Source organism: Candidatus Kaistella beijingensis (genome assembly GCF_020084865.1).
Taxonomy (GTDB): domain Bacteria; phylum Bacteroidota; class Bacteroidia; order Flavobacteriales; family Weeksellaceae; genus Kaistella; species Kaistella beijingensis.
In genome coordinates this window covers 1,787,816-1,845,486 of the sequence record NZ_CP071953.1, presented here as the reverse complement: position 1 = coordinate 1,845,486, position 57,671 = coordinate 1,787,816, and the positions used below count along the sequence as shown (strand labels likewise).

Genomic DNA, 57,671 nt, shown 5'->3' with positions numbered 1-57,671 from the left:
CTGCACTTTTCATCGCCAAATCTTGTTGTCTGTTACAAGCCGATAAAGCAAAAAATGCGAAAATTACGAGCAATAGTCTTTTCATAAATCAATTATAGCAGAAGTATTTCTGCGGTTCAGTTTGCAAAAATATAACTTTTTTGGCAATAGATTTTTTTTTAAGAGAATTTAACTAATTAATTTAATCGGCGTTATAACCCAAAACAGAAAAAACGGTCACCAAAAGATTTGCCAGGATTTTTTTCTCCGCTTCCTGAAGGTAATTTTCCTCTTTCCCAGAAACGTAAATTTCATAGAAATTCTTATTTCTAATCACAAAAAGAGAAGAACCCACAATCAAAGTCAAAATATCTTCAGGTTTTGGAGCGTTATGAAAAACCCCCGAAGCAACACCCTTTTTAATGACTTCATCAATTTTTGTGGTGAAAGTGGTGTAAAATTCAAGCAAATCATCTTTTAAATGTTCAGTGTGACGAAGTTCCTGCGTAACAAATCCATGAAAATAACTGAACTTAAAAAGTTGGTTGATGACAAACTTTATGAGCTCTTTCATCTGCATTTCGGGTTTTCCTTCTTTGATGATTTCGGCAAATTCAGCAAAACTTTCCCTTGTTTTTTGAACGCGGTATCGATAAAGATAAGACATCATCTTTTCTTTAGAACCGAAATAATAAGAAATCATCGCCACATTGATTTTGGCGTTTGCAGAAATATCGCGAACAGAAGTGCCTTCAAACCCTTTTTTGGCAATAAGTTTTTCGGCGACATCTAATATATGGATTTGCTTTTCGGTAAATTTCTTTTTCATCCCGTTTTTTATTTTAGTAAAGTTAAGGAATTATTAACAATTTTTAAAACAAATGTTTAATGTTTCAAAGATGATTTTTTTAATATTTTTGAAAATGAAATTTTTCGATTTCCATCATCACCACCCCAAAGCCTGGTTTGGAATTTACAATCTAAAGTTTGGGGAAGAAATTCCTGAAACTTTATTTTCTGCTGGAATTCACCCTGATTCCATAGTAGAAAATATGGACGAACATTTTTTGTGGTTAAAGGAAATTTCAAAAAATAAAAACTGTGCCGCCATCGGAGAATGCGGTTTAGACGGATTAATTCAAGTGGATGAAAAATTACAGGAAGAAGTTTTTGAGAAGCAGATTTTTTTAGCTAATGAAATCCAAAAACCTTTAATTATCCATTGTGTGAGAAGGTTTTCGCAATTAATTCCTTTTCGAAAAAAAACAAAAGTTCCGATGATTGTGCACGGATTTAACAAAAGAAAAACCATCGGCGACGATTTGCTGAAACACGATTTTTATCTCAGTTTTGGAAAATCTGTTTTGCAAAATGTAAATTTGCAGGATTTTGTGAGGGATTTCCCAATTGAAAAAATGTTTTTGGAAACCGATTCTGCAGATTTTGATATTAAAGATTTGTATGAAAAAGTGGCCGAACTAAAAAACCTAAAACTGGAAGGATTCAATCAAAAAATCATGAAAAACCTTCACTTTTTAAATATTTCATCATAAAATGAAGAAAAATTGGCTTGAAAGAACCGAATTGCTCATCAAGGAAACAAACCTTGAAAAGCTAAAAAATGCGAATGTTTTAGTGATTGGTTTAGGCGGAGTCGGTTCATTTGCCGCGGAATTTTTAGCAAGAGCAGGAGTAGGAAAAATGACGATTGTAGATGGGGATGTTGTGGATATTACGAATATCAATCGACAACTTCCGGCACTTCATTCCACCATTGGAAAGTTGAAAGCGGAAATTGTTGGGGAAAGACTTTTAGACATCAATCCCGAACTTCAGCTTACTAAAATCAACGAATTTCTCAATCCTGAAAACATGGAGGACATTCTCGATTCGCAAAAGTTCGACTATGTTTTAGACTGTATCGACAGCGTAACTCCGAAGATTACATTGATTAAATCCGCACGAAGAAAAAAAATCAAAATCGTGAGTTGTATGGGAGCAGGTGGAAAAATTGACCCTGCAAAAGTGATGGTTCGAGATTTGAGCAAAACCCACAATTGCTACCTCGCAAAACAAGTGAGGAAACGTTTGAAAAAAGAAAAAATCAACAAGGGAGTTCGCTGTGTTTTCTCGAATGAAATTCAAAATGAGGAAAGCCTGAGAATGACGGATGGAACGAATTTTAAGCGCTCATTTTACGGAACGATAAGTTTTATTCCTGCGATTTTCGGATTGTATGCAGCAGCAGAAGTGATTAATTACTTGATAAAAAAGTTGGAAGACGGAAGTCCGAAGTCGGAAGAAAATTAGGTTTAAAAATAAATGACCAACCAAAAATATCCACGAAAGGAAAAACTCAAACAAAAGAGAGAAATCGATTTGCTTTTCGCGAAAGGCAAATGGAATTCCTGTGGAAATCTGCGGATTATTTCAATCGATTCAGAGAAAAAACCTCAAGAAAATTTTGAAATTTCAAATCAAAAAGCTGGAGTTTCGGTTTCTAAAAAATTTTTCAAAAAAGCGGTTCACAGAAACAGAATCAAAAGATTGCTGAGAGAAGCTTATCGTTTAAATAAAGAAATTTTTGCTGATAAATTCGGAAAACATTCGTTATCCATGATATTTTGGGCTTCGAAAAATCTTCCGCAAAATTATGACGAAGTGGAAAGAGAATTGCTAAAACTTTGTGAATCAAAAAAATAAAAAATAAAAGTTAGCACGTTTTTTGTAAATTTGGTTGAAAATAAACTTTAAACTTTACACGAAATGTTAGATAACATTCCTTATTTACCTTACGCAATCAGCGCATTTATCGGGATTGGTTTGGCTGCAGCAACTGGTTTCAGAGTTTTTCTGCCGATGTTCGCAGTAAGTCTTGCCTCCTACATGGGTTGGATTCCTATGAACGAAAGTTTTCAGTGGCTTTCCGGACTTCCCACTTTAATTACGACCGGAATTGCGACGGTTGTTGAGATTCTAGCGTATTACATTCCTTTTGTTGACCATATTTTGGACACGATGTCGGTTCCTTTAGCAACAGTTGCGGGTTCCGTAATGTTTGCCAGTCAGTTTGCAGATATCGGAACATTTCCGCAATGGGCTTTAGCATTAATTGCGGGTGGTGGAACTGCAGCTGCAATCAGTTCGGGATTTGCCGGCACAAGAGCGGCTTCTACAGCAACAACGGGCGGTTTGGGGAATTCTGTCGTCGCAACAACGGAAACTGCGGGAGCGGGAATCATGTCATTCCTCGCGATTGCCGCGCCCTTTATTGCCTTTATTTGTGCGATAATTTTGTTGGTTGTCGTTTTGGTTTTAGGGAGGAAAATTTGGAAGAAATTTAGAAATTTTAATTCCGACCGAAATGCAAAAACAATAGATGTAGAAGTCGTTGAAAGGAAATCTTTAGAATAAACTTAATCCCGATCAAATCGGGATTTTTTTGTAATCTTACTTTTGAAAAAACATCTTTGCCGCAACAATAACCATTAAGATGGCAAACGCTTTTCGTAAGGTTTCTTGTGAAAGGGTAATCGCGGTTTTGCTTCCAAGATAACTTCCTAAAACAAATCCGACACAAAGTAAAAGTGTAGTTTTGATATCGACGTTTCCTGTTTTGTAGTAATTCATCACGCCTAAAATTCCGACGGGAATGATCAGAAGCGCCAAAGTTGTTCCCTGCGCTTTATGCTGCGTGAAACCGAACAGCAAAACCAAAACCGGGACCATCACAATTCCGCCGCCGATTCCTACCAATCCGCTTAAATAACCTGCCAATAATCCGAGAAGAATCAATCCAATGATGATGGTTGCGTCCATTTTCATTTTATTTATTTTGTCGTAATTCTTTGATTTCCTTAATTTTATCCGCAAATTCAGATTTCTTGTCGGGGAATTTGTTGGATAGAATTTCATAAGCTTTGATGGCTTTCGAATACAGTTTTTGTTCGGTATAAAGTTTTGCCAAAGTTTCCGTCATTAAATGGGAAATGTCGTCGCTTTTTTCTTTAATCACAAAATCGGAACCTTCTTTCAGTTTTGAAATCTTTGGTTCATTTTCAATGAAATTGTCGATTACCTTATTTTTGATTTCAGTAATTGAAATTTCGGTTTTTTCTTCAGTTTTTGGCTGATTTCGGTCAATTTTTAACCAATTTTGCCAAGTATTGATGAAAGTTGGAATGTTGCTTTCAGCAGTTTCTTTTGGCGTTTCGTGAACTTTTGACTCGATTTCTTTTTGTTCCTCATTTTTTTCAGATTCGATCGGCGAAACTTTTTGAGTGAAAAACGATACGTTGAAAACAGGACGTTTTTCAGTTTTTGCTTCTATTTTTTCTTGAGGAATCGCTTCTTCAATAATTTCTTTTGGTTTTTCTTTTTTCTCGGAAACTTCTACTTTTGGAGTTGAAGTTTTTTCTTCAACGTTTTTAGCAATCAAAGAATCAGGAGTGTTTCCTGCAAATTGCATTGGTTTCCATTCGGATTTTAGTTCTGATGATTTTTCAACAAATTCAGTAGATTTTTGCTCTTTTTCATCAGCTTTTGATTCTTTTTTTTCCGATTTTATTAAAATTTCTGGTTTTTCAATTTCAGGTTTTTCTTCATTTTCCTTTACTGAAGTTTTAATTCCATCATCTTTTATAACTTCAAAATTTTGAGTTTCCGCAAAATTGACTTCGGTGTTTTGATGCGTTGCTTCATCCTTAAATTTTGATTTTTTGCCCAACTTCATTTTTGCTTCCACTTCTGCAATCAATCGCTGCATTTCTTCTTCGTGACGATTTAGAGTTGGTTTTGGGACCGAATACGATTCTGATTTTGAAGAACTTGTTTCTAATTTAACATCGGGAAGAAAAGATTCCGAAGCATGAAAACTGACTTGCGCCGGATTTTCAATAATCGGTTCTTCGGTAGAAATAACTTCTTCTTTAATGACGGTTTCTTTAGAAAAATCTTCTACGTCTTTCGCTTCTTCAAAAGTAGTAGATTCACTTCCCGTTTCGTTCGGAACTGTCACATCGGGCAAAAATACTTGCGTTTCTTGAAAACTGATATCAGAATTGTTTTCGATTTCCGGTTTTTCTTCTGTGATTTTGTTTTCATTAATGACGATATCTTTAGAAAACCTTTCTGCGTCTTCCGTTTCTGCAAGTTGAGTTTCAGATGTTAATTCTTTGTTTTCAACAGATTGAGTAACGATTACGCCCGATTCTAAAGTTGATTCCAAATCGATAATTTCAGAAGGTCTTTCAAGAAAATCTTCTTCACCCTCAAAAAGAATCCGGTTCACCTCACCGTTTACGATTACCGGTTTTGGTGCTTCAACCAATTTTACTTCAACTTCATGATAAATACTTTTAACCGTTTCAGTTGGTTTCCTTTCCTCAACGAAATCCGATTTTGTTTCAACCGTTTTTTTATTGATTAACTGATAAAGAATCTTTTTATCCGTTGTATAGGCCGCAGTTGTTGCAAGTTCAGACTGATAATTTTCCGGATTGAAAAGATGCGTTCCATACAAATGCAACGCTCTAAAACTCTGAATATAAGGATGCTTTTCAATTTCTTGATTCAGCAACTGCAAATCATTGATTTGAAATAATTCCGGATTCTTTATTAATTCTAAAACTCTTGCGTTCATTTTACCAGTTGGCTACAATATCATTAAAAATTTTGTTGATGATTCTTTCGTTCACCACCTTTACCTGCGATGCTTCGATAGCATTGATGTCCAGATCACTGCTGAAAACCGCTTCATCGGAATAGGTTCTGTCGAAACTTTTATCGGGTTCTATCTTGTTTTCGTAGTGAACTTTAACTGCGATGGTTAACTTGTTTTGTGCGGCTTGAATCATTCCACCGGGAGCATTTTGTGCAGACGAAATCGTGGTTGGAGTAATTGAATAGTCCGTGATTTCGCCCTCAATCAAAATATCAGGATTTTGTTTGGTTCCCTTTAAAGTCGTTCGCTGCAAAAACCTATTTTGAATATCCGTAGAAAATTGTTGCGCCAAACTTGGATTCACCAATGCCGCATTATTTGGGAAATCATTGATTTGAATAGTTTTGGTTTCCGGGCTTAAAGAAGAGCCGGTGAAGGAATAACAAGAGCCAAGTATAAAGAGCCAAGAGCCAAGTAATAAGACTTTCAAATGGTTCTTCGGACTTCGGACTTCGGACTTCAAACTTTTCATTCTTCTAAATTATACTGTTTTATCTTTCTGTAAAGCGTTCGTTGAGAAATTCCCAATTCATCGGCGGCTTTGTTTCTTCTACCTCGGTGTTTTTCTAACGCTTTCACAATCAGTTCTCTCTCATTATTTTGAAGCGATAGCGTTTCAGGTTTTGCTTCCTCAATTTCTATATCTTCCACATCTTCATATTCAGGATTTTGTTCTGAAACATAAGTTGGATGATGAACTTGAGCCGGATTATTACCTTCAAAAAACAGCAGCGAATTTGGATTTTGTGAAGCCGTTTCCTGCGTAAAAACCCTGTTTATCAAATTCTTTTCCTGATGACTGAACTCGTTATTCCCACGATTTTTTATCAGTTCCGAAGTTAAGGATTTTAAATCATTCAAATCGTTCCTCATGTCGAACAAAATCTTGTACATAATCTCTCTTTCCGAATTAAATTCTGAATTCGAGATTGAACCGTGATTTTTATTTACAACCGCTGGAAGATTTGCATTCATCGGGATATATTCCGATAATTTTGTGGAATTAATTTCACGATTTTGTTCCACAACCGTCATTTGTTCCACCAAATTTCTCAATTGACGAACGTTTCCGGGAAATGAATAATTTTCTAAATAATCAACGCCATCATCACTTAAATAAATTTCGGGCATCCTATATTTTTCCGCAAAATCGATGGCAAATTTCCTAAAAAGTAAGTGAATATCGCCTTTTCTTTCTCTTAAAGGCGGCATATCGATTTGAACGGTATTCAAGCGATAATACAAATCTTCACGAAATCTTCCTTCCTGAATCGCCTTCATCATATTCACATTCGTTGCAGCAACGATTCTCACATCCGTTTTTTGAATCTGCGAGGAACCGACTTTCATAAATTCGCCACTTTCTAAAACACGAAGCAACCTAACTTGCGTTTGCAAAGGAAGTTCGCCAACTTCATCAAGAAAAATCGTTCCACCGTCTGCAACTTCAAAATAACCTTTTCTTGTGGTGGTTGCGCCGGTAAAAGCGCCTTTTTCGTGACCGAAAAGTTCAGAATCTATCGTTCCTTCGGGAATTGCACCGCAGTTTACAACAATATAAGGTTGATGTTTTCTTTTCGATTCCGCGTGAATAATTTTGGGAATAAATTCTTTTCCTGTTCCAGATTCGCCGATAACTAAAACGGTAATATCGGTTGGTGCAACTTGAATGGATTTTTCTAAAGCACGGTTCAAAGCGGGATAATTCCCGATAATTCCGAAGCGGTTTTTTATGGATTGTAGTTCGTTCATTTTTATTAAATAAATATTTATCACATAACCATCACATAAGATTTTGCCTTTGTAACGGGGTTTTTCAAACTAATTAATTGAAATTATCACATAACCATCACATAAAACTACGCCCAAAAAGGAAGATAACTAGCAAACTTTCTAGACTTGCTTTCAGGATCATCTTCTTTTATGACATTATCTTCTAAAGCATCCCGTATAATTCTAGAAGCAATAGAATAATTATGATCATCAATTTTAAATCTTTCTCTTAAAGACTGATTAGTCATTTTCTCATTTGAAACATATTTCAGACAAGCATGTTGATAACACGCCCTGATTTTTTCCTTTTTGTCAAGATGATTTAGTGTTTTGTAAGAATAAATTGTAACTCTTGTCCTATTTTCGGATACTATAACCTGAATTGGAGGTAATTGATAAATTTCATTGTAAAAAATAACTTTATCTAAACCACTTCCTTTTTCTTCACAAAATCCTAATCTTCGCATTAAATCAGCAAGTTTATCATTTCTGGACAAATACGCGTCGATGAATCTTTCTGGCGTAACTAAAGGTGTTCCTGGGTTTGAAATTTCAATTCTGTCGGCAAAAATTTCGACCATTGGAAATCCTTTTTCTGTCAAATCTTGATGGATTAAAGCATTTGCTACGAGTTCTCTTATTGCAATTTCAGGATACATTCTTGATTCTGTTCTTAATGCTCTTCCAATCTCTTCATTAGCAGGAAGCTGACTGTTGATCCATTCTACTAAACCCTCAAAACCAATTGCGTAGCCTTTTCCTCCAACCTGTTCACGCTCTGTTTCAACTTTATTTTTTCCTTTATATACAATAACCCTTATCGATTTCCTTTCCACACTTTCAAAATCTTTTAGATTCTTTGCAAATAACAAAGCTCCCAACCTCGTAATTGAAAAAGTTTTTTCTTTAATTATCAAACCCTCTTCAATAAATTTTTCAATAACTCCTTCCTGATTTGACGGATATGGAATTTTCATCAAGTCGAAGTATGTTTCAGTGCTTAAATATTTTGTAATGTCGGAAATATTTAAATTTTTCTTGGCTATTTCTTTTTCAAAAGCAACCATTTCCTTTTTCCAAATTTTTGCCTGCTTTTGCGGAAATTCTGAAAGCTTTCTTGTTATAGAATTTATTCTTACATAAGATTTATGCAAAAATTCCACAGGTTGATTAACAGTTGCAGGAATTATGAAAACACATATCTTACGGTTTTCGTCATAATTAAATTCAAAAATTTCGAAATCAATTTTTGGATTTAGTCTTGTTAGCAGCCAATGCTCCAGATCCTCATTTCCTTTTTTATGAATTTTCGCTTTAAATGTTGTTCCTATAATTTTTTGAGTCTCATCCTCAATACCGAAAACGAGATAACCATATTTTTGATTATGAATACAAGCTCCATTAGAAATAGCAGAAATAGTTTCTCCAATTTCTTCGGCAGAATGAAAATTTAGTTTAAACTCAACCCATTCACTTTCTTTGGGTTGTTTAACTAATTCATTAATCAAATCTTTCAGTTGCTGAGTATCCATTTAATTTACCGTTTTCCCCAAAAGTGTTCCCTGCGTATTTCCGTGAACAAAAACAGTCACAATGTCGCCTAATTTTTGTCCTTCTTCTTTATCGAAAACACAGACTGCGTTTTGGGAATTTCTTCCTTTCCATTGGTTTTCGTTCTTTTTGGAAGTGCCTTCAATCAAAATTTCATGATTTCTTCCAACATAAGATTCCATTCTTTTTCGGGAAAGTTCGCCTTGAAGCGCAATCACTTGGGTCAATCTTCTTTGTTTTATATCTGCAGGAACATCATCTTCCATTTTTTTGTGGGCGGGAGTTCCAGGTCTTTCCGAATAGGCAAACATATAACCGTAATCGTATTCCACTTCTCGCATTAAACTCAAAGTCATTTGATGGTCTTCTTCAGTTTCTCCACAAAAACCAACAATCATATCCTGCGAAAATGCAATTTCGGGCATGATTTCTTTGGCTTTATTAATCAAGTTCAAATATTCTTCTCTCGTATGTTGACGGTTCATTTTCTCTAAAATTCGGTCGCTACCACTTTGAACAGGAAGGTGAATGTATTTGCAGATATTGTCGTGTTTTGCCATCACTTCAAAAACATCCGTCGTCATATCGTGAGGATTGGAAGTAGAGAAACGAATCCGCATTTCGGGAACCGAAGTTGCCACCATATCAAGGAGTTGTGCAAAATTTACCGCCGTTAATTTCTGTAAATCGGAAGCGTTTTTAAAATCTTTCTTTGCTCCGCCGCCAAACCAGAGGTAAGAGTCTACGTTTTGACCAAGCAATGTGATTTCTTTATAACCGTTTTCCCACAAATCTTTACATTCTTCAATAATGGAATGTGGGTCGCGACTTCTCTCGCGACCACGAGTAAATGGAACCACACAAAATGTGCACATATTATCGCAACCACGAGTAATCGTAACGAACGCTGTAACGCCATTTCCGCCTAAACGAACCGGATTGATATCGGCATAAGTTTCTTCTTTTGAGAGAATTACATTGATGGCGTCTCTTCCGTCTTCTGTTTGAGCTAAAAGATTCGGTAAATCTCTGTAAGCATCGGGACCAACAACCAAATCCACCAAATGTTCTTCTTCCAAAAACTTGGTTTTTAAACGTTCTGCCATACAACCAAGAACCCCCACAGTAAGATTGGGATTGGATTTTTTTTGATTTTTAAATTGCGAAAGTCGCATTCTCACGGTTTGTTCCGCTTTTTCGCGTATGGAACAAGTGTTTAGTAGAATTAAGTCCGCTTCTTCTACATTCAAAGTCGTGTTGTAACCTTGTTCGTTGAGAATCGAAGCCACGATTTCAGAATCGGAGAAATTCATTTGGCAACCGTAACTTTCCAAAAATAATTTCTTGGAATTTTCGGGTTTTTCAGCGATGGCAAATGCTTCGCCTTGCTTGGTTTCGTCTATGTATTTTTCTTGCACTTCAAAATAGTTTGATAAGGTTTGAAAATTGTTTGAAGTCGTTTGAAGTCGTTTGAACAATATCAAACCAAATCAAATGATATCAAACCAAAAGTTTGGGTGCAAAGATAAGAATTTTTGTGACAGAATGGCAGAAAATTCTTGTTGGTAAGAGTCAATACTATTCTGCTGAGAAAAGCAAGGGCAATCTGAACCGATATTTTATAGGAACTCCATGAATACTTGCAGGAGTCCATTTGTTTCTAATACCTTTTATCCGATTAACCAGCATATCGTCAAATTCTTTTAAACCAGATGACTGTGCAAGCTGCACATTGCTCATTTTGCCGTCTTTCTCTATTACAAAAGTTACTTCGATGCGAAATTTCCCGTTAAAAGTAAATCTCCTCATATCAATATCCTGAACAACTTTCTTCCTGAAATTATTTATTCCACCTTCGTAATTCGCCAAAATCATGTCGTTCACCGGATCATAATCCTCAGGTAATTCACCAAACAGCTCATTCGGGAAAATCCAGAAGCTGGTCATTGCTGCTACATTTTTTCCATCTACACTTGCAGGATTCCATCCGTCGAGATATTTTGCAACTTCTCTAGAAACATCAAATGCGCACTTATTTTCTTCCAGATATTTTTGATCTTCTTCTTTTATATATTTAATTGTTTGATCGGGATAAATAACCAATCGAAAGAGGTAGTGCTCGTTTTTTTCACAAGGCTTGATTTTTTTTTCAATCAAAACCTTTTTGAAATCTTTGTAAAATTGAACGTTTCCACCAACATAGTCGGTTTGACCAGGAGGATAGTTTTCATAAACCTGCTGTGAAAAACCAAAGACTGCCAAGAAGATAAATAAAACTGAGATTTTTTTTTTCATTTTAAAATTCTTAATCGTGGTCATAAACTTCCGTATTGAAATTGATGATAAAAGTATAATTTGAACTTACGGGTTTATTATCTTTTTGCGCAGGAATCCATTTTTTGTTTGTCTTACGTAAAACGTAATTAATATCGGTAAGGAAAAGGTCGTAATTTTTCACCTTCGGCTTTACATCTACAATTTTTGCCACGCCTTTATCGTCAACGAAAACAGAGAATGTCATTTTTCCAAAAACCGTATAGTCTTGATGCACATAGGTTAGCGCTCTTCTAAATTCAGCAAAATACTTATCGGAACCTTCTTTATAGTATGGATCTGCATCCCAGTTTTTTATTTGACTGAAAGTAGTCACAAATGCAAATAACAAAAAAGCAGAAAGTTGTTTTTTCATTTTAAAGTTTGATCTATTTTAAGCCAAACTTAAAAAAAATCTACAAAACCTCGATTTGATTTCTCAATAAATCTTCAAATTCATCTCTTTTTCTGATGAGATGCGCTTTTCCGTCCAACCAAAGAACTTCGGCAGGTTTCAGTCTCGAATTAAAATTGGAACTCATTTCAAAACCATAAGCTCCCGCGTTTCTGAAAACCAAAATATCGCCTTCATGAACTTCATTAATTTTTCTGTCCCACGCGAAAGTGTCTGTTTCACAGATATTTCCGACAACGGTATAAATTCTTTCCGAACCTTTTGGATTGGAAAGGTTTTCAATAATGTGGTAAGAATCGTAAAACATCGGACGAATCAAATGATTGAAACCGGAATTGATTCCTGCAAAAACAGTCGCTGTAGTTTGCTTGATCACATTGGTTTTTACCAAAAGATGTCCTGATTTTGAAACTAAGAATTTTCCCGGCTCAAACCAAAGCTCAAATTTTTTACCTGAACTTTTAGAGAATTCTGAAACCGCTTTCTCTACTTTTTTGCCTAAAGTTTTCACATCCGTTTCCATATCGCCATCTTGGTAAGGAACTTTGAAACCGCTTCCCATATCGAGATACTTCAAATTCGGGAAATGTTCCGCCAGTTCAAACATGATTTCCAAGCCCTGAAGAAAAACATCAGGATCTTTTATTTCGCTTCCGGTGTGCATGTGAAGACCTTCTACATTAATTCCCGTGGTTTTCATAACTCGTTCAATATGACGGAGTTGGTGAATAGAAATTCCAAACTTTGAGTCGATGTGCCCTGTCGAAATTTTATAATTTCCGCCTGCGAAAATATGCGGATTGATTCTCACGAAGATTGGGTAAGAATTTCCATGCTTATTTCCGAACTGTTCAAGAATGGAAATATTGTCAATATTAATGTGAACTTTCAGCGACATCGCTTCCTCGATTTCTGCCAAATCCACACAGTTTGGCGTGAAAAGAATTTTACTCGGTTCGAAACCTGCCTTTAAACCCAATTTCACCTCGTTGATGGAAACACAGTCGAGATTTCCGCCCAAACTTCTTACATATTTTAAGATGTTGATGTTGGAAAGTGCTTTACACGCATAAAAAAACCGTGTACTTTTATGGAAAGATGAAGTGAGTTTTTCGTATTGAATTTTAATGCTTTCTGCATCATAAACATAAGTTGGAGTGCCGAATTGGTCGGCTATTTTTAATAAATCTTTATTGGTCATTTTGATGAGTTTGAGTTTTGAAGTGCGAAGACGGAAGATGAAACTTTGTTTCAAATTCGAGACTGCAAATGTAGAAATTTTTGAAGAAAAATTATTTCGGAAGTGGCTGAATTTCAAAATCGCCACGCAATAAACCTAACTTTAAATCATTTTGCAAATCAACGGTTGAAGTTTTGACATCGATCTTCAATTGATTAATTTTCTTTCTGGATTGAATTTGGGTGTGGAATTCATAAAATCCGTAGGAAGTCAGTTTGCCATTTTCAAAAAGCAGAAAACTTTTTTCCCCTAATGTTCTTCCTGAAGAAAGCCAAATTTCATTGCGTTTTTTAAGGTTGATTAGTTTTGTGAACTCTTTTATATCGTCAAACTTTTCATTCGATTTAATAAAACTTACGGCTTTTAAACCTTGCGTAAATGATTTGAATTTCAGCAGTGGTTTTTCTTCTTTTTGATTGATAGTTCGGTCGGCAAAATATTTGTCGTTTTTGTGATAGAGCCCAAGAGGAAGGTTTTCCCGTTTTCGTAAACCTTTGGTTTTCATCATCAGTTTTGCCAAAATATCATTGCCCGTTAATTCGTACTGAATATTTTCGGTTTCTTCCTGAAGTTTTTCCCAACGCTTCTTTTTCGTGTTGAAAACCGATTTTGCAAATTTGTTTAAATCTTCCACAAAATCCGAAAAAATTATTTTGCCATCCGAATTTTGGAAATACAAGATTCCTCTTTCTGAAGGCAAATCCTGTGTTAAATCGCGAACTTTATTTAGATAAGTTTTTGCATTAACTTCTTCGTGATGTTGCTGGATGATTTCTGAATCTTTATCTTTAATAATTAGCAACTTAAATAGATCCAAAGTGGCTCTTGCGTCACCTCCCGCTCTGTGTTGGTCGGTTAACGGAATTCCCAAAGATTTTACCAGTTTTCCCAACGAATAACTTTCCGCTTCGGGAATCAATTTTTTTGCAAGTGGAATGGTGTCTAAAGTGTTGATTTTGAACTCGTAACCCAATCTTTTGAACTCCTGGCGAAGCATCCTGTAATCAAAGTCGATATTGTGTCCAACCAAAGTGGTGCCTTCCGTAATTTCAACAACTCTTTTGGCGATTTCATGAAATTTTGGTGCAGTTTTTACCATTTTTGGTGAAATTTTAGTCAGTTTTTGCACAAAAGGGGTGATCTCGTTTTCAGGATTGATTAACGAAATGAACTGATCCACAATTTCATGACCATCATATTTATATATTGCGATTTCAATAATGCTTTCCTTCCTGAAACCTGCGCCGTTACTTTCTATATCAATTATTGAATACATTTTTCTTCTTTCAGCTTTCGACTAAAAATTTTTGATTGTCGATTGCTCTTGCATAATTATCTTCTTCTTCCACCCAAACCAAACATTCCTAAAATCGCTTTTGCACCTTCTCTCATCAAAGTATTGGTGAAAGTTCTTCCGGCACGGCTTGTTAAAACTTGTTCTACCATTCCTGGTTCTTCTTTCACAGGTTTTGTTTTCACTGTTGCGGGAGCATTTTGAACGGCCTGTTCCATTCGTGAAGTCAACATTTCGTAGGCAGAATCTTTGTTAACGGCATTTTCATATTTTGCAACCAATGCGGAACGAGAAGTTAAATCTGCCACTTCAGCATCGGTAAGAACGTCCATTCTTGATTCGGGCGAAATTAAATAAGTATCCACCAAAGGTGTCGGAATGCCCTTTTCGTCCAATGCAGTGACAAAAGCTTCTCCAATTCCTAAATTTTGGATGAGATTTGCGGCATCGTAAAACTCCGTAATTGGGTAATTTTCAACAGCTTTGGTGATTTCTTTTTTGTCTTTTGCGGTAAATCCACGTAATGCATGCTGAATTTTTAAACCTAACTGCGACAACACATTTTCAGGAACGTCTCCTGGAATTTGGGTGATAAAATAAATTCCCACCCCTTTTGAACGAATGAGTTTCACCATCGTTTCAATCTGGGAAAGCAGAGCTTTTGAAGCTTCCTTAAAAATCAAATGCGCCTCATCAATAAAGAGAACGAGTTTTGGTTTTCCAACGTCGCCTTCTTCTGGGAAAGTCATGTAAATCTCCGCAAAAAGTGAAAGCATAAATGTTGAGAAAAGCTGAGGTTGCGTCTGGATATCGGCAACTCGTAAAATATTTACCACCCCTTTTCCGTCTCTCTGTTGCAATAAATCTTCCACGTCGAAACTTGGTTCCCCAAAGAAATTTGTCGCACCTTGTTGTTCCAAAGCAACAATGGAACGAAGAATCGCACCCAAAGAAGCAGGAGCAATGGAGCCGTAATTATTGGCTAAATCAGCTTTTCCTTGTGGATTATCGGTGACATATTGCAAAACTTTTTTCAAATCATCCAAATCAATCAGCGGCAAACCTTTATCATCGCAATATTTAAAAACGATCGACATAATACTTGCCTGTGTATCGTTCAGCAACAAAATTTTTGAAAGCAAAACGGGTCCAAATTCGGTCACGGTTGCACGAAGTTTTACGCCTCTTTCACCTGAAATTGTCATCAGTTCCACAGGGAAACTTTGGGCTTCCCAATTGAGTTGCGTTTTCGCATAACGTTCTTCAATAATGGCATTTCTTTGACCAGGTTCTGCAATTCCCGAAAAATCCCCTTTGATATCAAGAACCAAAGACGGAACTCCTGCGTGCGAAAGCTGTTCCACAAAAACCTGTATCGTTTTGGTTTTTCCCGTTCCCGTTGCACCTGCAATCAATCCGTGTCGGTTAATGGTTTTTAGAGGAAGTGTGACGTTGACTTCTGGTACTACTTCACCGTTGAAAATTCCTTTTCCGAGGATGATGTGTTCACCTTTCGGAGTGTATCTTGCGTTTAAATCTGCAATGAATTTTGCCTTGTCTGCCATTTTGTTTAAAAAATTTGAAAGGATAAAGATAAAAAATATTGAACCATAATTACATTTTTTAAAAAGAATTAGAACGTAGTTTTTAGTGACGAATATCATTTATGAATTCGGATTAAAAAGTCTTATATTTGAATTCTGAAATGAAAACCTTTTTTCTTTCCATATTATCCGCAATTATATTTTTGGCAAGTTTCCAAAACTCTTTGCTTTTGATTGATTATAAAATCAACAGAAATTTCTATGAAATCCACTGTATCAACAAGGCAAAACCCGAAATGAACTGCCACGGAAAATGCGAAATGAAAAAAGAAAGCGAGAAAACCAACTCGCCTTTCAAAGTGGTGAAAAGTTTTGAATTCAATATTCTTCCGACAAAAGCTTTAGAATTCAGTTTCAAGAAAGTAAAAGTTGTGAAGGAATATCAAAATTTCAACACCGTTTCAAATTTTGTTTTGAACAAAGGTTTTTTCAATATTCTTCCGCATCCGCCGCAAATCTGAATTTTTGATTTTCTGTCTTTCTGTTCAATGCTTTTTTTGAATGGAATCTAACCTCGTTTTTTAAAGTTAAAAAGACTTTAAGAACATCAACCTTTTTTAATCAAAAATTTAAAAAAATGAAATTTTCACTTAAAATATTCATTGCATTTTTTGCGATGACACTGTTCCTTACGTCTTGTAGAACCTCCGATGACCCTGTAACTCCAACCGTAAACGAGTTAGATGGATTAAATAAAATTAAAGAAGTTTCCAATGATACTCACGTTATCGAACTGTATTCCGCATCGGGAACTGCAAAAATGGGTTACAACAACCTTAAAATCAGAATAAAAAATAAATCCACGAATCAATACGAAAAAAGCGCGACAATTTCTTGGATGCCTGTAATGCACATGACTTCCATGTCGCATTCTTGCCCGAAATCTGCGGTTAAGAAAATATCAACTGATGGTACTTTATACGAAGGTTATATCGTATTTCAAATGGCAGAAAACGCTTCTGAATATTGGGATTTGAAAATTGATTACCAAATTAATGGAGCTTCTTATACAGCTACAACAGGAATTTCTGTTCCTTTGGAAAGCAAAAAAACGGTAACTTCTTTTTTGGGTTCGGATAACAGCAGATACATCGTTGCCTACATCGAACCAAGAACGCCAAAAGTTTCCGTAAACGATTGGGTTGTAGGAGTTTGGAAAATGGAGGATATGATGAATTTCCCTGTTGCAGACGGACTTACCGTGAAATTAGACCCAAGAATGCCCGGAATGGGAAATCACAGTTCGCCCAATAATGTAGATGCGAAACAAGTGCAAGCTGGTGGATTTTATTTCGGAAAACTTTCACTCACAATGACTGGTTATTGGAAACTAAACCTGCAACTTACAAAAGCCGATGGAACTGTTTTGAAAGGAGAACCTGTAACGGAAGCAAATCCTGCAAGTTCGCTTTATCACGAAATCGAATTCTAAAATCACTTTTTCAAAAGCAATGTTTCCGATGATTGTGAAGCATTGCTTTTTACCTAATTTTTCAAAAATGAAAAAAACAATTCCGCTGTTTTTTCTGTCGGTATTTTATCTGAATTTTTCTGCGCAGGATATTCAGCACGACTCGTTGAAACACAGCAATATTCAGGAAGTTATCGTAATTGGAACGAAAGATATTTCTCAAAAACAATCGAAACCTTTGAGTTCCATTGATGAATATTTAGAACAATCCGCAAACATCAATATGTTGAAACGTGGTGCTTATGCATGGGAACCGATACTGAACAATATGCCTACTGAACGAACTTTAGTAACGATTGACGGAATGCGGATTTTCGGTGCATGTACCGACAAAATGGATCCTGTAACTTCTTATGTTGAGGTTTCCAATCTTTCAAGAGCCGAAATTTCTTCAGGACAAAGTGGTTCTTCGCACGGAAGTACAATTGGAGGTTCCATAGATTTGGTGCGGGAAAAAAGTACGTTTGGCGACGAAAAGTTTCGCTTCGGACTCAATTCAGGATTTGAAAGCGTGAGTCTTCAGAAAATTTTCGGCTCATCCGCAAGTTACAGAAATACAAAATTTTACACCGATTTGAATTTCATGAACCGAGACGCGGAAAATTATAAAGCAGGAAACGGTGAAGAAATTCGGTTTTCGCAATACAGAAAATTTAACATTTCAGGAATCAGCGGAGTAAAAATAGGAAAGAACAAACTTCTTGAAGCGTCCGTGATTTACGACAAAGCCAATGATGTTGGTTATCCTGCTTTACCGATGGACGTTTCTTTAGCGGAAGCGTTAATTACCTCGCTGAAATTTCAATATCTTCCAAAAAATAAATTTATTTCTGATTGGGAAACCAAAATTTATTTCAACACCATCACACACAGAATGGACGATACGAAACGTCCTTCCGTTCCCATTCACATGGATATGCCCGGTTGGAGCAAAACTGCGGGATATTTTTCAAAACTGCAAACGACTTTGAATCAACATCACTTCAATTTAAATTTGAACGGATTTTACAATCAATCGGTTGCGGAAATGACGATGTATCCTACCAATCCTACGGAAAATTTAATGTTCATGTACACATGGCCCGATGTGAGAACTTTCAATCAGGGAATTTTTCTAGAAGACCATTTTCAGCTCGACGATTTTTCTGAATTTACATTTTCGGCCTCTTTAAGTTATCATTCCAATAAGGTTCAAAGCGATTTTGGTTTGAACAGTCTTCAAATTTTTTATCCTGAAATGAAGGTGCAAAACAATCGTATTTTAAAAAGTGTTTCCGCAAATTATAGCAGAAATCAGTTTGGTTTTGAGTACGGAATCGGCGTTGGTTACGGTGATAGAGCGCCTTCCGTTTCTGAAGGTTACGGATTTTATCTTTTCAACAGTTCTGAAAATTACGACTACATCGGAAATCCAAATCTAAAAAATGAATCTTCTCTTGAAGCCAACGCTTATCTAAGTTTGAAAAAGACCAATTTCTTTGGCAAAATTTCTTCGTCTTATTTCCATATTTCAAATTATATTGTAGGGAAAGTCAACCCTAATTTTGCTCCCATGACGATTGGTGCGAAAGGAGTAAAACTGTATTCCGCGTTAGATTATGCCACCATTTTTAACATCAGTTTAGATGCTGAAATTAAGGTTTTGCCTGAATTAAAATGGACTTCCCAAGTTGTTTACAGTCGCGGAAAAGATTTTGAAAACGTGAACCTTCCTTTTATAAGCCCCATTTCTTATTTGTCTAAAATTCTCTTTGAAAAAAATAAATTCAATGCAGAAGTTTCTGTAAACGGAAATTTGAAACACAGCAGTTACGCCTCAGTTTATGGCGAAAAACCTGTTTCTGATTATGTCTTGCTGAATGCAAATCTTGGTTACAAATTCGATTTTGGTCACAGTAAAATCTTTACTAAACTTGGTGTGGAAAACCTTTTGGACAGAAATTACACCACTTACGCCGATTGGAACCGAATTCCGAGACCGGGACGAAATTTCTTTGTGAATATCAATTATAACTTTTAATTATGATTTATCGCATTTCTAACGATTGAAGTTCGGTTGTAATTTTTCAGTAAATTTGTTAAATAGGAAAACTTAAAAAATGAAAAGGACAGAAATTTTAGAGCAAATAATCGCTGAGCAAAATAAAATCATTTCAAATTTGGAAGAAACCGTTGGGAACTACCGCAAAGCTTCAGATATGGATGAAGAAAGCACGCACGATCCTGAAGATTTTTCCCATCAAAGCGAGGCGAAAGACATGCAGCTGCGTTATGAAAAATTATTGGGCGATGCAAACCAAAACCTTGTTTTTCTAGAAAACGAAAAAGAAATGCTCCACAGTGAAATCGAAAACGGAAGCGTCGTTGAAACAGACAAAAATTTTCTGTTCGTGGGGATTTCTGTTCCTGTTTTCAAAATTGGCGATAAAGAGGTGATTTCTTTTTCGGAGGAAGCTCCGATTTTTGCAAAACTAAAGGAAAAAAAAATAGGAGATACAGTCGAAATTGGCGACAATAAGCTTATTATTCAATCATTTAACTAAAAATTCTTTTGTAACCTCGGTCACATTCAAACCTTAAATTAAAGTTTAACTTTGCCAAAAATTAGTAATGGAAATCATCGGATATCTTTCCGCAATCATCATCGGACTCGTTATGGGATTAATTGGTGGTGGTGGAAGTATTTTAAGTGTTCCGATTTTTGTGTATGTATTTGGTTTTGATGCGGTTACGGCAACTGCACTTTCGCTCTTCGTGGTTGGAGTTACAAGTTTGGTTGGAAGTGCGGGATTTATAAAACAGAAACAAATCGATTTTCAAACCGCATTTATTTTCGGGATTCCTTCGATTTTGGGAGTTTTGTTTTCACGCCGTTTGGTTTTGCCGCATTTACCGCATTATATCATCAACAGATGGGGAATTACGTTAACAAAAGACATGTTTTTATTGCTGCTTTTTTCAATTCTCATGTTGATTGCGTCGTTTAAAATGATTCGCAGAATTGAAAGACCACGACTCAGCAAAGATGGCGAAACCAATTACACTATTTTGGTTTCTCAAGGACTTTTGGTAGGGATTATCACAGGATTAATCGGTGCAGGTGGCGGATTTTTGATTGTTCCCGCTTTAGTCATGTTGCTCGGCTTGAATATGAAACGAGCGGTTGCAACTTCACTTTTTATTATCGCGATGAACTCCACTTTAGGATTTCTCAGCACCATGAAGATGGTGAAACACGATTGGACTTTTCTGTTGACATTCAGCGCATTATCTGTCGTAGGAATTTTTATAGGAACGGGAATCTCAAAAAAAATGGACGGAAAAAAACTGAAGCCACTTTTTGGTTGGATTGTGCTTGCAATGGGAATTTTCATCATCATTAAAGAAGTATTTCTAAAACAACAATTTTAAAAATGAAAAAATTAGCAATATTAATTTTCGGTTTGTTTTTACTGAATTCTTGTAAGAAGGAAGCTCAAACACAAACAGAAACTTCGACTCCGAATTCTAAAGAAGTGAGTTTGGTGCAAGATGCAGTGAAATTGAAAAACGACAAGGGAGAAGAAATCTCGGTAACTTATTTTGCCGAAGGAAGCGAAGTCGCCGTAAAACTGCAAAAAACAGGAGCAAAAGAAGAAAAACTTTCCGCAAAAACTACAAGTTCCAACGGAAATCCAATTTTCACCAACGAAGAATGGATGTGGGAAATGACGCAGGAAGGAAAAGGAGGAAGATTAACCGACAAAGCGGGAAATTCTTCCGAATACAGATAGAAAATTAGAACAATTGATGTTATCAATTGAAATTAAATTTTATATCGCTGTTTTGGTATAATTAATGTCGAAATTTGCGCAAAACTTTAAGAATAAAATTATGAAAATAGAACAAATATATACAGGTTGTCTTGCTCAAGGAGCGTATTATATTGTTTCCGAAAACGAAGCAGCAATTATTGACCCTTTAAGAGAAACAAAACCTTACATCGACCGACTTGAAAAAGACGGCGTGAAGTTGAAATACATTTTCGAAACGCATTTCCATGCGGATTTTGTTTCGGGACACGTTGATTTGTCGAACAAAACAGGAGCACCGATTGTTTACGGACCCACTGCAAAACCTGAATTCGACGCGATTATCGCCGAAGACAACCAAATTTTTGAAATCGGGAAAATCAAAATCAAAGTTTTGCACACACCTGGACACACGATGGAAAGTTCAACGTATCTTTTGATTGACGAGAACGGAAAAGAAACTGCGATTTTCAGCGGCGACACCTTATTTTTAGGCGATGTTGGAAGACCTGATTTGGCGCAAAAAGCCGCAAACATGACGCAGGAAGAATTGGCGGGAATTTTATATGAAAGTTTGCAGAACAAAATCATGCCGCTTTCCGATGAAATCACCGTTTATCCTGCACACGGAGCAGGTTCTGCATGTGGAAAAAATATGCAGAAAGAAACGGTGGATACGTTGGGAAATCAGAAAAAAACCAATTACGCTTTGAATCAACCAAACAAAGAATCTTTTGTAAAAGAAGTCTTAGACGGACTTTCTGCACCACCACAATATTTCGGGATGAATGTCGCCATGAACAAGGGCGGTTACGAAAGTTTTGAAAATGTGATGAAGAAAGGGAAAAACCCAATTTCCGTTGAAGACTTTGAAAATGTTGCTGAACAAAGCGGCGCCTTAATTTTAGATACAAGAAACGCGGCAGAATTCCACAAAGGATTTATCCCGAACTCGATTAATATTGGTTTGAAGGGAGATTTCGCACCGTGGGTTGGAGCCATGATTGTGGATGTACAGCAACCGATTTTGTTAGTTTGCGATGAAGGAACTGAAGAAGAAGCGATTACTCGTCTTTCAAGAGTTGGTTTCGATAATATCGTTGGATTTTTGAATGGCGGTTTCGAGTCTTGGCAAAATTCAGGAAAGGAAATTGATACGATTAACAGAATTTCTGCGGAAGAATTCGCACAGAAATTTAATGAAAATTCAAAAGTCATCGACGTAAGAAAAGAAAGTGAATATCAAGCGGAACATGTCAACGAAGCTTTTCAAAGACCGCTTTCTGATATTAATGAGTGGGCAAATTCGCTGAACAACGATGAACATTTCTTTATTCACTGTGCAGGAGGTTACCGAAGTATGATTGCCGCAAGTATTTTGAATTCAAGAGGAATCAGAAATTTTTCAGAAGTTGAAGGCGGTTTTAATAAAATAAAGGAAACATCGGTTTCGAAAAGTAATTTCGTTTGTCAAAGCAAAACGCATTAAAGAGTGAATTTTCATCGCTGCGAATTCGACTTCGGCGGTGAAATTCTTTCAGAGAGAATTCTTTTGGTGAATTTTTTAAAAAGATTAAAAATGAAAAGCAACATCCTAATTGGTTTTATGATAATCGGTTTTCTGACGGTCTCATGTAAGACGACGATTCCGCCCACTTCAACTCAGAATGTCAACATGGTAGAAATGGTCAACAATCCCGAAACCACTTTAGTTGATGTTAGAATGCAGGGAGAATTTGAACAGAAAACCGCAAAAAACGCAGTCAATATTCCATTAGCGGAAATTGAAAGTAATCTCGATTTTTTTAGAAAGCAAAAACAAACCGTTTTATTTTGCAATCGTGGATTTCAGGCGCAACAAGCTTTAGACATTCTTCGGAAACACGGGATCGAAAATGTCTATAGCGCAAAAACATTAGAAAATGTATCGGCAATTCAAAATCAAAAAGAATGAACATTTTAGAAAATATAGAATTTAGTACAGAAAAGGCGAATGTTTTTCATCTCCGAAAAAACGACAAAATAAAATATTTTGCAGTTGCACTGGGAAAGGATGCGGTTTTGAAAAAACATACCACCGCTTTTCCTGCGACTTTGTTGGTTTTAAAAGGAGAAATAGATTTCGTTTTTGACGACCGGCAAATTTTGTTAAAACAATTCGATACTTTTGAAATTCCTGTGGATGTGGTTCACGAAGTTGTAGGAGTTTCCGATGAAAATTTATTTACCGTAATCCAAGTATTGTAAAAATGAAAGAATTTATTCAAAAATATAAATTAGGGATTATCGGGATTTTTGTCGGCGGAATTTTAGGTTACGCTTATTATCACTTCATCGGTTGTAATACAGGAAGTTGTGCGATTACCTCAAAACCTTTTAACTCTTCAGTGTACGGAATGTTGATGGGTTATTTGTTGTTCTCCATGTTTGATAACGCTAAAAAGAAAGAAAATGCTTGATTTCATAAAAAAATTATTTGGCGGAAAATCTGTTGATTATAAAGAATTGGTGCGAAACGGCGCTCAAATTATTGACGTGAGAACTCCCGCAGAATTTTCTAATGGACATATCAGAAACTCCAAAAATATTCCGTTGCAACAACTTGCCGCAGAAATGAAAAAATTGGATTTGAAAAAACCGATTGTTACGTGTTGTGCAAGCGGAATGAGAAGCGCGTCTGCAAAAGCAATCCTCAAACAAAACGGTTTCGAAGCTTACAATGGAGGAGGTTGGGATTCACTTCAAAATAAATTAAACTCATGAAAAACTACTTGTCAAATTGGAATTTTAGAAGAATTATTTACCTGATTGGTGGAATTTTCTTCGTTTTAGTCGCAATTAACGACAGAACCTGGTGGATGATTCCGTTTGGACTTTATTTCATTTCGATGGCGGTTTTCCGTTTCGGATGTGCATCGGGAAACTGCGAAATTCCCCTTCAGAAAAAAGATTCCGAACTTCAAAACTAAAACTTTAGTTTAAGGTATTTGGACTAAAATTTGCTGCGAAAAATATCAATTATCATTTACCAATTATCATTTATAATAAGCGATGTCTCAAAAATTTAAAGAACTTATCAACTCGGAAAGACCTGTATTAATCGATTTTTTCGCCACTTGGTGTGGTCCGTGTAAAGTGCAGTCCTCCGTTTTAAAAACGGTAAAAGAAAATGTTGGTGAATTGGCAAGAATTGTAAAAATTGATGTCGATCAATTCCCTGCTATTGCAGCAGAGTATGGGGTTCGCGGCGTACCCACTTTGGCGGTTTTCAAAAATGGCGATTTGCTTTGGAAAGAAAGCGGCGTTCATGATGTGAATACCTTGACGGAACTTCTAAAAAAATTTGCCAATTAATCTTTGATTTCAAAAGAATCTCTATCATTTAAAAACTGAAATTTGTCTTGAAACGCTTTTAATTTTTCAGCATCAAATTCTGCGGAAACGATATTGTTTTCCAGCGTAGAAACCACGCTTCCATCAGCAAAGAAGCAATAAGAACTTTCAGGATAATTCAAATTATTTGCATCGGTCCCAATCCTGTTCAGACCAAAAACATAACATTGGTTTTCAATGGCTCTTGCTTTCAGCAAAGTTTTCCAAGCATCAATTCTTGGTTCAGGCCAATTTGCCACATAAAGAATGGCATCGTAATCATCATTGTTTCTTGCAAACACAGGAAATCTTAAGTCATAGCAAACCTGCAACAAAATTCTCCATCCTTTAAAATTGACAATGACTCTCTCGTTTCCTGAAGAGTAGGTTTTATTTTCTCCTGAAAAAGAAAACAGGTGTCTTTTATCGTAATGATGGTAGTTTCCGTTGGCTTCTACAAAATAAAAACGGTTGTAAAATTTTCCATTTTCCTCAATGGAAGCGCTTCCGCAAATTGCGGTATTCTTTTCTTGTGCAAAACTTTTCATCCAGGATAAGGTTTCCTGATTTCGGTCTGCAATTTCTTCAGGGTTCATGTAAAATCCTGTGGAAAACATTTCGGGGAGAATCAGTAAGTCTGAAGAGATTTTAACAAAATACTGGTCGATTTTAACATAATTTTTTTCTTTTTGTTTCCACAAGATGTCCAAATTTAATCCTGCAATTTTTAAACTATTCATAATGATATTAATGAAAATGGCCATTAAATATACAAAATTTTAAACAGTCTGAACTAAACGATTTTACCTTTGGTCTTATTTTTGATTGCTCGAAAGCATAACATTAAAATCTTAAATTATGAAAAAGTTACTATTAGTATGCACAATGTTCTTTTTAGGACAGTCTGCATTTGCACAAGCTTGGAACGGAAAGGGTGATCAAAAACTTCAAGTAGGGTTCAACGGATGGGGTTACGGAAACGGAATTACCGGAACCTATGATTACGGTTTAGGTAAAATTGTATCAATCGGAGCGGGAGCAAATGTATATTTTGACGGTTACAAGGATGGAAACAAAGACAACAATATTTTCTTCTTCGGACGAGTAGGTTTCCATTTACAAGAGCCACTTTCTCTTCCTGAAAAATGGGATATCTATCCAGGTGTAAATTTGGGAGTTCTTGGTAAAGATTTCGGTTTCGGAGCGCATCTTGGAGTTAGGTATTTCTTCAACAATAATGTAGGTGTTTACGGAGAGTTTGGAAATAATGGATCTTTAGGAGTTTCTTTCAATTTCTAAAAACACTTTAATATATGACAAAAGGTTCTCAAAATGAGGACCTTTTTTATTTGGCATGCTTTTGATAATTCGTATCTTCGCAAATCTTTAATTTTAATTAAAATCAATGACTTTAATACAATTATTTCAATTCATATTAAGTATTTCAATCCTTGTTATTCTGCATGAATTGGGACATTTTATCCCCGCAAAATATTTCAAGACCAAAGTCGAAAAGTTCTACCTTTTCTTTGACCCATGGTTTTCATTAGTGAAGAAGAAAGTGGGTGAAACTGAATACGGAATCGGCTGGTTACCTTTTGGAGGATATGTGAAAATTGCCGGAATGGTGGATGAAAGCATGGACACCGAGCAACTGAAAAAACCCGCAGAACCTTGGGAATTCCGAAGCAAACCGGCATGGCAAAGATTAATCATCATGTTGGGTGGAGTTACCGTGAATTTCTTTTTGGCTTGGTTTATTTATTCCTCATTAAGCTATTTTAAAGGCGAAACTTTCCACGACAATGCGAAGTTTGAGAACGGAGTTGCGGTTTCTGACGCCGGGCAAAAAATGGGCTTGAAAACCGGAGATAAAATTTTGAAAATCGATGGTAAACCTGCCGAAAGAATGGAGACTTCCACCATCAACATGCTTTTTGCAAACAATGCAACCGTTTTACGGGAAGGAAAAGAAATTACTTTCCCAATCAATGAAGATGGAGTCGCGGCAGTTTTGGCGCAAAGTGAGGCGAAAGCTTATTTTAGTCCACGATTTCCCGCTGTGATTGACAGTCTTTTCCAAAACGGAACAGCGAAAGCAGCTGGATTGTTGAAAGGTGACAAAATTGTTGGTGTTAATGGAAAACCTATTGCGTTTTTTGACGAGTTGGGACCAGAACTCGAGAAGTATAAAAATCAAAATATTTCTTTAGACATCGAGAGAAATAATGCTCCGCAAAAAATTGATGTCAAAGTTGACAACAAAGGAAAAATCGGATTTAGTACCGATACCAATGTTGCTCAAAAAGAATTTGAAAAATCACAAGTCACAAAAAAATATTCATTACTAGGGGCAATTCCAAGAGGTTTCCAAAGAACAATTGATGTTTTGACGATGCAGATTAAGCAGTTTAAAATTGTTTTCAACAGCAAAACTCAAGGTTACAAAAAAGTTTCGGGACCAATCGGAATCATCAAACAAATGCCGGAAACCATCAATTGGGAATTTTTCTGGAGCTTTACGGCGATGTTTTCAGTTTGGTTGGCTTTCCTTAATTTGATTCCAATTCCGGGCTTAGACGGCGGTCACGTAATGTTTACCTTGTGGGAAATGATCACGGGAAAACCGGTTCCGCAAAAAGTGCTTGAAAACGCGCAAATGATCGGAGTAATTTTCCTTCTTGGATTAATGGTTCTAATCTTCGGGAACGATATTGTGAAGTGGATTACTGGAAAATTTTAAAAATTTCTAAAAATAATTTTGGCAGTAATTAAAAAGTTTTTATATTTGCAAACGCTTAACGCAAAGAGCAAAATTCCTCTTTAGCTCAGTTGGTTAGAGCATCTGACTGTTAATCAGAGGGTCGCTGGTTCGAGCCCAGCAAGAGGAGCACTGAAAATGAGACACTTACAGAAATGTGAGTGTCTTTTTTTATATTTGTCACGAACATTTCACGAACAAAAGTATTTTATTTTAATGCTATTTTTGTGTAAGAATATTTTAGTACGTTATCTATGACTGACTTCTATATCGCAACATATATTCTAATGGTAACCTTTACAATCCTTGTCCCCTTCTATCTTGCAGGGCGGCTTTGGTTTGCGTTCAGTCCGTTTGCGATAAACTATTACTCCAAGGAAAGGGCAAACTGGTATAACGACTGGAACACCCAGCGGTTTTTAATCGTTTTGAATTTATTTTTGGTTTCATTGTCGCTTTCCTTTTTCTGGGGCGGGAAAATACTGGAAGATATCCATGCCGAGAAGATCGACTTTACCCAAATCCTATTCTATATCATTCTTCAAATTCTTGCCGTAATACTGTTCGAGGTAAAAATGGAACACCCATTTAAGCCAATTCAGGCATTCAAAAAATTCAAGAAAAACAGTTATAGCGAAAGGTTTGAGTTCCGAGAAAAGCAAGACGCGGCAGATAAAATAGAACACCATTCCAATGAGTTAAAAAGAGAATTTTTGAAAGTTGGCACTAAGATTTCAAACGAATTAAATAATCAACAAATCATTTTATCTGAAACCAACGAACTCGCAAAACACAACAATATTATCCTACAGGAATCCGATTTTGCTTTTGAAATAAAAAAGAATCCGAATATGGTCATTGATGACATTTTGCGGGATTATTTTATTTCTAAAGATTCCGAGAGGGATTTATCGGACTTTTTACTGCGGAAGAAAAACTCTGGAAAGATTCTGTTTACAAAGCCTGCAAGGAACGGCGTGAGCGTACAGCCTATTTTGGACTTTTTCTCGACCTTTACTAATGTTATGGAAAGTTGTAAATCCGGCACAATAACCCAAGCCGAAACCTGCAAAATTATCAACGCCGTCACCTCGGCAAAAGACAGGCTCGGAAATATCGCAGAAGAGCCAATAAACAGCAGGAACCTCTCAAAATATCTTTCCAACAGCGATGTTCAGGATGATATATAGTCTAAAATCCAAAAAAACATTTTCTCTTTAAAAATCATATTTGTCTGATAAACAGAATTATAAAGGTGACAGTTAGTCGCTTTTAATGGTTTATTGACTAAACCATTATAAAACAAAACCTCCTATTGAACGCACATTTCTTTAGGTTGTTTTATTTTACAAAAAACTTTTTAAGTCGCTTTTAGGCGGCTATTTCTTTGGGAAATATCTTGGCCTCAACAAAATTCAACGAAATGAAAGACCAAGAAAGACTAGCTGCGCTAGAAAGCCAAATGTCCACCTTGGTAAACTCGCAAAAAGAGTTTACCTCCAAGGCGCTACAGATGCTCGCCCTCGGAACCAAGAAGATCTATTCCAAGGAAGAGGCCGCGCTGTTCCTCAACCTGGATCCGGACTATCTCTACCAACTCAAACACCACGGCAAACTGAAGGCCTACAAAAAGAAGGGGCAAAAGAAAATCTACTTTCGCAAAGAAGATCTGGAAGCTTATCTTCTGGGGGATAATGTGGAGGAAATACAAAATGATGACTACGATGCATTCGAGCAGGAAATTCTGGAGCGATGGAAGAAATAACCAACAAGCCGGCTGAAGAGCAAAAAATCCCAGTACTCTACCAAACCGCTTCCGAGACCACTACCATTTTCGATATGGTGATGAAGTATCTGGAAAGCAAGTATGACCTTCGCTTTAACGCCATCGCCCTGGAGATAGAAATATCGCTCAAGGGAAAGGACGACTGGACAGAGCTAAACATCAACTCCCTGCTGATAGAACTCGTACAGGCCGGGATGCAGATCACCATGCAGAAGTTGGAGATCCTAGTACGGAGCCACCTGATAAAGAGATACAACCCGATAGCGGAATACTTTAAAAAACTCGCGGGCTGGGACGGCGAAGACCATATCCGGAAGCTGGCGGGATTTGTTCGGACCAACGACAGCGAAGCGTTCCACTACCATCTCGAGAAGTGGCTGACCCGCGCCGTGCTTTGCGCATTGAAGAAAGACTATGTCAACAAGCAGTGCCTCGTGCTGGCAAGCTCCAAACAGAACACGGGCAAAACCACCTTCCTGCGGTTCCTCATCCCGGACGGGCTCAAGGGTTATTATTCCGAAAATGTCACAGTGGACAAGGACGGCATCATTGCCATCTGCAAAAATTTCATCCTCAATGCGGACGAGCTGGCCGTCCTGTCCAAATCGGATGTCAACACTCTGAAATCCTTCATCTCGATGGGCGGCGCAAAAGTAAGGGTGCCTTACGGACGGAAGCCGGAGAACATGGATAGGATATGTTCCTTTGTTGCCTCCACCAACAGAACAGATTTCCTTACCGACGAGACAGGAAGCGTAAGGTGGCTGGTTTTCGAAGTTTTAAGCATTGACTTCAATTATTCCAAAGAAATAGACATAGACAAGGTATGGGCGCAGGCGTACCACAATGCTTTTGAAAGAAAAAATTACCAACCGGAAATGACGCTCTCGGACATAGAGGCTAATGAGCTGAGGAACGAGCAGTTTTCCCAGCTTTCACTTGAGCAGGAAATCGTTTCCGCACACTTCGAGAAATCGAAGGATATCAAGGACTTTCTTACGGCGACGGACATCGTTGTGGCAATGAACAACGCCCTGAATTTAAGATTGAACAACATCAAGGTCGGAAAGGCGCTCACCAGGCTCAAGTATGAAAGAATCAAGCATCCGAAACTCCAGGTGTACGGCTACCTGATCCGAAGAAAGATTGACTGAAAGAAAGTTTAAATCATTGACATTCAATTTATCCTACCTACTTACCTAATTGGACTTACAGAACTCATTTACAAATATTTATCAAGGTAATAAAATAGATAAGACTTTACCTAAACTACCATAGTTGAAGTAGGGATCCAATTAACAGGTAACAACAAGATAAGTCATAAAATGATATAACGAACTGATATTCAATGTCTAGGTAGGCAGGTATGGAAAAACGGTGAAAATATAACTGGATATAAAGAAATAAATTTTAAAAACACAAAAAATGAATTGCAAACAAGCCAACGAAAATATCAGCATCAAAGAAGTAATGGAAAGTTTTTCTCTATTCCCAAGCAAAGAACATCCGAAAACAGCCTATTATTATGCTATCAATCGACAAGAACGAACGCCAAGTTTATTAGTGAATTATGTGAAAAATATTGCCTTTGATTTTGGCACTGGAAAACAATACGATGTCGTGTCGATAGTTCAGGAGCTCAAACAATGCACTGTATCCGATGCTCTTGAATATCTTTCTCGTTTCGATTTTTCTTATAAAAAGCCGAGTGTGACGGAAGCAATTACTGCTGAAAATACAAATCAAATTCTCGAAGTAAAGGAAGTTATTCACCCGGCATTGTTAGACTATTTGAAATCAAGAAAACTCGAGTCACAAAAATCGCAATTGAGCGAAGTACACTACCGGATTAACGACAAAAGATATTTCGGGCTCGGTTTTAAAAACGATTCGGGAGGCTACGAAATCCGCAGCAGTTTTTCCAAAATCTGTCTTGGAAAAAAGGATATCACCACGATAAAAAATAATTCTGAAAACCTCAAGGTTTTCGAGGGCTTTACCGATTACCTCTCCCATAAAATTTTAGAACCGGAAAAGACACCTTCCGACTATCTAATTCTGAACTCTGTCGCCATGGTTCACAAGACATCAGGGCTTTTTGGAAATTATAAATCTGTCGAAATGTACCTGGATAACGACCGCGCCGGCGAACAGTGCCGGGATTCAATTTTGAAAATTTTCCCGAAGGCAAATGACCGATCGAATGAATATTTCCTCCATCAAGATCTGAATGATTTCCTGATATCACAGGAAGAAAAGACACTTGAAAATAAGCTTGAAAAAAATCAAACAGCCATACACGATGCTGAGGGAAACCGGAATATTTACAGGAGAAAAAGATGAAGATTTATACAAGCCGGGCTGCGCAAAATAAGCACAGGTGGAATACTCTAAAAAAGCTGGGTAAAAACTGGCCATGTATTTAGTGCAAAAAGTACCCAATGTTTACAACAAGCGTATGCTTGCCGTAAAAATCGGGCTTTTTGGTTTCCTCCTATCGTCGGAAACGCATGTCTGGAACTACGATTCAAGCCCATAGTTTAAAATTATAAAAAAATTAAACACCACATAAACACAATATGAAAAATGACTTTTTAAAACAGTTTGTAAGACAGATTTCCGAGCAGCAAATTGCAAAGGTTGCAGAAGAAAAAAGAAGGAACCGCTTTCGCGAAATCGGTAGAGAGGGAGGTTTGAAAAAGAAGACGGCGAACCAATTTTCGAAGGTAGTCTCAGTTCGTTTTACCGAAAAGGAGTTTGAGAAAATTCAAAAGGAGGCTGACTTCTACAAACTCAAAATTTCAAAATATTTAAGACTGATTTCTACCGAAAAGGAACTTAAAGTAAACGAGTTTCAAACCGATGTAGTCCTGTTGAATTATGGCAACAATTTTATAAGGATATCCAATCTGCTCCGGAACAGAGAATGGAATGAGTTTGAAAACAAGAAAGAGATCCTTGAGGAAATTCAAACTGCAACGAGGTTGATCCGGGAATACCTCTACCAACAAATCATCAAGCATGAACAATTCGGCAACGACGAGGAGGATCAGTAAGATAGCGATTGAATACAACGGCAATGACAAAGGCACGGCGGAATGTGTTTATTCCAACAACCTGCTTTCAACAATGCCGGAGGAAAGATTTGAAGAGATGAAGATTGTCGCCGAGAGAAATCCGAATGTAAAGAAATGGGCTCTCACAGGTTACATTTCTCCGGCAAAGGAAATTGGAGACATACTGACCAACGACGAATTGAAGGAACTGGCTTTAAAATCATTGAAAGATGTGGGACTTACAGAAAATAACCAAATCGTCTTGGATGTCCACAATTCCACGAAGCAGAAACATATCCACTTCATCGTGAACCGCATAGATGTTTATGGTAAATGCACGGTAAAATCTGCCAATATCGGAAGGCGCTTCGGCGAATCGGTTCGAAATGTCTGCAAAGAGATGAACCTGAAAACAGATGTGGAAATCGGAAAGGAGAAAAAGCAGCAGATGCTGAAAATCCTGCAAAACTGTATGAAGGTCTCAAGAAATTTTGATGACTTGGTCGATTATATGCGGAGATGTGGTTACAGAGTGACGCTCTCGCAGAATGTGAAGGACGGTATTTCGGGGATGCGGATTGTTAGATTAAAGGACATAAACGACCATACCCAGAGGCAGTACCATCCCGGTTACAAACTTTCGGAGATCACCAGCAAACTGAAGATTAAGGACATCAAAGAAATTCTAAACCGGAATGCGGAAAGCTACCAGTCGGCAATTTTCAGTCAGAGTAATCCACAAACGAACGAAATAAAACATCCGGAAAAATCAGCCCTCAGGGAGATTGAAAATGCCGTGAAGGAACTCCTCAAACCGAGCTACACACCGGCGGCAGACGATGAATTGCTGAGGAAGAGAAAAAGAAGACGATAAGTCAAAACAAAATTAAATTAATTAAAAAAATAAAATGAACAACGAATTTAACAACCAAGACATGAATACAGAAAATTATTCTTCACAAGATGCAGGCATCGAACTTTTGCACCGCGTCATAGAAAGCAATAAGGCGGTAGAAATTTCGGGGAAGGCGATTTTCCACATGTACTGCGACATCAAGGAGGATGTGAAAAAGATCCAAGCACTGGCACATGAAGAAAATCTAAAACGGCAGGAATTGCTTAAATCCATCCCCAACAATATTATCACAGAATTATCTCCGGACGTTATAAAGCATCTGGAAAAATTCCATCAGAAATCAGATACTGTTAAATATTGGTTTTTCGGAATCCTGGCTCTATTGCTGGTTGCATTTTTTATTTTAACAGCAACTGTTTATCTAGGAAAAAACTGGTACCGCGAAAGCATCCGCACCAAGACCGAGGTTCGAGAGGAAATCCTGGAGGAGATCAAGTATGAAAACAAGGCGATTTATGAAACAGAGCAAGTAAAACAGCTGGAGCACAATACCGCACTAATGAAAAAATGGATGAAGAAAAATCCAAAGGACGCAGAAAAGTTTTTGAAGTTTAAGGAGGGGTATGAGAGTAGGTAGACTAAAAATTATTTGTCCAGTTTTTTAATAAAAAACTGGACATTTATTGACGTATTTATTACAGTTTGCTAAGAGTAACATTGTGAATAATTTAGGAAAAATAAATTTCGTTTTAAGGAAGTAGTTTAGCTTCTAAAATAATTCCCTATCTTTGTGCTGTTTACTTACAATGGTCGGAAATTTTAAAATACTGTTGCTTTCCCTTACACTCGCGTTATTTCTGGCGCCAGGGATTTCTCAGGCTTGCAGTACAAAGGAGAAGCAGGTTATTAAAACCGCGACCAGTTCGCAAACTTTCATAAAACAGTCATTCGCACAGATACAGCCGTCTTGCGACAGCGGCGATTGCAAAGAAGAATGCTGTCACCCAAAATCACACAATTGTCAAACCGATGGATGCTCAGGAAATTGCAGCGGTAACCTTTGCAGCACTGCTCAGTATACCATTCTAGCAGACAGCAAATTTTTAGAGGATTCTAAAAACGAAGCGTCCGGTTACGATGACAAAAATTCTAATTTCTTTTATCAGAATCCCCATTACTCCGGTGGATTCCATACCATTTGGGAACCGCCCAAAATAGGTTAAGATCTTCTTTTACAGCCCGAATTGTGTCTGGTCGTGAAGTGTTTATGACACTTTCCGCAGATTATTTAGCGGTGCTGAATGTCCCTTCGAACTTCCATTTCTCCTTTAAGTAATCTTTTAGAAAAGAATGTTCTTTAAAGAACAACTTGAAGATCAGGATATTCGTACACAGTCTCTCAAGACGGAGGCTCAAATTTAACCTTTAACCGATAATTTAATGAAGAATATTCTTTTAGGAATACTGGCTTTTGTAGCAGTGTTTCTCGTTTCCTGCACCAATTCAAAAGCCGAAAATACCCAAATTACCAATGCACAGTTCAAGACCGGCGACATTGTTCCTCACGACCAGGTCTGTATGGTAAACAACGCCTACATGGGCAAAAAACAGCTCGAAGTAAAGCATGACGGCAAAACCTACTACGGTTGCTGCGAAAACTGCAAACTCAGAATCCCGCAGGAAGAAAATGCGCGCATGGCGTATGATCCGATATCTCATCAACTCATCGATAAAGCGACCGCAATTATCGCAATCTCTGATAAAAATGATAATGTCGTGTACTTCGAAAATAAAGCAAACTACGAAGCCTTTTTTAATAATAAATAACCTTTAAACTTATAAAATAATGAAAACACTAATATTCAGCCTTTTAGCAATTGGCACACTTGCACTCTCTTCTTGTAAAGAAAACAAAGAACAGAAAAGCACCACTGAAACATCCATGCAGCATGATATGAGCATGATGTCTGACAGTTCAGCGATGGGCGATATGCCTATGGATAGAAAGGTAACCGTGATAGACGCAAAAAAATCTTCCGCAAATCTTACAGAACTCTATTCCCATTACACCCATCTTACATTTGCGTTGTCGGGTGATGATGATAAAGAAGCAGTCAATGCTGCTAAGGGGATGTTAGAGGCGCTAACTAAAATAGACAAAAACGGATTTTCCGCTGAACAGAAAAAAGAATATGCTGACCTCGAATCAAGCATTAGAGAACATGCGCAGCATATTGCGGAGAATGCTGGAAAGATTGATCATCAGCGCGAACACCTGGACATAATGAGTGCAGATTTTTACGACCTGTTGAAGGATTTCGGAACTCCAAAACCGGTGTACAAAATCTTCTGTCCAATGTTCAATGATAACAAAGGGACTTTTTGGCTTAGCGATTCACGTGAGGTGAAGAATCCTTATTATGGCAAAGAAATGCTGTCGTGTGGCGAGGTTCAGGAGGAGATTAAGTAAAAACATACTGAACCATGATTCAAAATTTAATCAAACTCTCCCTCCGCAACAGGTATTTCGTTTTGCTGATTGCAATCGGCCTTTTTATCTGGGGTATTTTTGCGGTAAGGGACAATCCCATCGATGCCATTCCGGATCTGAGTGAGAACCAGGTCATCGTTTTTACCGAGTGGATGGGCAGAAGTCCCCAGATTATTGAAGATCAGGTGACTTTTCCTCTGGTCAGCAACCTTCAGGGAATTCCGAAAATTAAGAACATCCGGGCTTCCTCTATGTTTGGGATGAGTTTCGTGTATGTCATTTTCGAAGATAACGTAGATATTTATTGGGCCAGAACCCGGGTAATGGAACGCCTCAATTATGCGCAGCGTTTACTCCCACAAGATGTCACCCCTACGCTCGGACCGGATGGCACTGGTGTTGGTCACGTTTTCTGGTACCATTTGGATGCACCTAAAATGGATTTAGGAGACCAGCGCGCCCTCCAGGACTGGTACGTCAAGTTTGCCCTGCAGACGGTTCCCGGCGTTGCGGAAGTAGCTTCTTTTGGAGGTTTCGAAAAACAGTACCAACTCGTCGTAGATCCTGTAAAACTGCAGTACTATAACGTCTCTCTGATGGATGTGATGAACAAAGTGAAAGCCAATAATAATGATGTGGGCGGACGTAAATTTGAAATGGCCGATATGGCCTACGTCATCCGTGGACTTGGTTACATTAAGAATGTAGCCGATATCGAAGAAATCGCGGTGGGAAATTACAACGGTATTCCCGTGCGGGTGAAAGATATTGGCTCGGTACAAATGGGTGGCGATCTGCGTCTGGGTATTTTTGATGCAGACGGTGAAGGCGAAGTCGTGGGCGGTATCGTAGTGGCACGGTATGGCGAAAATGCAGATAAGGTCATCAACGATGTGAAAGAGAAAATGAAGGATGTTGAAAAAGGTCTACCGGAAGGCGTCACCTTCAAAACATCGTACGACCGTAGTACGCTGATTGAAGGGGCAATAGACAATATTAAAACCAAGCTGATTGAAGAAATTATCGTGGTGGCAATGATTGTTATTCTGTTCCTATTCCACTGGCGAAGTGCATTGAACATCATCATTCAGATTCCGGTCACCATTGCCATCAGTTTTATTCTGCTCAATGCGTTTGGACTTTCCTCAAATATCATGTCCCTTACAGGAATTGCGCTGGCAATTGGGGTGATCGTGGATAACGGAATTATCATGTCTGAAAATGCATATAAAAATCTCTCCGATTGGCAGAACCATCAACAAAATAAAACCCCCTAACAATGAAGACCAACTGGTTTAAAAATATATTCAGAAAAAAAGAGAAGGAGAAAGACAGTTACGTTAAAATTCCCGAAGACATTCGGTTGAAGATTATCGAAAAATCATCCTTACAGGTATCCAGAGGCGTATTTTTTTCTACGGTAATCATCGTGGTTTCTTTTCTCCCGGTATTTATGTTGACCGGTCAGGAAGGTAAACTTTTTCATCCGCTGGCGTACACTAAAACATTCATCCTGATTGTTGATGCAATCCTGGTGCTTACCCTTGCCCCGGTGCTCATCTCCTTTTTCATGAAGGGAAAATTTAAGGACGATAATAAAAACCCAATAAACAGAGGCTTGGAACGGATTTACGAACCGCTGATAAGATGGTGCATGAAATGGAAAAAAACCACGCTGGGAATTAATATTTTGGCACTGCTCATCAGTATTCCAATGATAATGAACCTTGGACGTGAGTTTATGCCGCCTTTGGATGAAGGATCCCTGCTCTTTATGCCGGTTACCCTTCCCGATATTTCAAACTCTGAAGCCAAAAGATTACTGCAGGTACAGGATAAAATCATTAAGGGAATTCCGGAAGTGGATCATGTCCTCGGAAAAGCCGGAAGAGCCAACACGGCGACAGATAATTCACCCATCTCCATGATTGAAACCATTATTTTGTTGAAACCGCAAAGCGAATGGCGCGAGGGCAAAACAAAAGATGATCTCATCAATGAGCTGAATGCCAAACTGCAGATTCCAGGCGTTACCAATGGCTGGACCATGCCGATTTCCAACCGAATCAATATGCTTTCAACCGGGATCAGAACGGATGTGGGCGTAAAAGTATACGGACAGAACCTGGACAGTATTGCCGTCCTTTCAGAAAAGATTAAAAAGGAACTCACAGGAATTGAAGGGATCAAGGACATGTATGTCGAACCGATTACCGGCGGAAAATATGTGGACATTCAAGTGAAACGCGAAGAAGTAGGAAGATACGGGCTAAGCGTGGATGATGTAAATGCCGTCGTGGAAAGTGCGCTCGGCGGAATGAAACTCACCACCACCGTGGAAGGCCGACAGCGCTTTTCGGTAAATGCCAGATACGGCCAGGATTTCAGAAATAATTTGGAATCTCTGAGAAGATTGCCCATGCAGACGATGGAATTTGGTTCCATTCCGCTAAGTGCAGTGGCTGACATTCGTCTTACAGAAGGACCACCAATGATCAATTCTGAAAATGCAATGTTGCGTGGAACTGTTCTATTCAACGTACGCGACCGGGATTTAGGCAGTACCGTAGAAGAAGCCCAGGCAAAACTCAATAACATGGTGAACAAAATGCCTAAAGGTTATTTCGTGGAATGGAGCGGACAGTACGAAAACCTGATTCGCGGTGAGCAGACTTTAAAAATGATTATGCCCCTCGTATTAATCGTGATCTTCCTTTCCATGTACTTTGCATTCAATTCTTACCGCGAAGCTTTTTTTAATCTCATCAGTATTCCTTTTGCCTTAATTGGCGGCGTATTCATGATTTCAATTTGGGGAGTGAATCTCTCGGTAGCTGTAGCAGTGGGCTTTATTGCCCTGTTCGGACTTGCGGTGGAAACCGGAATCGTGATGGTAATTTACCTGAACGACGCTATGGTTCAGCTTATTGCAAAAAATGGCAACTCACGGGAGACCATTACCAATGAAGAACTTCGTGAATATGTGATCAACGGTGCAGCGAAAAGATTAAGACCTAAAATTATGACGGTTTGCGTGACCCTCTTCGGACTCGTTCCCATCCTGTGGAGCCACGGTGTGGGAAGTGACATGATGAAACCAATTGTATTGCCGATGGTTGGTGGTGTTTTCACTTCGGCCATTCACATCCTTTTGGTAACACCCATTATCTTTTATATGCAGAAGGAATGGGAACTGAACAAACTGGGGAAAATTGACGTGCTCGACGCTTCCCATTAATCCTTAAATGATTACAAAATGAAAAAATTAATAATAACAGCAGTACTTGCATTGCTTTACACCACCATTGATGCTCAGCAAATGTCCCTGCCCGCAGTAATGGACAGTATCGCAGCCAACCATCCGGTGGTAAAAATGTACAATGCCGAAATCCGGTCAATGGATGCTGCCGCCAAAGGAGCAAGAAGCTGGATGGCGCCAACGGTGGGAGCAGGTCTTTTCATGACACCTTATAATGCAAAACTCTGGCAGCGCGACGGCGATATGCTAGGCATGGGCTCGGTAGCAGTTTCGGTGGAACAGATGTTTCCGAACAGAAAGAAACTCGACGCCAACGAAAATCTCATGAAGGCAATGTCTTCCGTAGAAAAGGAAAAGCTCTTTGCCGCCCTCAATGAAAACTTTCAGGATGCCAAAAAACTGTATTACAGTTCCATCGTCCTGGATAAAAAACTGAAAGTCGTGAAGGAAAACGAAAAGATGCTCGACTTTATGATTAAAAATGCCGAGATCAGGTATAAAAATGGGCTTTCCAAAATATCTGCATATTACAAAGCAAAAGCTGCGCTTGGCAGTTCCAAAAACATGCAGCTCATGTACGAGAATGACCTCCGCGTCAACCGGATCCGGTTGAATGCCCTTATGGGAAGAGACGCGCTCGCACCGCTGGAGATTGAGCCCGAATACAACCTGAATGACTACTCTCTCGAGACTTTTGGTCAGGATCTCTTTTATCAGAACAGAAGTGATCTCCGCGGCATCGACCGGGAAATCAATATTGCCAAACTCAAACAGGATCTGGAAAAGCAGAATCTAAAGCCGGAATTTGGCGTAAAGTTCGAAAACATGTTTGGTTTTGGTGGCCAGCCCATGCAGTTTTCTCTGATGCTGATGGCAAAACTGCCTTTCGTATCCTGGGCTTCAGGCATGAATAAAGCCAATATTGAAAGCCTGAAACTGAAAGAAGAAGCCTTGCAGGCACAGAAAGAAATGATGGTGAACGAATACAGCGGAATGGCCTACGGAATGCGCAATGAACTGGACCTGAATAAAAATCAGCTGAAACTCTACGAAGACACCATTATTCCGGCCTTAAAAAACAACTACAAATCCATGCAGTTGGGCTATGAGCAGAATACGGAAGAACTCTTCATGTTATATGACGCATGGGAACAGCTGAATATGGCCCAACTGGAATATTTCGAGATCCTTACCAAAGCACTGCAGACGCAAACTGAAATTGACCGCTTAATAGAAAGAAGATGAGAAAAATTATAATATTCACTATGCTTTTATTTGGTTTGACCGCGTGTGACAAAGTTAAGTTCTGGGAAGATAAGCACTCGGCAGAAGCTGCAATGCATGCTTATACCTGTCCGATGCACCCGGAAGTGATTTCAGACAAACCCGGCAAATGTCCCAAATGTGGGATGGATTTGGTCCTGAAAGATGCCCCTGAAAAAAAGGAAGAGGGGATTAAACTCGACGATCTGCTGAAACCAACCAATGAATTTGTAGTGTCGGAACAGCCCGTAATAAAAGTAAAAAGAGAAAACATACCCACCACGGTTGATGCTTTAGGGACGGTAGAATACGATACTCGACAGATTGGCAGTATTTCCTCACGCGTTGCGGGCCGTATCGAGAAACTCTATGTGCGGTATAAATACCAGAAAGTGTCGAAAGGGCAGCGTATTTTAGATATATACAGCCCGGAACTTTTAACCGCACAGCAAAACCTGCTCTTCGTTATTAAAAATGACCGCTCAAACAAAACAATGATCGATGCTTCACGCCAGAAACTCCTTCTTTTGGGAATGCCGGCTTCACAGATACAGAAAGTCATCCAGCGAGGGAAACCTGATCTCACAGTTCCGGTTTTCAGCAATTACAGCGGACACATTCAGCAGGCAGGATCGGCCGGAAGCATGGGGTCATCACCACAATCTGCACCCGCAATGGCTTCAAATACGGCAGCCACCGCTGAACTACCTCTAAAAGAAGGAATGTATCTCCAGAAAGGACAGAATATTTTCAGTGTCTACAATCCCAACAGAACCTGGGCTCTGATCAATATTTTCTCTGAAGACATCGCACTGGTCAGCAAAGGACAGTCAGTCATGATCATCCCAGAAGCTAATCCGGAGAGCCGCTTCAAAGGAACCATCGGTTTTATTGAACCGTTCTTCAGGCAGGGCAGCAAAACCGTAACGGCGCGCGTCTATTTTGATAATTCCACCGCAAAAATTCCTGTCGGAAGTCAGGTTAAAGCGGAGATTATGAGCCACAACAGAATGGCAGATTGGCTGCCGAAATCAGCGGTGGTTTCTTTGGGGATTGATAAAATTGCGTTCAAAAAAGTTGAAGGCGGTTTTATTGCCCACAAGGTTGTTACCGGCGCGGTGGTAGGCGATAAAATTCAGATCGTCAGTGGTTTGCTTCCTGAAGATGGAGTTGCCGAAAATGCACAGTACCTGATGGACAGCGAAAGTTTCATAAAAATTAACAGATAAAAATTGATAAGATGAAATTTAATATTTTAATGCTGGCCTTGCTGGTTTTTCTTTACTCCTGTAAAAAGGAGGAAGATCCTCATGCCGGCCACGATACCTACTACACCTGTTCCATGCACCCACAGGTAGTCTCCGATAAACCCGGAAAATGCCCGATTTGTCACATGGATTTGGTGCCTGTCGAGAAGAAAAAGAATGCTGATCCTAACGAAATTATTTTGAATGACGAGCAGGTTAAACTTGGGAATATCAAAACAGTCGCGCTATCAGATGGGTCTATGGCTGATAAACTTACGCTGACCGGAACACTCAATTTTAATCAGTACCAAATGCAGGCAGTAAGTTCAAGAGTAATGGGTAGAGTTGAACGGTTGTATTATAAAAACATTGGCGATTTTGTTCCGAAGGGGGCGCCGTTGGTCGATATTTACAGTGAAGAACTCAATAATGCAAAGCAGGAATATTTGCTGGCATTAGAAAGACGCAAGCTGTTCGTCGGTAATACTTCCATTGATTTTGATCAGCTGCTCCAAAGTTCCCGAAACAAGCTTTATTTATGGGGAATGTCCGAAGGCCAGATCAAACAGCTGGAAAGATCAGGAAAAGCCACACCTACCACCACTGTGTTCAGCAATGCAGCCGGTTACATCACCGATCTGAGCATTGCCGAAGGCGATTATCTTGCCGAAGGTAGCACCATCGTGAATCTGGCAGATCTTTCATCGCTTTGGGCAGAGGCGCAGGTGTATTCTTCCCAAATGGCTCTCCTTCAGAAAGACAGCAAGGTCACCGTATATATTCCCGATCTGGATAATTTGAAGATTAATGGGAAGATTGATTTTACAAACCCTGAAATAAGCGCCTCCAGCAGGATAAATCTGGTTCGCATTTCCGTGCCCAACAAAGGAAACCTGCTGAAACCCGGCATGCCGGTATATGTTCTGGTAGAAAACAAATCCCGTGATGGTATTTCAATGCCTGTGGATGCAGTAATCAGGGATGGGAAATCCTCCACGGTGTGGGTGAAAACCGCGAAGAACACCTTCGTCAACAGAATGGTGGAAACGGGTCTGGAATATGAAGACAGAATAGAAATCACCTCCGGAATTAAAGCGGGAGACGAAGTGGTGGTTTCCGGGGCTTTCCTGCTGAACAGCGAATATATATTTAAGAAAGGGGCAGATCCCATGGCGGGTCACGATATGAGCACCATGTAATATGAGAAAATTGAATATGATAGGCTGGCTGTCGGTGATAGTAGTGGCGGTTGTTTTAGCCATTCAATTCATACCGGTGGAGCGTAATGTCTCCACCGTTCCGCCAGGTCAAAGTTTTGAAAGAACCGAAAAGGTGCCCGCCAACGTGGCTGCTATTCTGAAAGTTTCCTGCTATGACTGTCATTCAAATAATACCCGTTATCCGTGGTATTCAGAATTGCAGCCCGGCGCTTGGTTTATGGCGCAGCATATTAAAAAAGGGAGAGACGAACTCAATTTTGATGAGTTCAATAACTATTCAAAAAGACGAAAAAAAGCAAAAATAAAAAGCGTAATCAGTCAGATTGAAAAAGAGGAAATGCCTTTAAGATCATACCGCATGATGCACGGAAACGCCAGATTATCAGCGGATGAAAAAAAAGAACTGTTAGATTTTTTTAATACCATTAACCCACACTAAAAAATTACTAGGATGAAAAATTTAGAACATGATCACAACATGCTTAAGGATACTGATTCAACAACAGGCAATCATTCCAAACATGAAATGGAATCGGGCAAGGAGTCTGTCCAGCACGCGCAAGAAAGCCATGCCTCTGCATACAAAAAGTTATTTTGGATGCTTCTGATTTCCTTTATTTCAATGTTTATACTAATGTATGCGATGGTGGACAAGCTGGCTAACGTAATTCCAAACATAAACCAGTTATACATGGCAGGCCTGATGGCTTCTCCTATGTTAATCATCGAACTGCTGTTAATGGGGAAGATGTATCCCAACAAAAAACTCAATAAAATTCTTATGGGCCTCGGAGTGCTGATGATGGTGCTGTTTTGGTCCGGGATTCGGCAGCAGACAGCCGTGGGAGATGTCCAGTTTCTAAAGTCCATGATTCCACACCATGCAGGGGCTATTCTTATGGTCGAAGAAAGTAATCTGGTCGATCCGGAAGTGAGAAAGTTGGGCGAGGAAATTATCAAAGCACAGGAGGAAGAAATTGCCGTCATGAGGGCGAAAATTAAGGAACTTCAAACCCGGAAGTAATCTCAAATAGCAGAATTTAACGCAAAAAAATTGAATTATGAAAAAATACACCTGTCCCATGCATCCCCAGATATTGAAGGACGAACCGGGGAAATGTCCACTTTGCGGAATGAACTTAATTCCCTTGGGAGGAACCGCCCGACCTGAAAAAGACGAACACAGCCATCATCATCAGAATCATGATCATCACTCAGAATCTGATAGTTCAGCGGCGGGATTTGACAAACATGCAGGTCATCATACTCCGGATTTTCTAAAAAGATTCTGGATTACACTGGTACTTTCTGTCCCGGTGCTGCTGCTTTCCCACATGATTCAGCAGTGGCTTGGTTTCACCATAGCTTTTCAAGGCGATAAATACGTGCTGTTGGTTTTGGGAAGTATTATTTATTTCTACGGTGGAATGCCTTTTTTCAAAGGGTTTTTGGGCGAAGTGAAAGCCGGAGCTATTGGGATGATGACGCTCGTTGCTTTGGCGATTACCGTAGCTTATGTCTATTCCGTTGCCGTCGTATTCGGGCTGCCGGGCATGGATTTCTTTTGGGAGCTCGCCACCCTAATTGTCATCATGCTTCTGGGTCATTGGCTCGAAATGCGTTCACAGATGGCAGCTTCAAAAGCGTTACAATCCTTAGTGGCATTGCTACCAAATGACGTAACCGTCGAGCATAACGGAAGTCCGGTTAAAATAAAACTGGAACAGCTGAAAAACGGAGATACCGTAATCATAAGACCGGGCGAAAAAGTCGCCGCTGACGGTATGATTGTCGAGGGCAGTTCCTATTTAAATGAAAGCATGCTGACCGGAGAAAGTGTTCCTGTAAGAAAAGAGTCCGGTGGAAAGGTTATCGCAGGGTCTATCAATGGAGACGGGGCTTTAAAGATAAAAGCAACAGGGGTTGGAAAGGATTCGTACCTCAATAAGGTCATTAATTTGGTTCAGGATGCGCAGGCAGCAAAGTCGAACACTCAGAATCTGGCGGATAAAGTAGCCAAATGGCTTACTATAGTAGCAATTGTGGTGGGAGTAGGAACTTTCGCTTACTGGTACATCACCATGGGAGATTTGGCTTTTGCTCTGGAACGGATGGTAACGGTAATGGTAACGGCCTGCCCTCATGCTTTAGGAGTGGCAATCCCTCTGGTGGTGGCCATTTCCACTACACTTTCAGCGACAAATGGTTTACTCATCAGAAACCGCACGGCTTTTGAAACCACCAGAAAATTATCGACCATTATTTTCGATAAAACCGGCACCCTTACGAAAGGTTCCCACACTGTGCAGAAAATCATTCCTCTAACGGAACACTATTCGGAAAACGATTTACTCCAGTATGCAGCAGCAGTGCAGCAGAACTCCGAACATCACATTGCAAAAGGAATCATGCAGACCCTTTCTGAGAAAAAACTGGAGCTATGGAAGTCAGACAATTTCCGCTACATGCAGGGAATTGGAGTGACAGGAATCGTAAACGGTAAATCGGTTGTCGCGGCCGGTCCTAATTATTTTGTTCAAAACAATAAACAGGTACCTGCCATTTCGGAAGAAATCAACCAGGATGCAGAAACAGTGAACTTTATTCTGATTGATGATGTGCCAGTGGGTATTGTTTCTTTAGCAGATACCATTCGCGAAGGCGCAAAAGAAGCTATTGATCAACTTCGAAGCATGAACATTAAATCATTCCTGCTTACAGGTGATAACGAAAAGGTAGCGGCGGCGGTGTCAAAGCAATTAGGAATGGACGGATATTTGGCAAATGTACTTCCGCACCACAAACAGGAAAAAGTAAAAGAATTTCAGGATAAAGGGGAAATCGTTGCGATGACAGGTGACGGCGTAAATGATGCACCGGCTTTGGCAGCAGCAGATGTAGGCATTGCAGTTGGCAGCGGAACTGATGTTGCTGCCGAAACCGCAGATATTATTCTGGTCAACAGTGACCCTCGAGACGTGGTGAAAATGATAGATTTTGGAAAGAAAACCTACAACAAGATGATCCAGAATCTCGTATGGGCAGTGGGCTATAACGTCGTGGCTATTCCACTTGCTGCAGGTGTTCTGTATCCCACATTTGTCCTGAGTCCCGCCATGGGCGCAGTGCTGATGAGTGTCAGTACCATCGTGGTCGCACTTAATGCAAGTTTGTTAAAAATTAAATAATTACAAGATGAAATATATATTTTCGCTCTTTCTATTTATGGCAATGTCCATAAACAGTTATTCACAGAGCACCAAAACCGTGTACACCTGCCCGATGCATCCGCAGGTGGTGAAATCAGCACCCGGTAACTGCCCCATTTGCGGTATGACCCTGGTGAAAAAATCCGTTACTGAGAAAAAAACGGCGGCCAAATCCGCGCCCGCTCCTAAAAAGGCCACCGCAGTTAAAAAAACTACGATTCAGAAACCTGAAGTGACCCCTGCAAAAACAAAGTCAAAAGCGGAAGTTAAAAAACCGGTGATGCCAAAGACTAAAGCAGTACCGAAAGATCCAACAAGCGTCAAAACGCCGGAACATTCAACAACTGCTCCCCATCAGCATGAAGCTCCGCAAAAAATGTACACCTGTCCGATGCACCCGGAAGTGGTTTCAGACAAACCCGGAAAGTGTCCCAAATGCGGAATGAATCTGGTCCTTCAAGAAAAAAAAGAAGATCATTCTGAACACGGGAATACAATGAAGGACGGTACTCATAAAATGGTCATGCCGATGCCTGAAAAAAACCTGAAAGCTGGGCGCAAAGTGACCTACCATCTTTATGTGAAAGATACCCTGGTAAATTTTGCGGGCAAACAGAAACGCGCCATTGCTGTGAACGGACAGATTCCGATGCCAAAACTCGTGTTTTACGAAGGAGATACGGCAGAAGTTATTGTCCACAATTTGATGGATGAAGAAACTTCTCTGCATTGGCACGGTCTTCATCTTCCAAATAAAGAAGATGGGGTTCCCTGGCTTACCCAAAAACCCATTCCACCCAAATCCACTTATACATATTCCTTTCCCATCATCCAAAACGGAACCCACTGGTATCACTCACATACTGGCCTGCAGGAGCAGATTGGAATGTATGGGATGATGATTCTGAAAAAACGTCCCGAAGATCCTACTTTCCGGCCGGGGATTGATGATTTGCCCACGGAGCAGCTTATCCTGAGCGAGTGGACAAACCTGAACCCCAATAATGTTCAGCGGATGCTCCGCAATGCGAACGACTGGTTCGCAATCAAGAAGGGCGCTACGCAGAGCTATTCTGAAGCCATAAAACAGGGACATTTCAAAACCAAGCTTACCAATGAGTGGAAGCGCATGCTGGCCATGGATGTGAGCGACGTTTACTATGACGCATTTCTGGTTAACGGGAAAACCGAAAGCCAGCTGGCAGGATACAAAGCCGGTGACAAAGTTCGGCTTCAAATCGCCAACGGCGGTGCTTCCTCCTATTTCTGGCTCAATTATGCCGGAGGAAAAATAAAAGTAGTGGCCAGTGATGGATTGGATATTGAACCGGTCGAAGTGGATCGCCTGATCCTGGCGGTTTCCGAAACAGTGGATATCGTAGTGGAAATTCCTGAAAAAAACACTTCATACGAACTCCTTGTTACACCCGAAGACCGCACAAAATCTGCGTCAGTGTTTATTGGAGAAGGAGCTACGAAATCCCATGATCCATTACCCAAACTCAAATACTTTGAAGGGATGAAGATGATGAACGACATGATGAAGATGAACGGTGACATGAAAGATATGGGCATGAAGATGAGTTATCAGACGATGGATATGAATCAGGTGATGTACCCCGAAATTATTGCTGAAAATCATGCAGAAATGACCATGAATAAGATGGAAAGTAGTGATGCAGAAATGGATCACTCAAAACACCAGATGCCTGCTTCCGGGATTACCACATTGAATTATGGGATGATGAAATCGCCTTATGACACTTCGCTTCCGAAAGACAGTCCCGTGCGCGATCTGAAGTTTACCCTTACGGGAAACATGAACCGCTACGTGTGGAGTATGGACGATAAAGTTCTGGCAGAATCTGACAAAATATTGGTAAAAAAAGGCGAAATTCTCCGCATTACCCTATTCAATAACTCAATGATGCGTCACCCGATGCACCTGCACGGTTTTGATTTTCGGGTACTCAACAAAAATGGCCTTCAGGCACCCCTCAAAAATGTGTTGGATATTATGCCGATGGAAACTAATGTCATCGAATTTGAAGCTAAAACGGATGGGGACTGGTTTTTCCACTGTCACATCCTCTATCACATGATGGCGGGGATGAACCGTGTTTTTGCTGTTGGTGATTATCAGAATCCTTTGCTGCCCGATAAAGCTTCAGCTTACAAAAAGCTCCAGCGCGAAAGTAACATGTGGCACCTTATGGCCGAAAACGATTTTGCTACTAATGGTAACGACGGGATGGCGAGGATCTCAAATGCCCGCTGGGTATTGGGAACAGAATGGCGTTTAGGTTACAATCCCCATCACGGCTACGAGGTGGAAACCCAACTCGGCAGGTATGTGGACCGTATGCAGTGGCTGAAACCATTTATCGGATTTAACTACCATTATAGAAAGATTGACAGGAATAATATTGAAAAAAACCTTTTTGGACAGGCATCTACTAAAGATGAAAGAAAAACTTTCAGCGCTGGTATCATGTATAAACTCCCGATGTTGGTGGACCTGCAGGCAGAAATATTTACAGACGGAATTGTAAGGTTCCAGCTGAAACGTGAAGACATTCCGTTGACTGCGCGTTTGCGCGGGGCATTCATGGTCAATACCGACAAAGAATATATGGCAGGTCTTAAATATATCGTCACAAAAAATATCGGAATCTCAACCCACTACGACAGCGATATGAGCTGGGGTGCAGGGATTATACTGACCTATTAAAGGATGATGTTTGCAAATTATAAAAAAGTGCTTCCGGTCACCTGATGAGCGGTAATGCTCTTAAAAAAAAGAAAGTCTATCACAATGGGATAGACTTTTTTTTATTGTTCGTTCATACGCCTCATAAAAGAACTAAAAAAGCGGCAGATAACGGTTTTTATTTGGTCCTGTCAATAAACTGTTGTTGTGCTATAACTTGGTCCCGTTCACGTTTTTTAGGCTTTTTTCGGTATTCGTAATTCTTCTTCGGAAACACAATATCAGACAGCCAGAATTTCCCCAGCTTCAGTCCGTAATAATCGGTGGACTGTATTTTAACATCCAAAATTATCTGCTCACTTTCGAGAAGTTCTTCCACATCATAATTCCTCATTTCTGTGTAGAAAACATCGATTTCCTGCTCCTTCTCAGAGGTCACTATCCTAATGTGGTCCAAATGTTTTGATTTTATAAAGCCCCGGATTTCCATGAAGCAAAATTGTTACAAATAATGACAAAATAAAAATAATTATTGTGATAAATTGTAACAATCTTAAGATATTGAGGTTTTAATGGGTTTAAGAATCTTTGCTATAATCATTCATAAATTTTTTTTTCCTATATTAGCGCCGTGAAATTTTTCAGCTTTATCCTTTCATGTTTCTTTATGGTACTCACCATGGTGCCATGCACTGATGGTGCCAAAAGGTTAGGCGAAAAAGCATGTTTCACCACTACCGTTCATGTAGAAAGGAGCCACGGTCAAAGCTCTGATTTGTGTTCTCCCTTCTGTGTGTGCCACTGTGCGGGAATGTCAATGACAGTTGCACAGATCAGACAATTACTTCCTGAGAAAATTGCACTTGTCATTAAAGCCACCCTTCCTGAAAAGAATTACAGTTACGCGATTCTACATGTTGTCAATATCTGGCAACCGCCTCAATTAGGTTAGTATTATTAAATAAAATTTACGGTTTTGCTTTTCTGCGAACGCGTACTTTTTATTATCTAAATTTTACTTTAATCTAATTTTCTTTATCAATGCTAAATAAAATCATTGAATTCTCCATCAATAATAAATTGGTGATCGGAATTTTCACTATTGCGCTCATTATTTGGGGCGTCATGTCCCTTCGAACCCTTCCTATAGATGCCGTACCAGATATTACAAATAATCAGGTGCAGGTAATAACATTAAGTCCATCACTGGCAACCCAGGAAATAGAACAGTTTATTTCTTATCCTATAGAACAGACAATGTCTACTATTCCTGAAATTCAGGAAGTGCGGTCTATTTCTCGCTTTGGTTTATCTGTAGTTACTATTATTTTTCATGACGACATAGATATTTACTGGGCACGCCAGCAAGTCTCTGAACGGCTTCCTGAAGCCAAAAGTTCCATTCCAGCCGGTCTTGGAAATCCGGAAATGGCGCCAGTTTCAACTGGGTTAGGTGAAATTTACCAATATACGGTACACGCTAAACCCGGCTTTGAAGATAAATACGATGCTGTCAAACTGCGAACAATTCAGGATTGGATCATTAGAAAACAATTATTAGGTACGCCGGGAATTGCAGAAGTAAATAGTTTTGGAGGTCTTTTGAAACAATATGAAATTGCTTTAAACATTAATCAACTAAGAAGTTACAATTTATCTATTTCTGATATTTTCACAGCACTGGAAAAAAACAATCAGAATACCGGTGGTTCCTATATTGATAAAAAACCCAATGCCTATTTTATCAGAAGCCAGGGCTTGATCACAAGTCTTGGAGATATTGAAAGGATTGTAGTTAAAAATTCGGAGAGTGGTCTGCCTATTACAATTAGGGATGTTGCAAAAGTTCAGTTTGGCACCGCTACACGCTACGGTGCACTTACCAGAAATGATAAAGAAGCAGTTGGTGGAATTGTATTGCTATTGAAAGATAATAATGCTTCTGAAGTAGTTGGACGAGTAAAAGATAAAATAGACCAAATACGGAAAACTTTACCTGACGGTGTAGAGATAGAACCTTTTCTGGACAGAAGTGAATTTGTAGACAGAGCCATGAGTACGGTGCAAAAAAACTTAATAGAAGGGGCGCTAATAGTAGTATTAGTTTTAGTTCTTTTTCTGGGGAATATTCGTTCAGGCTTAATTGTGGCTTCTGTAATACCTTTAGCAATGCTATTTGCTGTAGCATTAATGAAAGTTTTTGGCGTATCTGGAAACTTAATGAGTCTTGGGGCGATTGATTTTGGACTAATCGTAGACGGTGCTGTAATTATCGTGGAAGCAACCATGCACCGTTTAGCCCGGCAAAAAGCAGGAAAAATTTCGCAGGCAGAAATGGATATGCAGGTTTCCGGTTCTGCAAAAAAAATGATGAACTCCGCTGCGTTTGGGCAACTAATTATTTTAATTGTCTATTTACCAATATTGGCTTTGGTAGGAATTGAAGGTAAAATGTTTCGCCCGATGGCACAAACGGTTTCCTTTGCAATATTTGGGGCATTAATTCTTTCGCTTACTTATGTGCCGATGATCAGTTCACTTCTATTGAGTAAAAATATTACCCATAAAAAGAACTTTTCTGATAAAATGATGGAAAAATTTCAGCGTATTTATGATCCGTTGATTAATGGTGCACTGCGATTTAAAAAAACTGTTTTGATTGTTGCAATTACGCTTCTCGGATTGTCAGCAGTTATTTTCAATTCTCTTGGTGGTGAGTTTCTACCAACGCTGGAGGAAGGAGATTTCGCAGTAGAAACAAGATTATTAGTAGGAAGTTCGTTGGACCAGACTATAGATAAAATAGAGCAGGCATCCAGCCTATTAATGAAGACGTATCCCGAAGTAAAAGAGGTGATTGGTAAAATCGGTGCATCAGAAATACCTACGGACCCAATGCCCATTGAGGCTGCGGATATTACCATTTTATTAAAACCTAAAAAAGACTGGACAAGTGCAGATACCCGGGAAGAATTAGCGGAGAAAATGCAGAAAACTTTAGAACAGGTTCCGGGAGTTACGTTCGGTTTTTCGCAACCTATACAATTACGGACCAACGAATTAATTTCTGGTGTACGACAGGATGTAGGTATCAAAATTTTTGGCGATGATTTAGAAACGCTTTCAGATTTAGCAAAAAAAATAGGGGCGTTAATTCCCTCAGTTGATGGTGCGGAAGATCTGTATGTAGAACAAGTAAGTGGTTTACCGCAAATTTCAATCAAATTGAACCGGGATAATATAGCCCGATATGGGTTAAATGTTGAAGAAATAAATAACGCTATTAACACTGCATTTGCTGGTGGTGTTGCCGGAACGGTATTCGAAGGAGAAAAACGTTTTGATCTGGTAGTTCGGTTAGAACAAGGAGAACGCCAAAGTATTGAAGATGTAAAAAGACTCTTTGTTACTGCCAGTAATGGAAACCAGGTTCCGTTGGAGCAGGTTGCAGAAGTAAGTTATCAATTGGCACCTAACCAAATACAGCGTGAAGATGCCAAAAGAAGAATTATTGTTGGCTTTAATGTTCGGGGTAGAGATATTGCCTCTGTAGTAAAAGACGTTCAGGCAAAAATTGACGAAAAAGTAAAAATGCCGACCGGCTATTTTATAACTTATGGTGGCCAATTTAAAAATTTGGAAGAAGCCAACAAAAGACTTTCTATAGCCGTACCGGTTGCATTGGGATTAATTCTTTTGCTGCTCTATTTTGCGTTTGGTTCCTTAAAATATTCACTGCTAATTTTCACAGCAATCCCAATGTCTGCCATAGGTGGCATATTTGCACTTTGGTTAAGAGGTTTACCTTTTAGTATTTCCGCTGGTGTAGGCTTTATTGCTTTGTTTGGTGTGGCGGTTTTAAATGGAATTGTATTAATAACTGAATTCAATCAACTTAAAAAACAAGGTATGAAAGATGTAAAACAAATAATTCTCGCAGGTACTGCTATAAGATTAAGACCGGTTTTAATGACGGCTACTGTTGCCTCTTTAGGGTTTTTACCGATGGCATTAGCAACCGGAGCAGGAGGCGAAGTACAAAAACCATTAGCAACAGTTGTTATAGGTGGATTGTTCACCGCAACATTTCTTACACTGGTATTGTTGCCGGTACTTTACTCTTATGTGGAGAATATAAAACCTTCCCGACGTAAGTTGAATAAGACAAAAATTGCAGGATCAGCAACGATTATTATTTTGTTTTTACTTTCAGGTTTTAATAATGGAGTTAAAGGTCAGATTACGACAAATCCATCTTCATCTGTAGGGACCATAGATTTGAATTCGGCAATTTCTGCTTCCCTGAATTCCAATCCAAACACAAGGGTTGCAAAATTAGGAGAGGAATACCAGTCTGCATTAAAAGGTTCTGTGAGAGATTACGGAAAAACAAATATCAATCTCACTTTTGGACAATATAATAGTCTTATTGCTTATGATAACAATATTACCATAAGCCAAAATATTCCGAATCCGGTTTATTTGAAAAGACTGACAGAACTTGCAGATGCCAATATAAACGCATCCAAAATGCAGGCAGGAATTTATAAAAATCAGATAACCTATCAGGTAAAAAGTATTTATTATAGTTTACTCTACAGAAAAGAACAAAGAACGTTAAATGAGGAATTAATCGCCCTTTATGAAAAAATACTTCGTGCCGCGGATATAAGATTTCAGACAGGTGAAACAAATATTTTAGAAAAATACAATGCCAATACCAGATTGCAGGAAGCAATTTCTCAAAAATTGCAGACTGATGAATATATAAAAATTCATCTGGAGCAACTGAAAAGATATACTGGAAATCAAACGATCGAAGATATCACAGACAAAACGCTTACTGAAAAATTTTTAGATTTATCACCAGAGAGTAGCATGTTTAATAATAATCCAGACTTGCTTGCTTTGAAAAGCCAGATAGAAGTCGCTAAAGAAGAAATCAGAGTTGAAAAAAGCAGGTTACTTCCCGATTTTAGCGTCGGTTATTTTAACCAATCGTTGGTAGGTAATTTCGAGAAAAATGGAGTTTCGAAGTTTTACGGAGTAGGAAAAAGATTTCAGGGTGTAGAATTGGGAATTAGCATACCCATTTTTGCAAAAGCGCAAAAAGCAAAAATCAAAGCCGCAGAAATTAACCAGCAAATGCAGGAAGCAAAAGTAGATGCATTTTCTTTCAGTCTTTCTCAACGGGGTTCGACACTGCTTTCGGACCTAAAACGATTGCAAATACAGATCAATTTTTATAGGGAAACAGCATTGCCACAGGCAAAATTGCTTATTGCAAAATCACAGCGTGCCTTTGAGGTCGGAGAAATGGATTATTACCAGGTTAGTCAATCTATAAATAATGCCGTGGAAGTCCAAAAGCAATACATCGAAAGTTTAAATCAATATAATCAAACAGCCATCGAACTGGAATTAATTTCTGGTTTATAATAAATAATTAAAGGTCCAAAATCATGAACAAATCAAAATATTTATATATCCTCATTTTAGGTTTTTTATTGTCAGCCTGTAACTCTGATAAAAAGGAAGAAACAGCAGTCACGGCAAATGTAGAAGTTCCGCACGATGCAAATAGCGTAGAATTTAGTGAAGAGCAGTACAAAAGTGTGGGAATGGAACTGGGAAATATAACCAATACTAATCTTTCCAATTATATAAAAGCCTCCGGAGCTATTGAAGTTCCACCGCAAAATCTGACCAGTATCACCTCTTCTTTTGGAGGTCATGTAAAATCCATGAACGTAATCGAAGGAAAATATATTGGAAAAGGAACCGTGGTGGCAACGATAGAAAATCCTGAATTTCTACAGATACAGCAGGATTACATGGAAAGCAATAGTCAGATGTCTTATTTAAGACAGGATCTTGCACGCCAAAAAGAACTGGTAAAAGAAAATATTGCAGCCAGAAAATCTTTACAGCGGGCGCAAAGTGAGTATAACAGTATGTCTGCACGGGTTGCCGGATTACGGGCAAGACTTCAGGTTGCGAACATCAATCCTGCTTCTGTTGCAAGAGGTAACATATCTTCGCGCGCCAACATTTATGCACCGCAAAGCGGATACGTAACAAAAGTATATACCAATATTGGAAAATATGTTGGAACTAATGAGGTTGTCGCAGATATTGCAAATACAGGTAATATGATGGTAAAAGTGCAGGTTTTTGAAAAAGATGTTGCAAAAATAAAAATTGGTCAAATTATTCGATTTCAGGCTACTGGTGACGCCGAGGAAAAAACTGCTAAAGTTTATCTGATAGGGAAAGATATACACGGAGACAGAACTGTAGATGTTTTGGCAAGAATTCAGAATGTATCTCAAAATCTGTTGCCGGGAATGTTTGTCAATGCTATCATAGAACTTGGATCTATGGAAACGCCGGCATTACCAGATGCGGCAATTGTAGGTTCCGGAGGTAAGAATTTTATTTTTATTTTAGAAAAAACTTTAGAAAAAACCAAAGATAAAGATGGGAAGGAAAAAGAAAAACAATATATCTTTAGGAAGGTAGAAGTGCAAACCGGTGTAAGCGAAAATGGTTTTACTGCGGTTACTTTGCCTGCAAAATTTAATGAATCCGATAAAGTAGTTTTAAAAGGGGCATATGACCTGCTTTCTAAAATGAATAATATGGAGGAAGAGGAGTAATCTTGGGATAATTTTAAAACCTTAAAACCTATTTACAAACCATTTGTTTCCATAAAAAGTTGCCAAAACTAGCATCAAAATATTTTTATGATTTCAATTTATTTATACGCCTTAATTCCAGTTGTTTCCATTTTATTGGGCGGGATTACCGGATTATTTAAAAAACCAAACGCGGGTTTTCGGAGTTCTGTGTTGCATTTTGCGGGCGGAGTGGTTTTTTCAGTTGTTGCAGTGGAACTTCTGCCGGATATTATTAAAAATCACAGGCCTATTGAAGTGGGAATTGGTTTCGGACTGGGCATCGCGACGATGTTGGCTGTAAAATATTTTTCAGAAAAATTTCAAAAAAACGCTGAAAAATCGGCAGTAAAAAATTCTTTGCCGATGGGACTTCTGGTGGCATTGGCCATCGATTTACTAATAGATGGCGTGCTTCTCGGCGTTGGTTTTGCGGCTGGAAGCACCGAAGGAATTCTGCTTTCCATCGCTTTGGCTCTCGAAATTTTTTCTCTGGGATTAGCAGTAGTTTTGGCTTGTATGGATTTAAATTTTTCAAAACAAAAAAGCCTGACTATTTTATTAGTTTTGGGTGCCTGCTTCTTTGTCGGAGCCGTTTTAGGAATTACATTATTAGCAGGATTATCACAGGAATGGCTGGAATTGGTGCTGTCTTTCGGTCTCGCTGCTTTATTATTTTTGGTAACTGAAGAATTATTGAAAGAAGCGCACGAAGAAAAAGAAACACTTTTGCAGACGAGTATGTTTTTTGTAGGATTTTTAATATTTCTACTGGTAGGAATGGTAGTTTAAATTAATTAAGATTAAAAAAATAAGCATAATCGTAAAGTTCAAAAAATGAATTTTAATTTAAAATTTTTAGGTTCAAAAATTAAACTTGATAAATTATTATAATAAGATACAAACGATATATTCAAAAATTAAAATATAAAAAATGGCAAAAAAGAAATTAAACTTAAGGGATATTGGAACGGAAAAACATGCCGGAGAGCATTCCCACGATGCTGGACATAATCACGATAATACGGACAAAACAACGTTACAAATGTTTTTGCCCGCCATTATATCATTCACATTATTAATAATTGCTATTGCTTTAGATAATTGGATTACCCAAAATTGGTTTAATGGATGGGTAAGGATTGCCTGGTATGTTGTAGCGTATATTCCCGTGGGATTACCAGTTTTAAGAGATGCGTTTGATAGTATAAGAAAAAGTGATTTCTTTTCAGAATTTTTTTTGATGAGTATCGCTACGATTGGTGCGTTCGCCATTGGAGAATTTCCTGAAGGTGTAGCAGTGATGCTTTTCTATGCTGTGGGTGAAGTTTTTCAAACACTTGCAGTACAGAGAGCAAAAACTAATATAAAAACACTATTAGACCAAAGACCAGATGAAGTTACCGTTGTTAAAGATAATCAATCAACAACTGTAAAAGCGGAATCTGTAGAGATTGGCGACATAATCCAACTAAAATCTGGCGAAAAGTTGGGTTTAGACGGCGAGTTATTATCTGAAAAAGGGTCTTTTAATACAGCGGCACTCACAGGAGAAAGCAAACCAGATTCTAAAGAAAAAGGCGAAATAGTTTTAGCAGGAATGATCAATCTGAACACCGTGGTTCAGGTGAAAGTAACTACCGCATACAAGGATAGTAAACTTTCCAAAATATTAGAATTGGTGCAAAATGCAACTTCACAAAAAGCACCCACAGAATTATTTATTAGAAAATTTGCAAAAATCTACACGCCCATCGTTGTATTATTGGCAATTCTCATTACAATTATTCCATTCTTTTTCGTACAGGATTACACCTTCAGTAAGTGGTTGTATAGAGCACTTGTTTTCTTGGTAATCAGTTGTCCGTGTGCTTTGGTAATTAGTATTCCACTAGGATACTTTGGTGGCATTGGTGCCGCAAGCAGAAATGGAATTTTATTTAAGGGCAGTAACTTTCTGGATGCGTTGGCAGAGGTCAAAAATGTGGTTATGGATAAGACCGGAACCATGACTGAGGGCGTCTTTAAAGTACAGACCGTCAATCTAAAGCAGGAATTTGACCGGGATTTAATTCTAAAATTAGTGAATGTAATCGAAAATTCATCAACCCATCCGGTTGCAACTGCCATTCACGCTCATCTCGGTGAACCCGACCATACTATAATTCTCGACAATGTAGAAGAAATAGCGGGACATGGCCTGAAGGGATCGTATCAGGGAAAACAGTTGCTCGTAGGAAACTTTAAACTGATGGATAAATTCAATATCCAATATGATGTAAATCCAAACGATATTGTAGAAACATTGATTGCCATTGCTTATGAAGGCAAATTTGCGGGATACCTTACCATTGCGGATAGCATCAAAGAAGACGCTGCCGAAACTGTACAGAAACTTACCAGTTTAGGTGTCAAAGTTACAATGTTGAGCGGCGATAAAACTACCGTGGTAAAAGCAGTGGCACAAAAACTGGGTATCCAGAATGCTTTTGGCGATTTGTTGCCGGAAGATAAAGTGAATAAGGTAAAAGAGCTAAAATCGCGGGATGAAACGGTTGCATTTGTTGGCGACGGAGTCAACGATGCGCCGGTTGTAGCTTTAAGTGATGTT

General features: G+C 38.7%; 57 protein-coding genes and 1 tRNA gene (2 of these 58 running past the window's edge). 43 read left to right on the top strand and 15 right to left on the bottom strand.

From position 1 onward, the window contains the following. Together bamD and J4771_RS08620 are read right to left on the bottom strand one after the other, a co-directional pair. On the bottom strand, window positions 1–85 hold the 5' end (the start) of the coding sequence (bamD, locus tag J4771_RS08625) for an outer membrane protein assembly factor BamD (RefSeq protein WP_224134565.1). It extends 890 nt beyond the left edge of the window; only the first 85 of its 975 coding nucleotides appear in the window; the start codon lies at window positions 83–85; its stop codon lies beyond the left edge, outside the window. A 96-nt stretch (window positions 86–181) separates the two neighbouring features. Then, window positions 182–808: a TetR/AcrR family transcriptional regulator gene (locus tag J4771_RS08620; RefSeq protein WP_224134564.1), complete on the bottom strand. Its 627-nt coding sequence runs from the start codon at window positions 806–808 to the stop codon at window positions 182–184. A gap of 94 nt (window positions 809–902) precedes the next feature. On the opposite strand from J4771_RS08620, the gene J4771_RS08615 reads away from it, so the two are divergent. From J4771_RS08615 to J4771_RS08600, 4 genes are all read left to right on the top strand, one after another. Then, complete coding sequence (locus J4771_RS08615; protein WP_224134562.1) at window positions 903–1,532, top strand: TatD family hydrolase; 630 nt, start codon at window positions 903–905, stop codon at window positions 1,530–1,532. Between the two features lies 1 nt (window position 1,533). Beyond that, a complete protein-coding gene (locus tag J4771_RS08610; RefSeq protein ID WP_224134561.1) occupies window positions 1,534–2,289 on the top strand; it encodes a tRNA threonylcarbamoyladenosine dehydratase in 756 nt (251 codons plus the stop codon). 12 nt (window positions 2,290–2,301) lie between these two features. Beyond that, the gene (rnpA, locus tag J4771_RS08605; protein ID WP_224134560.1) at window positions 2,302–2,682 is read left to right on the top strand and encodes a ribonuclease P protein component; all 381 of its coding nucleotides are present in this window, start codon (window positions 2,302–2,304) and stop codon (window positions 2,680–2,682) included. Window positions 2,683–2,745: 63 nt separating this feature from the next. After that, complete coding sequence (locus tag J4771_RS08600; protein ID WP_224134559.1) at window positions 2,746–3,393, top strand: DUF4126 domain-containing protein; 648 nt, start codon at window positions 2,746–2,748, stop codon at window positions 3,391–3,393. A 36-nt stretch (window positions 3,394–3,429) separates the two neighbouring features. Here the strand turns inward: J4771_RS08600 and J4771_RS08595 are convergent, their stop codons facing one another. From J4771_RS08595 to J4771_RS08545, 11 genes are all read right to left on the bottom strand, one after another. Then, on the bottom strand, window positions 3,430–3,804 hold the full coding sequence (locus J4771_RS08595; RefSeq protein ID WP_224134558.1) for a sulfite exporter TauE/SafE family protein: 375 nt from the start codon (window positions 3,802–3,804) through the stop codon (window positions 3,430–3,432). A gap of 1 nt (window position 3,805) precedes the next feature. Next, entirely contained in the window at window positions 3,806–5,620 is a 1,815-nt protein-coding gene (locus J4771_RS08590; RefSeq protein WP_224134557.1) for a hypothetical protein, read from the bottom strand. A gap of 1 nt (window position 5,621) precedes the next feature. Next, window positions 5,622–6,173 carry an LptE family protein gene (locus tag J4771_RS08585; protein ID WP_224134556.1) on the bottom strand — a complete coding sequence of 184 codons (552 nt, stop codon included), beginning with the start codon at window positions 6,171–6,173 and terminating at the stop codon, window positions 5,622–5,624. Next, complete coding sequence (locus J4771_RS08580) at window positions 6,170–7,453, bottom strand: sigma-54 interaction domain-containing protein (RefSeq protein WP_224134555.1); 1,284 nt, start codon at window positions 7,451–7,453, stop codon at window positions 6,170–6,172. The genes J4771_RS08585 and J4771_RS08580 overlap by 4 nt, the downstream gene beginning before the upstream one ends. Window positions 7,454–7,560: 107 nt before the next feature. Further along, on the bottom strand, window positions 7,561–8,982 hold the full coding sequence (locus tag J4771_RS08575) for an RNA-binding domain-containing protein (RefSeq protein ID WP_224134554.1): 1,422 nt from the start codon (window positions 8,980–8,982) through the stop codon (window positions 7,561–7,563). Window positions 8,983–9,006: 24 nt separating this feature from the next. Further along, complete coding sequence (miaB, locus tag J4771_RS08570; protein ID WP_224134552.1) at window positions 9,007–10,443, bottom strand: tRNA (N6-isopentenyl adenosine(37)-C2)-methylthiotransferase MiaB; 1,437 nt, start codon at window positions 10,441–10,443, stop codon at window positions 9,007–9,009. Between the two features lie 160 nt (window positions 10,444–10,603). Then, window positions 10,604–11,320 (bottom strand): energy transducer TonB, encoded by a 717-nt coding sequence (locus J4771_RS08565; protein ID WP_224134551.1) that lies wholly within the window; start codon window positions 11,318–11,320, stop codon window positions 10,604–10,606. A 10-nt stretch (window positions 11,321–11,330) separates the two neighbouring features. Further along, on the bottom strand, window positions 11,331–11,714 hold the full coding sequence (locus J4771_RS08560; RefSeq protein ID WP_224134549.1) for a hypothetical protein: 384 nt from the start codon (window positions 11,712–11,714) through the stop codon (window positions 11,331–11,333). 40 nt (window positions 11,715–11,754) lie between these two features. After that, a complete protein-coding gene (lysA, locus tag J4771_RS08555) occupies window positions 11,755–12,954 on the bottom strand; it encodes a diaminopimelate decarboxylase (RefSeq protein WP_224134548.1) in 1,200 nt (399 codons plus the stop codon). 91 nt (window positions 12,955–13,045) lie between these two features. After that, window positions 13,046–14,269 (bottom strand): 3'-5' exonuclease, encoded by a 1,224-nt coding sequence (locus J4771_RS08550; RefSeq protein WP_224134547.1) that lies wholly within the window; start codon window positions 14,267–14,269, stop codon window positions 13,046–13,048. A gap of 56 nt (window positions 14,270–14,325) precedes the next feature. Continuing rightward, on the bottom strand, window positions 14,326–15,852 hold the full coding sequence (locus tag J4771_RS08545; protein ID WP_224134546.1) for a helicase HerA-like domain-containing protein: 1,527 nt from the start codon (window positions 15,850–15,852) through the stop codon (window positions 14,326–14,328). A gap of 140 nt (window positions 15,853–15,992) precedes the next feature. Between J4771_RS08545 and J4771_RS08540 the strand changes: the two genes are divergently transcribed. The 13 genes from J4771_RS08540 (at window position 15,993) to J4771_RS08480 (ending at window position 24,507) form a co-directional block, all read left to right on the top strand. Next, a complete protein-coding gene (locus J4771_RS08540) occupies window positions 15,993–16,352 on the top strand; it encodes a hypothetical protein (protein WP_224134545.1) in 360 nt (119 codons plus the stop codon). Between the two features lie 116 nt (window positions 16,353–16,468). Continuing rightward, window positions 16,469–17,323 carry a hypothetical protein gene (locus J4771_RS08535; RefSeq protein ID WP_224134544.1) on the top strand — a complete coding sequence of 285 codons (855 nt, stop codon included), beginning with the start codon at window positions 16,469–16,471 and terminating at the stop codon, window positions 17,321–17,323. A gap of 67 nt (window positions 17,324–17,390) precedes the next feature. Further along, on the top strand, window positions 17,391–19,382 hold the full coding sequence (locus J4771_RS08530) for a TonB-dependent receptor plug domain-containing protein (protein WP_224134543.1): 1,992 nt from the start codon (window positions 17,391–17,393) through the stop codon (window positions 19,380–19,382). A gap of 79 nt (window positions 19,383–19,461) precedes the next feature. Then, window positions 19,462–19,905 (top strand): hypothetical protein, encoded by a 444-nt coding sequence (locus tag J4771_RS08525; protein WP_224134542.1) that lies wholly within the window; start codon window positions 19,462–19,464, stop codon window positions 19,903–19,905. A gap of 67 nt (window positions 19,906–19,972) precedes the next feature. Then, window positions 19,973–20,773 carry a sulfite exporter TauE/SafE family protein gene (locus J4771_RS08520; RefSeq protein ID WP_224134541.1) on the top strand — a complete coding sequence of 267 codons (801 nt, stop codon included), beginning with the start codon at window positions 19,973–19,975 and terminating at the stop codon, window positions 20,771–20,773. Window positions 20,774–20,775: 2 nt separating this feature from the next. After that, window positions 20,776–21,135 carry a hypothetical protein gene (locus tag J4771_RS08515; RefSeq protein ID WP_224134539.1) on the top strand — a complete coding sequence of 120 codons (360 nt, stop codon included), beginning with the start codon at window positions 20,776–20,778 and terminating at the stop codon, window positions 21,133–21,135. 100 nt (window positions 21,136–21,235) lie between these two features. Beyond that, on the top strand, window positions 21,236–22,642 hold the full coding sequence (locus J4771_RS08510; protein WP_224134537.1) for an MBL fold metallo-hydrolase: 1,407 nt from the start codon (window positions 21,236–21,238) through the stop codon (window positions 22,640–22,642). A gap of 90 nt (window positions 22,643–22,732) precedes the next feature. Next, window positions 22,733–23,107 (top strand): rhodanese-like domain-containing protein, encoded by a 375-nt coding sequence (locus J4771_RS08505; protein ID WP_224134536.1) that lies wholly within the window; start codon window positions 22,733–22,735, stop codon window positions 23,105–23,107. Next, a complete protein-coding gene (locus J4771_RS08500; protein ID WP_224134534.1) occupies window positions 23,104–23,400 on the top strand; it encodes a cupin domain-containing protein in 297 nt (98 codons plus the stop codon). Before J4771_RS08505 ends, J4771_RS08500 begins: the two co-directional genes overlap by 4 nt. Window positions 23,401–23,402: 2 nt before the next feature. Beyond that, complete coding sequence (locus J4771_RS08495; protein ID WP_224134533.1) at window positions 23,403–23,612, top strand: DUF6132 family protein; 210 nt, start codon at window positions 23,403–23,405, stop codon at window positions 23,610–23,612. Next, window positions 23,605–23,916, top strand: coding sequence for a rhodanese-like domain-containing protein (locus J4771_RS08490; protein WP_224134532.1), 312 nt, complete (start codon window positions 23,605–23,607; stop codon window positions 23,914–23,916). The genes J4771_RS08495 and J4771_RS08490 overlap by 8 nt, the downstream gene beginning before the upstream one ends. Beyond that, a complete protein-coding gene (locus tag J4771_RS08485; protein ID WP_224134531.1) occupies window positions 23,913–24,122 on the top strand; it encodes a hypothetical protein in 210 nt (69 codons plus the stop codon). The genes J4771_RS08490 and J4771_RS08485 overlap by 4 nt, the downstream gene beginning before the upstream one ends. A gap of 82 nt (window positions 24,123–24,204) precedes the next feature. Next, window positions 24,205–24,507 carry a thioredoxin family protein gene (locus J4771_RS08480; RefSeq protein ID WP_224134530.1) on the top strand — a complete coding sequence of 101 codons (303 nt, stop codon included), beginning with the start codon at window positions 24,205–24,207 and terminating at the stop codon, window positions 24,505–24,507. On the opposite strand, the gene J4771_RS08475 is transcribed toward J4771_RS08480, so the two are convergent. Further along, window positions 24,504–25,265 carry an amidohydrolase gene (locus J4771_RS08475; RefSeq protein ID WP_224134529.1) on the bottom strand — a complete coding sequence of 254 codons (762 nt, stop codon included), beginning with the start codon at window positions 25,263–25,265 and terminating at the stop codon, window positions 24,504–24,506. The genes J4771_RS08480 and J4771_RS08475 overlap by 4 nt on opposite strands. A gap of 118 nt (window positions 25,266–25,383) precedes the next feature. On the opposite strand from J4771_RS08475, the gene J4771_RS08470 reads away from it, so the two are divergent. The 21 genes from J4771_RS08470 to J4771_RS13190 all read left to right on the top strand — a co-directional run bounded on the left by J4771_RS08470 (window position 25,384) and on the right by J4771_RS13190 (window position 48,404). Further along, the gene (locus J4771_RS08470; protein WP_224134528.1) at window positions 25,384–25,824 is read left to right on the top strand and encodes a porin family protein; all 441 of its coding nucleotides are present in this window, start codon (window positions 25,384–25,386) and stop codon (window positions 25,822–25,824) included. Window positions 25,825–25,930: 106 nt separating this feature from the next. Continuing rightward, the gene (gene rseP, locus J4771_RS08465) at window positions 25,931–27,268 is read left to right on the top strand and encodes an RIP metalloprotease RseP (RefSeq protein WP_224134527.1); all 1,338 of its coding nucleotides are present in this window, start codon (window positions 25,931–25,933) and stop codon (window positions 27,266–27,268) included. A 74-nt stretch (window positions 27,269–27,342) separates the two neighbouring features. After that, window positions 27,343–27,416, top strand: a tRNA-Asn gene (locus J4771_RS08460). Between the two features lie 157 nt (window positions 27,417–27,573). Next, the gene (locus J4771_RS08455) at window positions 27,574–28,476 is read left to right on the top strand and encodes a hypothetical protein (RefSeq protein WP_224134526.1); all 903 of its coding nucleotides are present in this window, start codon (window positions 27,574–27,576) and stop codon (window positions 28,474–28,476) included. Window positions 28,477–28,709: 233 nt separating this feature from the next. Further along, window positions 28,710–29,051, top strand: a complete 342-nt coding sequence (locus J4771_RS08450; protein WP_059344231.1) for a helix-turn-helix domain-containing protein — start codon at window positions 28,710–28,712, stop codon at window positions 29,049–29,051. Continuing rightward, on the top strand, window positions 29,039–30,226 hold the full coding sequence (locus J4771_RS08445; RefSeq protein ID WP_224134525.1) for a virulence-associated E family protein: 1,188 nt from the start codon (window positions 29,039–29,041) through the stop codon (window positions 30,224–30,226). Before J4771_RS08450 ends, J4771_RS08445 begins: the two co-directional genes overlap by 13 nt. 271 nt (window positions 30,227–30,497) lie before the next feature. Continuing rightward, window positions 30,498–31,415: a toprim domain-containing protein gene (locus J4771_RS08440; protein WP_224134524.1), complete on the top strand. Its 918-nt coding sequence runs from the start codon at window positions 30,498–30,500 to the stop codon at window positions 31,413–31,415. A 236-nt stretch (window positions 31,416–31,651) separates the two neighbouring features. Continuing rightward, window positions 31,652–32,128, top strand: a complete 477-nt coding sequence (locus J4771_RS08430; protein WP_262900162.1) for a plasmid mobilization protein — start codon at window positions 31,652–31,654, stop codon at window positions 32,126–32,128. Beyond that, complete coding sequence (locus J4771_RS08425; protein ID WP_224134522.1) at window positions 32,094–33,002, top strand: relaxase/mobilization nuclease domain-containing protein; 909 nt, start codon at window positions 32,094–32,096, stop codon at window positions 33,000–33,002. Before J4771_RS08430 ends, J4771_RS08425 begins: the two co-directional genes overlap by 35 nt. Window positions 33,003–33,036: 34 nt before the next feature. Next, entirely contained in the window at window positions 33,037–33,621 is a 585-nt protein-coding gene (locus tag J4771_RS08420) for a hypothetical protein (protein WP_224134521.1), read from the top strand. Window positions 33,622–34,424: 803 nt separating this feature from the next. Continuing rightward, a complete protein-coding gene (locus tag J4771_RS08415) occupies window positions 34,425–34,811 on the top strand; it encodes a hypothetical protein (RefSeq protein WP_193439439.1) in 387 nt (128 codons plus the stop codon). A gap of 19 nt (window positions 34,812–34,830) precedes the next feature. Then, entirely contained in the window at window positions 34,831–35,454 is a 624-nt protein-coding gene (locus J4771_RS08410; protein WP_224134519.1) for a DUF3347 domain-containing protein, read from the top strand. 14 nt (window positions 35,455–35,468) lie between these two features. After that, complete coding sequence (locus tag J4771_RS13200; protein ID WP_262900161.1) at window positions 35,469–36,752, top strand: efflux RND transporter permease subunit; 1,284 nt, start codon at window positions 35,469–35,471, stop codon at window positions 36,750–36,752. 2 nt (window positions 36,753–36,754) lie between these two features. Continuing rightward, on the top strand, window positions 36,755–38,713 hold the full coding sequence (locus J4771_RS13195; protein ID WP_262900160.1) for an efflux RND transporter permease subunit: 1,959 nt from the start codon (window positions 36,755–36,757) through the stop codon (window positions 38,711–38,713). 18 nt (window positions 38,714–38,731) lie between these two features. Then, window positions 38,732–39,979, top strand: a complete 1,248-nt coding sequence (locus tag J4771_RS08400; protein WP_224134518.1) for a TolC family protein — start codon at window positions 38,732–38,734, stop codon at window positions 39,977–39,979. Further along, window positions 39,976–41,226 (top strand): efflux RND transporter periplasmic adaptor subunit, encoded by a 1,251-nt coding sequence (locus tag J4771_RS08395; RefSeq protein ID WP_224134517.1) that lies wholly within the window; start codon window positions 39,976–39,978, stop codon window positions 41,224–41,226. The genes J4771_RS08400 and J4771_RS08395 overlap by 4 nt, the downstream gene beginning before the upstream one ends. Window positions 41,227–41,237: 11 nt before the next feature. Next, window positions 41,238–42,443 (top strand): efflux RND transporter periplasmic adaptor subunit, encoded by a 1,206-nt coding sequence (locus tag J4771_RS08390; RefSeq protein WP_224134516.1) that lies wholly within the window; start codon window positions 41,238–41,240, stop codon window positions 42,441–42,443. A 1-nt stretch (window position 42,444) separates the two neighbouring features. Next, window positions 42,445–42,903: a heme-binding domain-containing protein gene (locus J4771_RS08385; RefSeq protein ID WP_224134515.1), complete on the top strand. Its 459-nt coding sequence runs from the start codon at window positions 42,445–42,447 to the stop codon at window positions 42,901–42,903. Between the two features lie 12 nt (window positions 42,904–42,915). Further along, the gene (locus J4771_RS08380; RefSeq protein WP_224134514.1) at window positions 42,916–43,488 is read left to right on the top strand and encodes a DUF305 domain-containing protein; all 573 of its coding nucleotides are present in this window, start codon (window positions 42,916–42,918) and stop codon (window positions 43,486–43,488) included. A gap of 37 nt (window positions 43,489–43,525) precedes the next feature. Then, entirely contained in the window at window positions 43,526–45,652 is a 2,127-nt protein-coding gene (locus tag J4771_RS08375; protein ID WP_224134513.1) for a heavy metal translocating P-type ATPase, read from the top strand. A 7-nt stretch (window positions 45,653–45,659) separates the two neighbouring features. Next, window positions 45,660–48,404: a multicopper oxidase domain-containing protein gene (locus J4771_RS13190; protein WP_262900159.1), complete on the top strand. Its 2,745-nt coding sequence runs from the start codon at window positions 45,660–45,662 to the stop codon at window positions 48,402–48,404. A gap of 157 nt (window positions 48,405–48,561) precedes the next feature. On the opposite strand, the gene J4771_RS08355 is transcribed toward J4771_RS13190, so the two are convergent. After that, window positions 48,562–48,873, bottom strand: coding sequence for a hypothetical protein (locus J4771_RS08355; RefSeq protein WP_224134512.1), 312 nt, complete (start codon window positions 48,871–48,873; stop codon window positions 48,562–48,564). Between the two features lie 177 nt (window positions 48,874–49,050). On the opposite strand from J4771_RS08355, the gene J4771_RS13310 reads away from it, so the two are divergent. The 5 genes from J4771_RS13310 to J4771_RS08335 all read left to right on the top strand — a co-directional run. Next, window positions 49,051–49,335, top strand: a complete 285-nt coding sequence (locus J4771_RS13310; protein ID WP_394369763.1) for a DUF6660 family protein — start codon at window positions 49,051–49,053, stop codon at window positions 49,333–49,335. Between the two features lie 89 nt (window positions 49,336–49,424). Beyond that, complete coding sequence (locus tag J4771_RS08350; RefSeq protein ID WP_224134511.1) at window positions 49,425–53,822, top strand: CusA/CzcA family heavy metal efflux RND transporter; 4,398 nt, start codon at window positions 49,425–49,427, stop codon at window positions 53,820–53,822. Window positions 53,823–53,845: 23 nt separating this feature from the next. Beyond that, a complete protein-coding gene (locus tag J4771_RS08345) occupies window positions 53,846–55,042 on the top strand; it encodes an efflux RND transporter periplasmic adaptor subunit (protein ID WP_125201703.1) in 1,197 nt (398 codons plus the stop codon). Between the two features lie 87 nt (window positions 55,043–55,129). Continuing rightward, window positions 55,130–55,852, top strand: a complete 723-nt coding sequence (locus tag J4771_RS08340; RefSeq protein WP_076387896.1) for a ZIP family metal transporter — start codon at window positions 55,130–55,132, stop codon at window positions 55,850–55,852. 142 nt (window positions 55,853–55,994) lie between these two features. Then, window positions 55,995–57,671 carry the 5' portion of a heavy metal translocating P-type ATPase gene (locus tag J4771_RS08335; RefSeq protein ID WP_224134510.1) on the top strand. It continues 282 nt past the right edge of the window, so 1,677 of the gene's 1,959 nt are visible here — the first part of the coding sequence; its start codon is at window positions 55,995–55,997; the stop codon falls past the right edge of the window.

What these genes read in the sequence shown, in the direction of transcription:
- J4771_RS08620 (WP_224134564.1), bottom strand. Translation starts at nt 808, where the DNA reads ATGAAAAAGAAATTTACCGAAAAGCAAATCCATATATTAGATGTCGCC.
- J4771_RS08615 (WP_224134562.1), top strand. Translation starts at nt 903, where the DNA reads ATGAAATTTTTCGATTTCCATCATCACCACCCCAAAGCCTGGTTTGGA.
- J4771_RS08610 (WP_224134561.1), top strand. Translation starts at nt 1,534, where the DNA reads ATGAAGAAAAATTGGCTTGAAAGAACCGAATTGCTCATCAAGGAAACA.
- rnpA (WP_224134560.1), top strand. Translation starts at nt 2,302, where the DNA reads ATGACCAACCAAAAATATCCACGAAAGGAAAAACTCAAACAAAAGAGA.
- J4771_RS08600 (WP_224134559.1), top strand. Translation starts at nt 2,746, where the DNA reads ATGTTAGATAACATTCCTTATTTACCTTACGCAATCAGCGCATTTATC.
- J4771_RS08595 (WP_224134558.1), bottom strand. Translation starts at nt 3,804, where the DNA reads ATGAAAATGGACGCAACCATCATCATTGGATTGATTCTTCTCGGATTA.
- J4771_RS08590 (WP_224134557.1), bottom strand. Translation starts at nt 5,620, where the DNA reads ATGAACGCAAGAGTTTTAGAATTAATAAAGAATCCGGAATTATTTCAA.
- J4771_RS08585 (WP_224134556.1), bottom strand. Translation starts at nt 6,173, where the DNA reads ATGAAAAGTTTGAAGTCCGAAGTCCGAAGTCCGAAGAACCATTTGAAA.
- J4771_RS08580 (WP_224134555.1), bottom strand. Translation starts at nt 7,453, where the DNA reads ATGAACGAACTACAATCCATAAAAAACCGCTTCGGAATTATCGGGAAT.
- J4771_RS08565 (WP_224134551.1), bottom strand. Translation starts at nt 11,320, where the DNA reads ATGAAAAAAAAAATCTCAGTTTTATTTATCTTCTTGGCAGTCTTTGGT.
- J4771_RS08560 (WP_224134549.1), bottom strand. Translation starts at nt 11,714, where the DNA reads ATGAAAAAACAACTTTCTGCTTTTTTGTTATTTGCATTTGTGACTACT.
- lysA (WP_224134548.1), bottom strand. Translation starts at nt 12,954, where the DNA reads ATGACCAATAAAGATTTATTAAAAATAGCCGACCAATTCGGCACTCCA.
- J4771_RS08550 (WP_224134547.1), bottom strand. Translation starts at nt 14,269, where the DNA reads ATGTATTCAATAATTGATATAGAAAGTAACGGCGCAGGTTTCAGGAAG.
- J4771_RS08545 (WP_224134546.1), bottom strand. Translation starts at nt 15,852, where the DNA reads ATGGCAGACAAGGCAAAATTCATTGCAGATTTAAACGCAAGATACACT.
- J4771_RS08540 (WP_224134545.1), top strand. Translation starts at nt 15,993, where the DNA reads ATGAAAACCTTTTTTCTTTCCATATTATCCGCAATTATATTTTTGGCA.
- J4771_RS08535 (WP_224134544.1), top strand. Translation starts at nt 16,469, where the DNA reads ATGAAATTTTCACTTAAAATATTCATTGCATTTTTTGCGATGACACTG.
- J4771_RS08530 (WP_224134543.1), top strand. Translation starts at nt 17,391, where the DNA reads ATGAAAAAAACAATTCCGCTGTTTTTTCTGTCGGTATTTTATCTGAAT.
- J4771_RS08525 (WP_224134542.1), top strand. Translation starts at nt 19,462, where the DNA reads ATGAAAAGGACAGAAATTTTAGAGCAAATAATCGCTGAGCAAAATAAA.
- J4771_RS08520 (WP_224134541.1), top strand. Translation starts at nt 19,973, where the DNA reads ATGGAAATCATCGGATATCTTTCCGCAATCATCATCGGACTCGTTATG.
- J4771_RS08515 (WP_224134539.1), top strand. Translation starts at nt 20,776, where the DNA reads ATGAAAAAATTAGCAATATTAATTTTCGGTTTGTTTTTACTGAATTCT.
- J4771_RS08510 (WP_224134537.1), top strand. Translation starts at nt 21,236, where the DNA reads ATGAAAATAGAACAAATATATACAGGTTGTCTTGCTCAAGGAGCGTAT.
- J4771_RS08505 (WP_224134536.1), top strand. Translation starts at nt 22,733, where the DNA reads ATGAAAAGCAACATCCTAATTGGTTTTATGATAATCGGTTTTCTGACG.
- J4771_RS08500 (WP_224134534.1), top strand. Translation starts at nt 23,104, where the DNA reads ATGAACATTTTAGAAAATATAGAATTTAGTACAGAAAAGGCGAATGTT.
- J4771_RS08495 (WP_224134533.1), top strand. Translation starts at nt 23,403, where the DNA reads ATGAAAGAATTTATTCAAAAATATAAATTAGGGATTATCGGGATTTTT.
- J4771_RS08490 (WP_224134532.1), top strand. Translation starts at nt 23,605, where the DNA reads ATGCTTGATTTCATAAAAAAATTATTTGGCGGAAAATCTGTTGATTAT.
- J4771_RS08485 (WP_224134531.1), top strand. Translation starts at nt 23,913, where the DNA reads ATGAAAAACTACTTGTCAAATTGGAATTTTAGAAGAATTATTTACCTG.
- J4771_RS08480 (WP_224134530.1), top strand. Translation starts at nt 24,205, where the DNA reads ATGTCTCAAAAATTTAAAGAACTTATCAACTCGGAAAGACCTGTATTA.
- J4771_RS08475 (WP_224134529.1), bottom strand. Translation starts at nt 25,265, where the DNA reads ATGAATAGTTTAAAAATTGCAGGATTAAATTTGGACATCTTGTGGAAA.
- J4771_RS08470 (WP_224134528.1), top strand. Translation starts at nt 25,384, where the DNA reads ATGAAAAAGTTACTATTAGTATGCACAATGTTCTTTTTAGGACAGTCT.
- rseP (WP_224134527.1), top strand. Translation starts at nt 25,931, where the DNA reads ATGACTTTAATACAATTATTTCAATTCATATTAAGTATTTCAATCCTT.
- J4771_RS08455 (WP_224134526.1), top strand. Translation starts at nt 27,574, where the DNA reads ATGGTAACCTTTACAATCCTTGTCCCCTTCTATCTTGCAGGGCGGCTT.
- J4771_RS08450 (WP_059344231.1), top strand. Translation starts at nt 28,710, where the DNA reads ATGAAAGACCAAGAAAGACTAGCTGCGCTAGAAAGCCAAATGTCCACC.
- J4771_RS08445 (WP_224134525.1), top strand. Translation starts at nt 29,039, where the DNA reads ATGGAAGAAATAACCAACAAGCCGGCTGAAGAGCAAAAAATCCCAGTA.
- J4771_RS08440 (WP_224134524.1), top strand. Translation starts at nt 30,498, where the DNA reads ATGAATTGCAAACAAGCCAACGAAAATATCAGCATCAAAGAAGTAATG.
- J4771_RS08430 (WP_262900162.1), top strand. Translation starts at nt 31,652, where the DNA reads ATGAAAAATGACTTTTTAAAACAGTTTGTAAGACAGATTTCCGAGCAG.
- J4771_RS08425 (WP_224134522.1), top strand. Translation starts at nt 32,094, where the DNA reads ATGAACAATTCGGCAACGACGAGGAGGATCAGTAAGATAGCGATTGAA.
- J4771_RS08420 (WP_224134521.1), top strand. Translation starts at nt 33,037, where the DNA reads ATGAACAACGAATTTAACAACCAAGACATGAATACAGAAAATTATTCT.
- J4771_RS08415 (WP_193439439.1), top strand. Translation starts at nt 34,425, where the DNA reads ATGAAGAATATTCTTTTAGGAATACTGGCTTTTGTAGCAGTGTTTCTC.
- J4771_RS08410 (WP_224134519.1), top strand. Translation starts at nt 34,831, where the DNA reads ATGAAAACACTAATATTCAGCCTTTTAGCAATTGGCACACTTGCACTC.
- J4771_RS13200 (WP_262900161.1), top strand. Translation starts at nt 35,469, where the DNA reads ATGATTCAAAATTTAATCAAACTCTCCCTCCGCAACAGGTATTTCGTT.
- J4771_RS13195 (WP_262900160.1), top strand. Translation starts at nt 36,755, where the DNA reads ATGAAGACCAACTGGTTTAAAAATATATTCAGAAAAAAAGAGAAGGAG.
- J4771_RS08400 (WP_224134518.1), top strand. Translation starts at nt 38,732, where the DNA reads ATGAAAAAATTAATAATAACAGCAGTACTTGCATTGCTTTACACCACC.
- J4771_RS08395 (WP_224134517.1), top strand. Translation starts at nt 39,976, where the DNA reads ATGAGAAAAATTATAATATTCACTATGCTTTTATTTGGTTTGACCGCG.
- J4771_RS08390 (WP_224134516.1), top strand. Translation starts at nt 41,238, where the DNA reads ATGAAATTTAATATTTTAATGCTGGCCTTGCTGGTTTTTCTTTACTCC.
- J4771_RS08385 (WP_224134515.1), top strand. Translation starts at nt 42,445, where the DNA reads ATGAGAAAATTGAATATGATAGGCTGGCTGTCGGTGATAGTAGTGGCG.
- J4771_RS08380 (WP_224134514.1), top strand. Translation starts at nt 42,916, where the DNA reads ATGAAAAATTTAGAACATGATCACAACATGCTTAAGGATACTGATTCA.
- J4771_RS08375 (WP_224134513.1), top strand. Translation starts at nt 43,526, where the DNA reads ATGAAAAAATACACCTGTCCCATGCATCCCCAGATATTGAAGGACGAA.
- J4771_RS13190 (WP_262900159.1), top strand. Translation starts at nt 45,660, where the DNA reads ATGAAATATATATTTTCGCTCTTTCTATTTATGGCAATGTCCATAAAC.
- J4771_RS08355 (WP_224134512.1), bottom strand. Translation starts at nt 48,873, where the DNA reads ATGGAAATCCGGGGCTTTATAAAATCAAAACATTTGGACCACATTAGG.
- J4771_RS13310 (WP_394369763.1), top strand. Translation starts at nt 49,051, where the DNA reads ATGGTACTCACCATGGTGCCATGCACTGATGGTGCCAAAAGGTTAGGC.
- J4771_RS08350 (WP_224134511.1), top strand. Translation starts at nt 49,425, where the DNA reads ATGCTAAATAAAATCATTGAATTCTCCATCAATAATAAATTGGTGATC.
- J4771_RS08345 (WP_125201703.1), top strand. Translation starts at nt 53,846, where the DNA reads ATGAACAAATCAAAATATTTATATATCCTCATTTTAGGTTTTTTATTG.
- J4771_RS08340 (WP_076387896.1), top strand. Translation starts at nt 55,130, where the DNA reads ATGATTTCAATTTATTTATACGCCTTAATTCCAGTTGTTTCCATTTTA.